This is a genomic window from Selenomonadales bacterium 4137-cl (assembly GCA_032334055.1).
Lineage (GTDB): Bacteria > Bacillota > Negativicutes > Sporomusales > UBA7701 > Anaeroselena > Anaeroselena agilis.
In genome coordinates, this window is the sequence record JAUOZS010000001.1 from 2,269,231 (window position 1) to 2,326,901 (window position 57,671).

50 protein-coding genes and 1 other annotated feature (1 of these 51 running past the window's edge) are annotated in these 57,671 nt (G+C 59.7%); of the genes, 15 read left to right on the forward strand and 35 right to left on the reverse strand.

Annotation, left to right across the window (positions count from 1 at the left end):
- Nucleotides 1-136: 136 nt before the first annotated feature.
- Nucleotides 137-694: a ComEA family DNA-binding protein gene (locus Q4T40_12070; GenBank protein MDT8901982.1), complete on the reverse strand. Its 558-nt coding sequence runs from the start codon at nt 692-694 to the stop codon at nt 137-139.
- A gap of 333 nt (nt 695-1,027) precedes the next feature.
- On the reverse strand, nt 1,028-3,514 hold the full coding sequence (leuS, locus tag Q4T40_12075) for a leucine--tRNA ligase (GenBank protein MDT8901983.1): 2,487 nt from the start codon (nt 3,512-3,514) through the stop codon (nt 1,028-1,030).
- A 48-nt stretch (nt 3,515-3,562) separates the two neighbouring features.
- Nucleotides 3,563-3,773, reverse strand: a binding site (T-box leader).
- 134 nt (nt 3,774-3,907) lie between these two features.
- On the opposite strand from leuS, the gene Q4T40_12080 reads away from it, so the two are divergent.
- The 3 genes from Q4T40_12080 to Q4T40_12090 all read left to right on the forward strand — a co-directional run bounded on the left by Q4T40_12080 (nt 3,908) and on the right by Q4T40_12090 (nt 5,403).
- Complete coding sequence (locus Q4T40_12080) at nt 3,908-4,300, forward strand: hypothetical protein (GenBank protein ID MDT8901984.1); 393 nt, start codon at nt 3,908-3,910, stop codon at nt 4,298-4,300.
- A gap of 153 nt (nt 4,301-4,453) precedes the next feature.
- A complete protein-coding gene (locus Q4T40_12085; GenBank protein ID MDT8901985.1) occupies nt 4,454-4,945 on the forward strand; it encodes a CBO0543 family protein in 492 nt (163 codons plus the stop codon).
- Nucleotides 4,942-5,403, forward strand: a complete 462-nt coding sequence (locus tag Q4T40_12090; protein ID MDT8901986.1) for a CBO0543 family protein — start codon at nt 4,942-4,944, stop codon at nt 5,401-5,403. The genes Q4T40_12085 and Q4T40_12090 overlap by 4 nt, the downstream gene beginning before the upstream one ends.
- 86 nt (nt 5,404-5,489) lie before the next feature.
- Here the strand turns inward: Q4T40_12090 and Q4T40_12095 are convergent, their stop codons facing one another.
- The 3 genes from Q4T40_12095 to Q4T40_12105 form a co-directional block, all read right to left on the reverse strand.
- Nucleotides 5,490-5,648, reverse strand: coding sequence for a hypothetical protein (locus Q4T40_12095; protein ID MDT8901987.1), 159 nt, complete (start codon nt 5,646-5,648; stop codon nt 5,490-5,492).
- A gap of 84 nt (nt 5,649-5,732) precedes the next feature.
- Nucleotides 5,733-7,553: an MASE3 domain-containing protein gene (locus tag Q4T40_12100; GenBank protein ID MDT8901988.1), complete on the reverse strand. Its 1,821-nt coding sequence runs from the start codon at nt 7,551-7,553 to the stop codon at nt 5,733-5,735.
- A 126-nt stretch (nt 7,554-7,679) separates the two neighbouring features.
- Complete coding sequence (locus Q4T40_12105; GenBank protein ID MDT8901989.1) at nt 7,680-8,768, reverse strand: HD domain-containing protein; 1,089 nt, start codon at nt 8,766-8,768, stop codon at nt 7,680-7,682.
- A 150-nt stretch (nt 8,769-8,918) separates the two neighbouring features.
- Between Q4T40_12105 and Q4T40_12110 the strand changes: the two genes are divergently transcribed.
- Nucleotides 8,919-9,344, forward strand: a complete 426-nt coding sequence (locus Q4T40_12110; GenBank protein MDT8901990.1) for a MarR family transcriptional regulator — start codon at nt 8,919-8,921, stop codon at nt 9,342-9,344.
- Nucleotides 9,345-9,400: 56 nt separating this feature from the next.
- Here the strand turns inward: Q4T40_12110 and Q4T40_12115 are convergent, their stop codons facing one another.
- From Q4T40_12115 to Q4T40_12145, 7 genes are all read right to left on the reverse strand, one after another.
- Complete coding sequence (locus Q4T40_12115) at nt 9,401-10,540, reverse strand: acyl-CoA dehydrogenase (GenBank protein ID MDT8901991.1); 1,140 nt, start codon at nt 10,538-10,540, stop codon at nt 9,401-9,403.
- A 47-nt stretch (nt 10,541-10,587) separates the two neighbouring features.
- Nucleotides 10,588-12,051 carry a 4-hydroxyphenylacetate 3-hydroxylase N-terminal domain-containing protein gene (locus Q4T40_12120; protein ID MDT8901992.1) on the reverse strand — a complete coding sequence of 488 codons (1,464 nt, stop codon included), beginning with the start codon at nt 12,049-12,051 and terminating at the stop codon, nt 10,588-10,590.
- Nucleotides 12,052-12,105: 54 nt separating this feature from the next.
- Nucleotides 12,106-13,683, reverse strand: a complete 1,578-nt coding sequence (locus Q4T40_12125) for an acyl CoA:acetate/3-ketoacid CoA transferase (protein ID MDT8901993.1) — start codon at nt 13,681-13,683, stop codon at nt 12,106-12,108.
- Nucleotides 13,680-14,990, reverse strand: coding sequence for an MFS transporter (locus Q4T40_12130; GenBank protein ID MDT8901994.1), 1,311 nt, complete (start codon nt 14,988-14,990; stop codon nt 13,680-13,682). Before Q4T40_12130 ends, Q4T40_12125 begins: the two co-directional genes overlap by 4 nt.
- Before the next feature lie 147 nt (nt 14,991-15,137).
- Nucleotides 15,138-17,258, reverse strand: a complete 2,121-nt coding sequence (locus Q4T40_12135) for a sigma 54-interacting transcriptional regulator (GenBank protein MDT8901995.1) — start codon at nt 17,256-17,258, stop codon at nt 15,138-15,140.
- A gap of 84 nt (nt 17,259-17,342) precedes the next feature.
- Nucleotides 17,343-18,536: an electron transfer flavoprotein subunit alpha gene (locus tag Q4T40_12140; protein MDT8901996.1), complete on the reverse strand. Its 1,194-nt coding sequence runs from the start codon at nt 18,534-18,536 to the stop codon at nt 17,343-17,345.
- A 12-nt stretch (nt 18,537-18,548) separates the two neighbouring features.
- On the reverse strand, nt 18,549-19,331 hold the full coding sequence (locus Q4T40_12145; protein MDT8901997.1) for an electron transfer flavoprotein subunit beta/FixA family protein: 783 nt from the start codon (nt 19,329-19,331) through the stop codon (nt 18,549-18,551).
- Nucleotides 19,332-19,702: 371 nt separating this feature from the next.
- On the opposite strand from Q4T40_12145, the gene Q4T40_12150 reads away from it, so the two are divergent.
- Both Q4T40_12150 and Q4T40_12155 read left to right on the forward strand, forming a co-directional pair.
- On the forward strand, nt 19,703-20,326 hold the full coding sequence (locus tag Q4T40_12150) for a class I SAM-dependent methyltransferase (protein MDT8901998.1): 624 nt from the start codon (nt 19,703-19,705) through the stop codon (nt 20,324-20,326).
- Between the two features lie 332 nt (nt 20,327-20,658).
- Entirely contained in the window at nt 20,659-21,141 is a 483-nt protein-coding gene (locus Q4T40_12155; protein MDT8901999.1) for a hypothetical protein, read from the forward strand.
- Nucleotides 21,142-21,246: 105 nt separating this feature from the next.
- Here Q4T40_12155 and Q4T40_12160 read toward each other — a convergent pair whose 3' ends face one another.
- The gene (locus tag Q4T40_12160; protein MDT8902000.1) at nt 21,247-21,990 is read right to left on the reverse strand and encodes a Sir2 family NAD-dependent protein deacetylase; all 744 of its coding nucleotides are present in this window, start codon (nt 21,988-21,990) and stop codon (nt 21,247-21,249) included.
- A gap of 348 nt (nt 21,991-22,338) precedes the next feature.
- Between Q4T40_12160 and Q4T40_12165 the strand changes: the two genes are divergently transcribed.
- Entirely contained in the window at nt 22,339-23,286 is a 948-nt protein-coding gene (locus tag Q4T40_12165) for a 3-hydroxyacyl-CoA dehydrogenase family protein (protein MDT8902001.1), read from the forward strand.
- 252 nt (nt 23,287-23,538) lie between these two features.
- Here Q4T40_12165 and larA read toward each other — a convergent pair whose 3' ends face one another.
- Complete coding sequence (gene larA, locus Q4T40_12170) at nt 23,539-24,816, reverse strand: nickel-dependent lactate racemase (GenBank protein MDT8902002.1); 1,278 nt, start codon at nt 24,814-24,816, stop codon at nt 23,539-23,541.
- A gap of 16 nt (nt 24,817-24,832) precedes the next feature.
- Nucleotides 24,833-25,825, reverse strand: coding sequence for a 4-hydroxythreonine-4-phosphate dehydrogenase PdxA (pdxA, locus tag Q4T40_12175; protein ID MDT8902003.1), 993 nt, complete (start codon nt 25,823-25,825; stop codon nt 24,833-24,835).
- A gap of 200 nt (nt 25,826-26,025) precedes the next feature.
- Here pdxA and Q4T40_12180 point away from each other — a divergent pair, with 200 nt between their 5' ends.
- From Q4T40_12180 to Q4T40_12190, 3 genes are all read left to right on the forward strand, one after another.
- Nucleotides 26,026-26,715 (forward strand): metallophosphoesterase, encoded by a 690-nt coding sequence (locus Q4T40_12180; protein MDT8902004.1) that lies wholly within the window; start codon nt 26,026-26,028, stop codon nt 26,713-26,715.
- A gap of 97 nt (nt 26,716-26,812) precedes the next feature.
- Entirely contained in the window at nt 26,813-28,381 is a 1,569-nt protein-coding gene (locus Q4T40_12185) for an IS1182 family transposase (GenBank protein MDT8902005.1), read from the forward strand.
- Nucleotides 28,382-28,663: 282 nt separating this feature from the next.
- Nucleotides 28,664-28,903, forward strand: coding sequence for a DUF2164 domain-containing protein (locus Q4T40_12190; protein MDT8902006.1), 240 nt, complete (start codon nt 28,664-28,666; stop codon nt 28,901-28,903).
- Between the two features lie 5 nt (nt 28,904-28,908).
- Here the strand turns inward: Q4T40_12190 and Q4T40_12195 are convergent, their stop codons facing one another.
- The 14 genes from Q4T40_12195 to Q4T40_12260 all read right to left on the reverse strand — a co-directional run bounded on the left by Q4T40_12195 (nt 28,909) and on the right by Q4T40_12260 (nt 46,740).
- Nucleotides 28,909-30,021 (reverse strand): hypothetical protein, encoded by a 1,113-nt coding sequence (locus Q4T40_12195; protein ID MDT8902007.1) that lies wholly within the window; start codon nt 30,019-30,021, stop codon nt 28,909-28,911.
- A gap of 326 nt (nt 30,022-30,347) precedes the next feature.
- Entirely contained in the window at nt 30,348-31,649 is a 1,302-nt protein-coding gene (locus tag Q4T40_12200) for an FAD-dependent oxidoreductase (GenBank protein MDT8902008.1), read from the reverse strand.
- Between the two features lie 19 nt (nt 31,650-31,668).
- The gene (locus Q4T40_12205; protein ID MDT8902009.1) at nt 31,669-33,132 is read right to left on the reverse strand and encodes a hypothetical protein; all 1,464 of its coding nucleotides are present in this window, start codon (nt 33,130-33,132) and stop codon (nt 31,669-31,671) included.
- Nucleotides 33,133-33,146: 14 nt separating this feature from the next.
- A complete protein-coding gene (locus Q4T40_12210; GenBank protein ID MDT8902010.1) occupies nt 33,147-33,608 on the reverse strand; it encodes a RidA family protein in 462 nt (153 codons plus the stop codon).
- 1 nt (nt 33,609) lies between these two features.
- Nucleotides 33,610-34,059: a hypothetical protein gene (locus tag Q4T40_12215; protein ID MDT8902011.1), complete on the reverse strand. Its 450-nt coding sequence runs from the start codon at nt 34,057-34,059 to the stop codon at nt 33,610-33,612.
- A 72-nt stretch (nt 34,060-34,131) separates the two neighbouring features.
- Nucleotides 34,132-35,949 (reverse strand): cobalamin-dependent protein, encoded by a 1,818-nt coding sequence (locus tag Q4T40_12220; protein ID MDT8902012.1) that lies wholly within the window; start codon nt 35,947-35,949, stop codon nt 34,132-34,134.
- Nucleotides 35,946-36,194, reverse strand: coding sequence for a hypothetical protein (locus Q4T40_12225; GenBank protein ID MDT8902013.1), 249 nt, complete (start codon nt 36,192-36,194; stop codon nt 35,946-35,948). Before Q4T40_12225 ends, Q4T40_12220 begins: the two co-directional genes overlap by 4 nt.
- A 180-nt stretch (nt 36,195-36,374) precedes the next feature.
- Nucleotides 36,375-37,235, reverse strand: coding sequence for a YitT family protein (locus Q4T40_12230; protein MDT8902014.1), 861 nt, complete (start codon nt 37,233-37,235; stop codon nt 36,375-36,377).
- A gap of 202 nt (nt 37,236-37,437) precedes the next feature.
- Nucleotides 37,438-38,787, reverse strand: a complete 1,350-nt coding sequence (gene gdhA, locus Q4T40_12235; protein MDT8902015.1) for an NADP-specific glutamate dehydrogenase — start codon at nt 38,785-38,787, stop codon at nt 37,438-37,440.
- A gap of 226 nt (nt 38,788-39,013) precedes the next feature.
- A complete protein-coding gene (locus Q4T40_12240) occupies nt 39,014-41,956 on the reverse strand; it encodes a PEP/pyruvate-binding domain-containing protein (protein ID MDT8902016.1) in 2,943 nt (980 codons plus the stop codon).
- Between the two features lie 331 nt (nt 41,957-42,287).
- Nucleotides 42,288-43,568 carry a TRAP transporter large permease gene (locus Q4T40_12245; protein ID MDT8902017.1) on the reverse strand — a complete coding sequence of 427 codons (1,281 nt, stop codon included), beginning with the start codon at nt 43,566-43,568 and terminating at the stop codon, nt 42,288-42,290.
- The gene (locus Q4T40_12250; GenBank protein MDT8902018.1) at nt 43,565-44,062 is read right to left on the reverse strand and encodes a TRAP transporter small permease; all 498 of its coding nucleotides are present in this window, start codon (nt 44,060-44,062) and stop codon (nt 43,565-43,567) included. The genes Q4T40_12245 and Q4T40_12250 overlap by 4 nt, the downstream gene beginning before the upstream one ends.
- Nucleotides 44,063-44,143: 81 nt before the next feature.
- On the reverse strand, nt 44,144-45,151 hold the full coding sequence (locus tag Q4T40_12255) for a TRAP transporter substrate-binding protein (GenBank protein MDT8902019.1): 1,008 nt from the start codon (nt 45,149-45,151) through the stop codon (nt 44,144-44,146).
- Between the two features lie 293 nt (nt 45,152-45,444).
- Nucleotides 45,445-46,740: an MFS transporter gene (locus tag Q4T40_12260; GenBank protein MDT8902020.1), complete on the reverse strand. Its 1,296-nt coding sequence runs from the start codon at nt 46,738-46,740 to the stop codon at nt 45,445-45,447.
- Between the two features lie 279 nt (nt 46,741-47,019).
- Between Q4T40_12260 and Q4T40_12265 the strand changes: the two genes are divergently transcribed.
- A complete protein-coding gene (locus Q4T40_12265; GenBank protein MDT8902021.1) occupies nt 47,020-47,292 on the forward strand; it encodes a metal-sensitive transcriptional regulator in 273 nt (90 codons plus the stop codon).
- 238 nt (nt 47,293-47,530) lie between these two features.
- Here the strand turns inward: Q4T40_12265 and Q4T40_12270 are convergent, their stop codons facing one another.
- Together Q4T40_12270 and Q4T40_12275 are read right to left on the reverse strand one after the other, a co-directional pair.
- Nucleotides 47,531-48,226, reverse strand: coding sequence for a cytochrome c biogenesis CcdA family protein (locus tag Q4T40_12270; protein MDT8902022.1), 696 nt, complete (start codon nt 48,224-48,226; stop codon nt 47,531-47,533).
- A 9-nt stretch (nt 48,227-48,235) separates the two neighbouring features.
- On the reverse strand, nt 48,236-48,766 hold the full coding sequence (locus Q4T40_12275; protein ID MDT8902023.1) for a TlpA disulfide reductase family protein: 531 nt from the start codon (nt 48,764-48,766) through the stop codon (nt 48,236-48,238).
- 156 nt (nt 48,767-48,922) lie between these two features.
- Between Q4T40_12275 and lgt the strand changes: the two genes are divergently transcribed.
- From lgt to Q4T40_12295, 4 genes are all read left to right on the forward strand, one after another.
- Nucleotides 48,923-49,711 (forward strand): prolipoprotein diacylglyceryl transferase, encoded by a 789-nt coding sequence (lgt, locus tag Q4T40_12280; protein ID MDT8902024.1) that lies wholly within the window; start codon nt 48,923-48,925, stop codon nt 49,709-49,711.
- 42 nt (nt 49,712-49,753) lie between these two features.
- Nucleotides 49,754-50,374, forward strand: coding sequence for a GNAT family N-acetyltransferase (locus Q4T40_12285; GenBank protein MDT8902025.1), 621 nt, complete (start codon nt 49,754-49,756; stop codon nt 50,372-50,374).
- Nucleotides 50,358-51,215 (forward strand): carbon-nitrogen hydrolase family protein, encoded by an 858-nt coding sequence (locus Q4T40_12290; GenBank protein ID MDT8902026.1) that lies wholly within the window; start codon nt 50,358-50,360, stop codon nt 51,213-51,215. The genes Q4T40_12285 and Q4T40_12290 overlap by 17 nt, the downstream gene beginning before the upstream one ends.
- Before the next feature lie 297 nt (nt 51,216-51,512).
- Nucleotides 51,513-52,709 (forward strand): IS256 family transposase, encoded by a 1,197-nt coding sequence (locus Q4T40_12295; protein ID MDT8902027.1) that lies wholly within the window; start codon nt 51,513-51,515, stop codon nt 52,707-52,709.
- A 90-nt stretch (nt 52,710-52,799) separates the two neighbouring features.
- Here Q4T40_12295 and Q4T40_12300 read toward each other — a convergent pair whose 3' ends face one another.
- The 4 genes from Q4T40_12300 to Q4T40_12315 all read right to left on the reverse strand — a co-directional run.
- Entirely contained in the window at nt 52,800-54,557 is a 1,758-nt protein-coding gene (locus tag Q4T40_12300; protein ID MDT8902028.1) for a hypothetical protein, read from the reverse strand.
- Nucleotides 54,508-54,648 (reverse strand): hypothetical protein, encoded by a 141-nt coding sequence (locus Q4T40_12305; protein ID MDT8902029.1) that lies wholly within the window; start codon nt 54,646-54,648, stop codon nt 54,508-54,510. Before Q4T40_12305 ends, Q4T40_12300 begins: the two co-directional genes overlap by 50 nt.
- Nucleotides 54,645-55,772, reverse strand: coding sequence for a dsDNA nuclease domain-containing protein (locus tag Q4T40_12310; protein MDT8902030.1), 1,128 nt, complete (start codon nt 55,770-55,772; stop codon nt 54,645-54,647). The genes Q4T40_12305 and Q4T40_12310 overlap by 4 nt, the downstream gene beginning before the upstream one ends.
- 887 nt (nt 55,773-56,659) lie before the next feature.
- Nucleotides 56,660-57,671, reverse strand: partial view of a methyl-accepting chemotaxis protein gene (locus Q4T40_12315; protein ID MDT8902031.1) — the 3' portion only. Its footprint extends 713 nt past the window's final position; 1,012 of the gene's 1,725 nt are visible here — the last part of the coding sequence; its start codon lies off the right edge, out of view; the stop codon is at nt 56,660-56,662.

The window sequence follows — 57,671 nt, forward strand, 5'->3', positions numbered from 1 at the left end:
AGCAATTCGCCACCCGTCAATCGTTGTCAGGCATCTCATTCCATATTTCCGCCAACTTCGGCAAAATCCTCCAAAAATGGCAAAAGAGCCGCAAAACGGCTCTTCATCTCCCCTGCGTGCCGCACACACCGCCCGGCTACAGGCTTATTTTATCCTTGAGCTGCCTGAACTTGCTCTCACCGATCCCGTTCACCTTCTTGAGCTCCGCTATATCGCGAAAAGGCCCGTGGGCCTTGCGGTAATCCACGATGCGGCCGGCCAGGACGGCGCCGATGCCGGGCAGCTTCTCCAACGCCGCCTTGTCGGCCGCGTTGATGCTCACCCGTCCGGACCCCTCTGCCGCGGACGCGTTCGGCACGCCGCTGATCGGCACATGGATCTGCATCCCGTCCCCGACCGCCTGGGCCAGGTTGATCTTGTTGGCGTCCGCGCCGTGCGCCAGGCCGCCGGCGGCGTTGATCACATCGATCACCCGGCTCTCCTGCCCGACCTTGTACACGCCCGGCTTGGCCACCGCGCCTGTCACATAAACCACCGGGCGGCTGTCGCGGGCCGCCGGGGACTGGTTCGCCGGCACCACGCTCGCCGTCTTCTCCGGCACGACGAATTTCCGCCACTGGTCATAGAAACTCCCGGCCACGATTACCGCCGCCAAAGCCAGGATAATCAGCCAGCGCCGCCTCAGAGCGTTCAAATCCGTCCCTCCCCCGGATATACTCGCTATATTATTCGCCACGACATCCCTTGTTCCTACATAGGCCGTCAAAAAAACAGAACCGGCCCTATCGGACCGACGTCGGTTGCCGATAAAACCCCATCTGCGTCGTTGCTCCTCAGAGCGCTTGCTTGCGTACGTATCGGGTACGCGGCGCCGCGCGCTCGCACCCTTTCGGGTATAAGCGATCACATCAACGCTAAAGCGTTGTGTGTCTGCTTATCCGGTGCGCCTTGCATCTAGGGCTTTCTAGGCAACCTTGAATTATCATAGTGAGAGCCGGCCCTATCGGACCGGCTCCTGTCTGCTTTTCTAATCCTTAACCACGATATTCACAAGCTTCTGCGGCACGCAGACAACCTTCACCACCTGCTTACCGGCGGTCAGCGTCTTGACCCGCTCCTGCTCGAAGGCCTTCGCCTCCAGCTCCTTGGCATTCAGCCCCACCGGCACGACGATCTTATCGCGCACCTTGCCGTTGATCTGCAGAACGACCTCGCATTCCTCGACCTTGATCGCCTCGGCGTCGTACGACGGCCAAACCTGCTGATGCACGCTGCCCTCGGCGATCGTCTCGCTCCACAGTTCCTCGGTGATATGCGGCGCGAACGGAGCCAGCAGCTTCAAAAGTGCGGACACCGTCTCGCGGATCAGGCCGGGGTTGGGCTGGGCGACCTGCTCGCGGAACAGATACATCGCGTTGACAAGTTCCATAACCGCGCTGATGGCGGTGTTGAAATTGAACCTGCCGCCCACATCGTCGGTCACCTTCTTGATCGTCGCGTGCAGCACCCGCCTGAGCTCCCGCTCCTCCTTGGCGAGCGTACCGGGATCGTAGCCCTTCTCGGCGGCCTTCACCATCGGCGCGTAATGGCCGACGATCCGCCACAGCCTGGCCAGGAACCGGGACGCCCCCTCCACCCCCTGGTCGCTCCACTCCAAATCCCGCTCGGGCGGAGCGGCGAACAGGATGAACAAGCGGGCAGTATCGGCGCCGTACTTGGCGATGATCTCCTCCGGCGACACCACGTTGCCCTTCGACTTCGACATCTTCGCGCCGTCCTTGATGACCATACCCTGGGTCACCAAATTCTTGAAAGGCTCGTTCACATTCAGCAGCCCCGCGTCCTTCAGCACCTTGGTGAAAAACCGCGAATACAGCAGATGCAGAATGGCGTGCTCAATGCCGCCGATATAATGATCGACCGGCGACCAATAATTCGCCTTGGCCGAATCGAACGGCTCGTTGGCGTTCTTCGCGTCGGTGAAGCGGTAGTAATACCATGACGAACAGATGAACGTATCCATCGTATCCGTCTCCCGCCGGGCCTTGCCGCCGCACTTCGGGCAGGTACAGTTTACGAACTCCTCCACCTCGGCCAGCGGCGAAACCGCGCCGCCGTCGAAGCGCACATTCTCGGGCAGCAGCACCGGCAAATCCTTCTTCGGCACCGGCACCGTACCGCACTTGTCGCAATAAATTATCGGAATCGGCGCGCCCCAGTACCGCTGACGGGAAATCAGCCAGTCGCGCAGGCGGTACGTCACGCGGCGCTTACCGACCTTGTGCTTCTCCAGCCAATCGGCCACCTTCTCCTTACCGGTCTCGCCGTCCAGGCCGTCGAACTCGCCCGAATTGACCATCACCCCGGGCCCGTCGTATGCGGCCGTCCACTTCGCGAAATCGGTCTCATGCCCCTCCTGCGGCGCAATAACCTTGCGGATGGGCAGATCATACTTTTTGGCAAACTCCCAGTCGCGCTGATCGTGGGCCGGAACGCCCATGACCGCGCCCGTGCCGTACTCCAGCAGCACATAATTGGCCACCCAGATTGGCACCTGCTCGCCGGTTATCGGATGCACGGCGTACGCGCCGGTGAAAACGCCCTCCTTCTCCGTCTCCGTCGAAGTGCGGTTAATCTCGCTCAAATTGCGCACCCGCTCCACGAACGCGCTCACCGCCGCCTCCTCGGGCTTCCCGGCCGTCAGCCGGGCCACGAAAGGATGCTCGGGAGCCAGCACCACGTACGTCACCCCGAAAATCGTATCATGGCGAGTCGTATAAACGGCGATCTTCTCGCCGATCTCCGGCGCGTCAAAGCTGAACTCCGCGCCCACGCTGCGGCCGATCCAGTTCTCCTGCATCACCTTCACGCGCTCCGGCCAGCCCTTCAGCTCGGCCAGATCGGCCAGCAGCCTGTCCGCATACTGAGTGATCCTCAGGAACCACTGCTCCAGCTCCTTCTTCACCACCGGCGAATCGCACCGCCAGCACCGTCCGTCCTCCACCTGCTCGTTGGCGAGCACCGTGTTGCACTCGGTGCACCAGTTCACGGCCGCCTTCTTCTTATAGGCCAGCCCCATATCGTAAAACAGCAGGAACAGCCACTCGGTCCACTTATAATAATCGGGACTGCAGGTCGTCACCTCGCGCTCCCAGTCGTAGGAAAGGCCCATCTCCTGCTGCTGGCGCCGCATATTGGCGATATTGTCGGCCGTCCACTTCGCCGGATGAATGCCGTTCTTGATCGCCGCATTCTCAGCCGGCATGCCGAAAGCGTCCCAGCCCATCGGATGCAGGACATTGTAGCCTTGCATCTTCTTGAACCTGGCAAACACATCGCCGATCGAATAATTGCGAACATGGCCCATATGGAGTTTGCCGGACGGGTAAGGGAACATCTCCAACACATAGTATTCCGGCTTCTGGCGGTTGATCTCCGCGCCGAACGCGTTCTGCTCGGCCCAGACCTTCTGCCACTTGGCCTCGATTTCGCCTGCTATGTACCTTTCGTTCAATGCCAGTCCTCCCATATCGCCTAATAACCAAAAAAACCCCGGCAAGCAGCCAGGGACGAGCAACACCCGCGGTACCACCCTGATTGACGGCCTGACGCCGTCCTCTTACGACCCCTTAACGCCGGTCCGGCGTCGGCTGCTACATCAAATTCACAGCCGCTCCTCCGCAGCGAGTTCGGCCGGCCGGGATTGGCTCGCATCGTCCGCCAACTTTCTGGAGCCGCGGCTACGGCGTACTGGTCTGCTTCGCGGGATTTACAGATACCATTATATAGTACCCCCGCGCAAAAAGTCAACTTGGCGGCGGCCGCGAAACAGCCGCCGCCGTCCCGCCGCGAGATTGTTCTATTTTCCGCCGCCGCGACATAAGATTCCCTGTGAGGAGGTGCAGCCATGTATAAACTTATCATCGGCAACGTCAGGGTCACGGTCGAAGACGACGCCCTCGACCGGCTGGAAGCGGCCACCCTGGCGCGCGAAGCCGTCGCCGCCGCCGCCCGCCGCGGCAAACTCGTCAGCCACATCGACATCGGCGCCGGCGAGGAGGGACCCCGGGTCGAAGTAACCGAGCGGACGGTATCCGCCACCGTCCGCAAAACCGTAAAACAAAGCATGCTGGACGGCGTATGCGCCGCCGCCCGCGAAAAACTCTTCCCCACCCACGCCTACGCCGCCAAAGAAACCTGGGTCGACGCCGACACCGGCCAGGAATGGTACGGCGAAAGCGTAAGCGTAACTCGGGATGAAATCATGGCAAAGCTTGAAGAGTGGGCGAAAACAGTTTAAAGAAAAGGGATACCGGTCACGGTATCCCTTTACATTTAAAGCGGATGTCGGGCGCCAAGCCGCACGTTTGCCGCGTATGGGGCTGTGAAGGCGGTATGTAGCATCCTTAACGAGGAACACTAGGTATATGCGGTCTGACGGGGGCAATGAATTGTGACCAGGGAATATTGGGTAATCGACGCGCTGGCTTTAATGAGCGTTCTGCTGCTAGCGGCGGCCGCGAGAATAAGCGGGACGCGGGTAGCGTTGTTCGCCTTTCTGGCCGCCCAGGCAATAAGCTGGCCAACGACCATCCTGCTGGTTTGTAAAGGTAGTATAGTTAGTCCGGTGAGGCTGTTCCCCGCAGCCACCGACAGCAACTTAATAATGGCGTTCGTTTTCGTCCCGGCAGCGTTTGCGGCGCATTACACTTATTACCCGCTACACGCCGGTCGCCTGGTCCGGATGGTGTTTACCCTTACCGTTACGGGCGCGGTAGCGCTGGTGCATGTCGCCGTACATCACTACACCGCCTTATTGGATTATATCGATTTCTCGGGTTATTGGCTTTGGTTAATCACGTTAGCGTTATTCTATGCCTTGCGTATTTACTCCGATTGGTACTTCAGCCATTTTGCCAGGCTGAGGGCAGGCAATCAGCAATGAGCGTGGAAGATGCGATTCTGACCGCGGCGGTGGTTATCTCCGTGATCTCGCTAGCGTTCACACCGCGCAACAAACTATTTGAACTGCAGTTCATCCTCCTGTTCGTGCAGTTGCCCACCTGGCTGCTCGGCCTGACGGTCGTGGAACTGGGGTGGTTGGAATATCCGCATCGGGAATTGGCCGACGTCAACAGGACCAGCTTCATATTCGAATATATTTTTTTGCCGGTTCTGTGCGTCCACGTAAACAATCACTATCCGTGGCAGGCGTCGACGCCTGTAAAGACGGCGTATCTTACCGGTATTGGCCTGATTATCACCGGCGTCGAAGTACTTTTTGAGCGGCATACCATGCTGATACAATATACAAGCTGGAAATGGTACTGGACTTTATTCAGCGTCATGTTTATCTTTTGGCTGACCCAAAAGACCATAGCCTGGTTTTTTCGCAGCCCGTGAAAGCAAAATCCTGGTCGCACGCAAAGAATGGGCAAACCTTGTAAAAGCGGGGCGGGTAGGCATTCGTTGCCTACCCGCCCCGCTTTTTAAATAACGAACTGCCTGACCGCCGCCTGAAGCTCATCCGCCATCCGGGACAACGTCTGGCTTGAGGCCGCGATCTCCTCGGCCGAAGCCGCCTGTTCCTCGGTGGCCGCCGAAACGGTCTGAGTTTCCGCCCTGACCTCGCGCGTGCCGCCATTCATGGCCGAAACCTACGATAATCTTTATAAATTAACAATTATTTAACACATCCTTAAATCCCCAACCGCTGCTCCCCGGCTGCCCGGTCATACTATGCTGCGATCGGCGAAGTCATTGTGCCCGAACCGCAGGTAAAAAGTCGTCCCGGCCGTCGAGGTGCTGACCTCCAACTTCGCGCCGTGCCTCGCGGCTATCCGGCAGCACACCGCAAGCCCCAGCCCCGTTCCGTGCTCCTTCGTCGTCACGAACGGCGTCCCCAGCTTGTCGAGCACTTCCTGCGGTATCCCGCCGCCCGAGTCCGCCACGGCCAGCACCTCCCCGTCCGCGTCGCGGAAAGTGCTGATCGTCAGCTTACCGCCCGCCTCCATCGCCTCCAGGCCGTTGCGGGCCAGATTGAGCACCAGTTGCCGTATCTCGCGCTCGTCGAACCTTATCGCGGAAATATCCCCCGTCACCAGCTCCAGCGTATGCCCGGCGCGCACGGCGTCGGCCTGCAGCAGCGGGTACAGCGCCCTGAGCACGCCGTTGAGATCCCCCTCCCCGGGCGCCTCGGCCTTGGTGCGCGCCAGCGACAAATACTCGGAAATGATCGCGTTGGCCCTGTCCAGCTCCTCGATCATCGTCACGAACTGCTCGCGGTGCTCGGCGTATTTTTCTTTGGAAAGGAAAAGTTGCAGATAGCCCCGTACAGTCGTCAGCGGATTCCTGATCTCGTGGCCGATGCCGGCGGCCAGCTCGCCGACGGTGTTGAGCCTGTCCAGCCGCGCCAGCTCCGCCTCGTATTTTTTCTTCTCCTCGATATCGCGGATAAAGACGGACAAACCGTCCGGAGAAGGATACACGTTTACCTCCACCAGCCCGCCCGTATCCGGAGACACCGCTTCAAAACTGACTGCGGCATTTTCCCGTTTGGCCTTATGATACTGATCGTAAAACGGCTGCACATCGGCATACAGGTCCCAGATGCGCCGGCCCGTCTGCGCGCCGTGCCCCCGAAAACCGAACCGGGCAGCGGCTGCCGGATTGGCGTAAATCACCCGCCAGTCGTTGTCGAGGGCGAAGAAGCCGTCCGAGATGCTCTCCAGAATGTCCGCCAGCCGCCGGTTGGCCGCCGCCAGCAGGTCCGCCTTCTCATTGAGCAGCTCGTACGGCTCCCGCAGGCTGGTCGCCACCACCGCCCGGTACAGGAATAAGAACGCCCCCACCTTCAAAAGATGGCCGATCACGTTTACGAAGTCGCCGGCAAACCTGTACAGCGTCAGCGACAACTCGGTGGCTACGGACGCAAGGAAAAAAGCCAGCAAAGGCCGGTACACGCGCGGCCGGAAATATCCCCGCCGCCGCGAAATCAGGAGCAGGCCGGCAATCAGGACCGCGCAGACGACCCATTCGCTATATACCTTGAAGTGCGTCACACCCTGCCCGTTCACGAACGCGACCGGGACGACGCCCTCGCGCAGGGCCAGAACGGCCGCCGCGCTCGCCGCGGCGTAACCGGCCAAAACAAAAGAAGGCTTCCACCTTCGCCCGATGGACACCCCCGCCAGCAGCATGCCGCTGCTGTCTAGGCATCTGGCCATAAGCCACAGCTCGGTCGACAGGTTGTCCCCAACACCGGGAAACACCGCCATCCCCGGATAAGTCAAGGTATGGGCGATGTCGAAGCAGCCGGCGAACGCGTACGCGACACCGATCACGAGAGTGAAGCCGCACTTCAGGTGGCGGTATGTATTAGAAACGATAATGCCGATGGAAAAAGCGATGACGATCGTAATCCCTTCGGCGACGACATGAAACGCCAGGAAGTTCGCCGTCCCGGCGAAGGCGCCCGCCGCCAGCGCCGCGCCCGCCGCCAGCGCGTACGCCCAGGTCTTTCCCGCTTCCGCGGCGCGGGGCAAGAATCCCATGAGTATCCTCCAAAAGCCGACATCATTCAACTACTTATTTAACCGCATTTTAAATACTTATTTAACTGCGTAAATAATCCTTCTCACGCAATACGAAAAACAGCTAAAAACTTCGGGGAAGAGACGCTAACGCATCTCCTTCCCCTGCCCTTTCCCCGCCCGGCCGGCCCGGACCAGCTCTACGAACGCCTCCGCCACAGCCGGATCGAACTGCCCGCCCTTCTCGGCCTCGATGACCGCCAGCGCGGCCGCCGCGTCCCGCCGCCCGCGGGCCGAGCGGCCCGAAGTCATCGCGTCGAACGCGTCAGCCACCGCCAGTATTCTCGCCCCTAGCGGGATCGCTTCGCCGCGCAGACCGCCGGGATAACCGGCGCCGTCGTACCGCTCATGATGGTGACGGACAACATCCGCCTCCTCACGGAAGATTTCGAAACTGGCGAGGATATCCGCCCCCACCGCGGCGTGGGCCTGCACCGGCCGGCGCTCTTCCGGCGTGAGCGGGCCGTCTTTGGTGAGTATCTCAGCCGGAATCACGATCTTGCCGATATCGTGCAGCAGCGCCGCCCTGGTCACCGTCGCCACCGCCCGCGCGGTCAGCCCCATCGCCCGGGCCAGATCGTGGGCCAGGTTGCTAACCGCGTCCGAATGGCCGTTGCTGTAAGGATCCTTCATTTCGAACATATTCACGAGGATTTTCAGCATCCTGACGTACTGGCCCTCGCGCGTCCAGGCCCGCCGCACGCAGCCGGTGATCTCGTACAGAAACTCGGCCGCGTGGCCGGCGCCATAGTCAGTTAGCGAAACGACCCGCCGCTCGACCACCCTCGCCGCCCCGTCCCGCAAACTCAACTCCTCCACCTTCACCGCCTCCCTCGCAGGCCGGTGCTGGCTGCCCACCGTCAGCCCGGCGACTTCGAGCAGCTCATCGCTGCCGTAAAGCTCCTCGATCACCCCTTCGCGGGCGACGAGCAGCGCGCACGGCACTCCCCGGAAAGCGCGGCGAAAAAGTTCCAGACGGTGGGTCGCGGCCGCCAGCCGCTGCTGAAGGAATATGATGCAGGCGACGATGCCGGCGAAGGCCGCCAGATGGATGGCATACCCGCCCGCCCCGCATCCCTCCCACCGCACGAGCGCGACGAACAAATCGTTGACCCATACGGCAATAATCATAATTACGCCGATAGTCAGAGGTTTTTTCCAGGTACGGTTGTACATGGCCACATCCCCCTATAACCATACTCGCTTTATATATTATGTTTACTAGACGTCATAGGTGCGTGGCCGTGTGCATCTCGCTATTGACAACCGGCAGTCGCTGCCCTAGACTAGAAAAGAACAACACGCAGAAGAACACGGGGTGAAACCATGCTTGACATCTTCGACAGCACCTGCGTCCTCCTGGCCAAAGCCGAGCAGAAGCATTATCTGTTCACCAAGAAGCTTCTCAACGAAAAAAGCCTCGGCATAACGCCCGGCCAGATGATGCTCCTCTATACGTTATACAAGGGCGACGGCATCGCCATAACCGAACTCGGTAAAAAGATCTTCCTCGACAACTCCACCCTCACCGGCCTCATCGACCGCCTCGAAAAACTGGAGCTCGTCTACCGCGCCGCCACGCCGGAAGACCGCCGCTGCTACAACATCTTCCTCACCGACAAGGCCCGCGCCCTTGAGACCAACATCTGCAAAACCATGGCCCATGTCGAAGAAACCATGACCGGCGGCTGCAGCCCCGCGGAAATCGCCGCCTTCCGCAAAGTCCTCGAACGTATCTTCGCCACCCTGTAAATATCGCAAAGCAAAACCCCCGGATTACATCCGGGGGTTTTCCATTGCCCGTATCCTTACCGCAGGATATTGCCGGCGATGACCATCCGCTGCGCCTGGTTGGTACCCTCGTAGATCTGCGTGATCTTTGCGTCGCGCATCATCCGCTCCACCGGGTACTCGCGGCTGAAGCCGTAGCCGCCGAACACCTGCACCGCGTCCGTCGTCACCGCCATCGCCGCATCGGACGCGAACATCTTCGCCATCGCCGCCTCCTTGGCGTACGGCATACCGTTCGACCGCTTGAACGCCGCCTGGTATGTCAGCAGCCTCGCCGCCTCGACCTTGGTCGCCATATCGGCCAGCATAAAATTGATCGCCTGGAAGGTCGAGATCGGTTTGCCGAACTGCACACGCTGCTTCGAATACTTGATCGCCTCGTCCAGCGCCCCCTGCGCAAGGCCGGTCGCCTGCGCCGCCACGCCGATGCGGCCGCTGTCCAAAGCGCCCATCGCGATCTTGAAGCCGTCGCCCTCCTTGCCCAGCAGGTTGGCGGCCGGCACGCGGCAATTCTCGAAAATCAGCTCGCGCTGCACCGACGAGCGGATGCCCATCTTGACCTCCTTCTTGCCGAAGGTGAAGCCCGGAGTGCCCTTCTCGACGATGAAGCAGCTCATCCCCTTGGGCCCGAGAGCCTTGTCGGTCGCGGCGAAGAACAGGTATATCTCGGCCTCGCCGCCGTTGGTGTTGAACACCTTGGTGCCATTCAGGATATAACTGTCGCCGTCCTTGACCGCCGTACTCGAGCCGTTGGCCGCGTCAGTGCCGGCGTTGGGCTCGGTCAGGCCGAACGCCCCCAGCTTCTTCCCTTCGGCCAGCGGGCGCAGGAACTTCTGCTTCTGCTCCTCGGTGCCGTAAAGCATGATCGGCCCCGAGCACAGCGACACATGGACCGACATCCCGATGCCGGTCGAGGCGCACACCCGCGAAATTTCCTCCACGGCAATGGCGTAGCTCACATAATCGCTGCCGGCGCCGCCGTACTCCTCCGGGTACGGCAAACCTAGCAGACCGAGCTCGCCCATCTGGTCGAATATCTCCCGCGGGAAAAGCTCCTTCTCGTCGCGTTCGGCCGCCGTCGGCGCCACCGCTTTGGCCGCGAATTCGCGCACCATCTTACGGATGTCTTCTTGTTCCGGAGTCAGGATAAAGTTCATCGAATTGTCCTCCTGTGTAAGTTAGTTTTTTATATCGCCGACCCGGTTTACTTTTTCGCCGGGGCGGGGTCGGCCAGTTCCGCAGTGATGCCGGCTATGCGCTTGGCTTCCTTGGCGAACTTCTCCCACGGCTCCATGGCGCGGACCACCATACGGGCCCCGTCGGGCGAGCCGCCGCCGTGCATGCAGCCCGGGATGCCTCCGCCCACCGTCAGCCATTCCACCAGTCTCGCGGCCCTGGCCCGCGTCTCGCCGTCCGCGCCCGCCGCCAGCGCCTTGAGGACCTCCGCGCCGTAAAGCGGCGACTGGCAGTCCTGATAGGACGGGAAACAGCCGGTCTCGGCCACGCCGCCGCTGATGTCCTGGCAGATGACCTTCGTCTCGTACGGCAGCTTGGCGACCTGGGTCTTGTTGACATGGGCCAGCAGCATATCCGGGATCCACAGCCCCGAGGCATGGCCCTTGCCGGCCAGCATCGCCCCCAGGCCCACCGAATAGGTTATCTCGTTGTTGATCGCCATCTGATTGAGCTTATCCTGGAAGGCCTTCTGCGACAGCCCGTTCGCCCGGGCCATATTGATCGCCGCTCCGCACATGATGTCGCCCTGGCCGGCCACGCAGGCGCCGATGGCCGCGCGATAGATGGCGGTGAAATAGCCGATCGCCTTGCCGGTGTACTTGAACTCCCCGCACAGGAACACACGGTCGTTGGGCACGAACACGTCGTCAAAGAACAGGAACGCCTGGGTTATGTTCCCAGCCTTCGGCGCATCCCAGCCCTCCTCCTCGTCGCGGGCGTCGCTAGGCCGGCGGGTTTCGACGATCGTCAGCCCGGCAACGTCGCGGGGCACCGCCACCGCCAGGCAAAAATCCTTGTCAGCCTCGCCGTAGCCGCTGCCCGCCATGGCTATTATCTCGTGGCAGGCCGCCACGCCGCAGATCTGGGCCTTGTAGCCGCGGATGACGATGCCGTCGGGGCGGATCTCCTTGACATGGAGGTTGGAATCCTTGTTGGGCTGCTCGGACGGTTTGAGGGCCCGGTTGCCCTTGGCGTCGGTGATCGCGCCCGCCAGCGCCAGAGCGTTGTCCTCAACATGCTTGAAATAATTCTTGACCCGCTCGTGATAGTTGGTCCCAAGCTCCTTATCCATCTCGTAGGTGACGGCCCACAGCACATTTATCCCCGTCCAGCCGGCGCAGGTAGCCCCCTGACAAGTCCCCGTCCGCTGGTACTGGGCCCGCTTCATCTTCGAGTTGCCCAACACCGCTTCCATGCTGTTCATCAGCGTATTCCAGCGGTGGGCCGTCTCCCCGCTCAGGGGCGACTTGGTTGTAAAGAGGGGGGCTCTCTCCGGATCGAACGCCGCGTCGTATGAATCCGCCACCGACTGGACATGCAGCCGGGTCGCGGGATGGGTCGTCACGTCCGCGATGAGTTCCCCCCACTTATACATATTGGGGCGCATCTTTTTCAGGGACTCCCGATACTGCTCGCCGTTCATCAAGGCCATATCCTTCACTCTCCCTAAATTATTGCATCCGGCGCTTACGCCGGTTGCCGCCTGTCAGTCGCCGCCGCCGGCGGCGGTCTCCGCCTTGAGATTCATGGGCGCGTCGCGGAATATGCGCTCATCCATAAGCTTGAGATTAGGCGAAATATGGGGCTTGAACTCCATCTGGGCGAGAACGTCGCGTTCCAGATCGACTCCCGGCGCGATTTCGGTCAGCATCAGCCCGGTCGGCGTCAGCTCGAACACCGCCCGCTCGGTCACATACAGCACCTTCTGGCCGACCTTCTGGGCGTAATGACCGCTGAAAGTGATGTGCCCGACCTTGGGCACGAACTTCTTGTTCTTGCCCTCGCGGACGATCCGCAGCTCCCCGTCCCCGATAGCGGTCTCCAGGCCGCCGGCCGTAAGCGTACCGGCGAAAACAACGCGCATCGTGTTCTGGGTGATGTTGACGAACCCGCCCGAACCGGCGATGCGCGGCCCGAACTTGCTCACATTGACATTGCCGAACTGGTCGCACTCCGCCAGCCCCAGCACCGCCAGATCGAGGCCGCCGCCGTCGTAGAAATCGAACTGATAAGCATGATCGATAAGCGCCTCCGGGTTCAGCGCGCAGCCGAACCTGAGACCCGACATCGGCACCCCGCCGATCGGCCCGGGCTCGACCGTCATCGTCAGCTTTTCGATGAACCCCTCCTCGGCCGCCACCGCCGAAACCCCCTCCGGCATACCGATGCCGAGGTTGATGACCGCGTCGGGAAAAAGCTCCATCGCCGCCCGACGGCAGATGATCTTCCGGTCGTCGAGGGGGATGGGCTTCCAGCCGGAAAGCGGCACCTTCACCTCACCCGACAGGGCGGGATTATACTGTTCGGCCATCGACTGCATATGGTTCTCCGGCGCTGCCTGGACGATATAATCGACCATGATCCCCGGCACCTTCACCATCATCGGGTGGAGCGTGCCCGCCTCAACGATCCGCTCCACCTGGGCGATGACGATGCCGCCCGAATTGCGGGCCGCCATGGCCAGCGGCAGGAACTCCAGCGCGATACCCTCCTTCTCGATGCTGATATTGCCGCGCGTATCGGCGCTCGTGCCGCGAATGAGGGCAACATTGACCGGGAAAGACTTGTAAAACAGATACTCTTCGCCATCCACTTCCAGCAGTTTGACGACCTCGCGCTTGGATATCTCGTTCAGCCGGCCGCCCGTCTCCCGCGGGTCGGCAAAGGTCCTGAGGCCGACGTGGGTCAGAACGCCGGGCTTCCTGCCCGCGATCGCCCGAAACAGGTGCATCATCACTCCCTGCGGGATGTTGTACGCCTCGATCTTGTTCTCGACAATCATCCTCACCAGATCGGGCTGAAGCCCGAAATGGCCGGCGATGATCTTCTTCACGAACCCCTCGCGGGCGAACCTGTTCAGGCCCCACCACGACTTGCCGTCATTCTGGCTCGCGCCGAAGGTAAGCGTCAGGTTCTTCGGCTCGCCCGTCTCCAGAAACCGCTTCTCCAGCGCCTCGGTCAGCTCGGCCGGGTGGCCCATGCCGATAAACCCCGATACGCCCACGGTATCACCCGATTTTATCTGCCGCACTGCCTCGGCGGCGCTAACGACCTTGCCTCTCATTTCACGGCCTCCTTCTTCACGAACGTCTCCACCGTGAAGAGAAGGGCCATCGTACCGATCACCATGCCGCCGAAGCATAGCCAGAAGGTCGAGGTGTATGCCGCCACCGGGAACTTGCCGGCCACCCTGCCATAACCGTCGAGGATGACGCCCATGTACTGCTGGAAGAAGGCGCCGCCCACGAAATAGAAGAGGTTGAAAACGCCGATCGCCGTGCCGACCACCTTACGCGGCAGGCGTTCGGTCAGATGGGCGTAATTGGTGATATATGCGCCGCCAAACCCGCCCATCAGGAAGCAGAACAGCGCCATCGTCGTCTCGCTCCAGCCCGTCGGACTAAGCGCGATATACAGCCACCCCAGGGTGTATACCGCCGCGCCGGTGATGACCACCTTCTTGCGGCTATGGACGACCCGGTCGGACACCCACCCGTGGATCGGACAGCCGCAGATCATCCCGATCGCCCACCAGGACAGCACGTTCGACGCCGCCTGCTTGGTCCAGCCGAACGTATCCATCATGTACGGCACCGCCCACAGCCCCTGGAAGCCCATCATCGGGCCGTAGACCGCAAAAGCGTAAACGGCCAGCCAGGGAAAGTTGCGGTTGGTAACGGCGATCTTGATCGCCTCTCCCAGCTTGATGGCCTCGTCGCGGGCCGCCTCGGCCGCATCCACCCTGACGCCGTCTACCTCGTTCAGCGACGGCAGGCCCATGTCCTGCGGCCGGTTGCGCACCAGCAGATACGTGGCCGCCGCCAGAATTACCGTGATAGCGCCCAGATAGTAGAACGCCTCCCGCCAGCCCGTTATCGCCACGAACTTCGCCAGCGGGGCGGCGGCGCCCAGTGCGCCGATATTGCCCACCGTCAACAGGATGCCGGTCAGCGTCGAAAACTCATGGGGCCGGAACCACTGAGCCTGGATCTTCATGATCGGGATATAGACGACCGCCACGCCGATCCCCATCATCACCCGGCCGGCAACCGCCCAGTCGTAGCTCTGCGCTAACCCGAACAACGCCGTGCCGACGCCGGCGACAATGAAAAAGATTGTCACCGCGAGACGGGGCCCGAGAAAGTCGGAGAAAATGCCGGAGGGTATTTGCATGGCGGCGTACGGATAGAAATAGGCCGCGGACAAAAGCCCCAGGCTGGCGGCGCTGATGTTGAACGCCTTCATCAGTTCCGGCGCCACCACCGCCGGTGCCACCCGGTCGAAATACACGAAGAAATACACGAACCACAGCGTAACCAGACAGACCCACCGATAACTGAGAACCTTGGCTTTTTGCTGCTCGGTTATCATTGACATCCCCCTTCGCTTGTTTGATCGGCGCCGTATTGCGAATAGTCTGCAAATTCGATGCCAACCGGGGGATGCCGGAGAATGTGCTAATAATCACGAACCCGCGGCCATGGTCCGTTGCGTTACCGCAACAAAATAGTCCGCATGTCAATTTTTCCCGTTGAAAATATACGGCGGCTGTTGCGGAAGTTCAACACCCGTTCTGATCTTGTGCTTCTCCGCCTTCCTCAGCAGTGTCGAAGGATCGATCCCAAGGGCCTTGGCCGCCTGGCGGAGGCTTTTCGCCGTCCTGAGCGACTGCTCGATAACATCCCTCTCCACCATATCCAGCACATTCTTCAGCGGCAGCACCGGCCCCCGGGCAACCGCCGAGGGATGCGCCTGCTGCCGGAAATTGCCTGGCAGATCCTCCAAAGTGATAAACTCCTGGCGGGAAGTGATGACCACCCGTTCGAGAACATTGATGAGCTCGCGGACGTTTCCCGGCCAGGGATAATTCGTGAACGCCTCGATGATCTCGGCCGACAGCTTCTTGTCCGTCTTATACTTGCAGTTCATCTTGGCGAGGAATTCGGCCGTCAGCGCGACGATATCCTCCGGCCGTTCCCTCAGCGGCGGCACGAACAGGGGGACGACATTGATGCGGTAGAAAAGATCCTCGCGGAAACGGCCGGCCTTCACCTCCGCCTCCAGGTCACGGTTGGTCGCGAACAGCAGCCGGGCGTCAAACTTCACCGGCCGGCTGCCGCCGACCTTGAAAAACTCCTGGTCCTGGAGAACGCGGAGCAGCTTTGCCTGGATACTGCCGGGCAGTTCGCCGATCTCGTCCATGAACAGCGTGCCGCCGTGGGCGATCTCGAACACCCCCGGCTTGCCGCCGCGTCTGGCCCCGCTGAACGCCCCCTCGGCGTAGCCGAACAGCTCCGACTCCAGCAGCGTCTCGGGGATGGCCGCGCAGTTGATCTTGATGAAAGCCCCGTCCCGCCGGGCGCTGCCGTCGTGGATATAATTGGCCAGCACCTCCTTGCCGACCCCCGACTCGCCGTGAATAAGGACCGGGGTGTCCACCACCGCCACCCTAAGAGCGAGGTCGTAGACGCGCTGCATCTCGGCGCTTCGGTAAGTGCCGCTGGTCGTCGCCACCTCGGCCTTGAGGCGGGCCAGCTCGGAAAAATACATCTCCTTGAGGCGGTTGACCTCCTCCAGTTCCTGCCGGAGGGCCGACAACTCCGACAGATCGCGGACATTGGTCACGATCCGCACCACCGCCCCGTTCTCGTCGAACACCGGGGTGCCGGTCAGCGCCACCTGCCGGCCGTTGATCCGGCAAGATATCGAGCAGGGCTTGCGGTCCTGGCACACCTTGGCGGCGACCCTCTCCCCCAACTGATGCGCCCGTCCCTCCTCGCCGGCGCCCGCCGACTGCGACGGCGCCAGCCCCAGCAGCTTTACAGTCGCGGCGTTCACCTTGCGAATCGCGCCATCCGCCTCGGTCACAAGGATGCCGTCGTACGAACAACTGATGACAGCGTCGAGTTCCTTGTATAACTGTTTGACCACCCCCAGCTCATCGGCCAAGCTCTCGATCTCGCTGAACGGCTGAAAAGACGCCACCGCGCCGATGATATCGCTGCCGTCCATGACCGGCGCGGCATGGCCGAGATAGGTGGTGCCGTTGATCGTATTCTTAAAGTTGCGGATTGCCCGGCCGGTCGCCAACACGCCGATCACCGCGCAGTTGGGGATGAAATCCGACACGTCGCCGCCGATGACCCGCTCGGCCTTCAGGCGCAGGATCTTCTCCGCCGCCGGGTTGACAAACGTGATGTACCCCTGGGGGTTGACGGCCACAATCCCGTGGGGCGTCGCCTCCAGCACCGCTTTCAGTTCCTGGCGGGCATGCACGAACGTCGTCTTGAACCCGCGGATAATATCACTCTTGGTTAGCATGCCGACAAGATTGCCGCCGGCGTCCACCACCGGCAGCCGCTTCTGGGGAAAACCGCACGTCTCCTCCAGCGACGTATCGTCGCGGATCACCGTGACCTCCCGCTGCATCAGCTCCCGCACCGGCCGCGCCAGCTTGCCCCCGTCGGCCACCACCTGAAAAAGGTGCTTGACAGTGAACATGCCGCACACCCGCCCGATGGCGTCCACCACCGGGACGCCCTTGACCTTATGTCTCCTCAGCAACTGGACAGCCTCGGCCACGGCGACCCCTTCCTCCACCGTCAGCACCTCGCTGGTCATCACGTCCTTCACCAACATCCGCATCACGTCCCCGCACTTGCTTGACGCTAATATGTATTCTGCAAATTGACAGAATAGCACCGCGGATGTCGCTGCGAAAACCTATTTATCCTCTTTCAGCCTGGCGATAATCGCCGGGATGACCTCGTACAGATCGCCGACGATGCCATAGTGGGCCACCTTGAAAATCGGCGCATCCGGGTCCTTGTTGATCGCCACGATGACATCCGAAGTCTGCATCCCGGCCAGGTGCTGGATAGCCCCCGAAATGCCGCAGGCGAAATAAACCTTCGGGCCGACCGTCTTGCCCGTCTGCCCCACCTGATGCGGATAAGGCTTCCAGCCCGCGTCCACCGCCGCGCGCGAAGCGCCCACCGTGCCGCCGAGCGCATCCGCCAGGTCCTGGATCAGCTTAAACCCTTCCGGGGTGCCCAGGCCGCGGCCGCCCGACACGATAATCTCCGCGTCCTCCAGATTGCAGCTCGTCGTGCACACCTGGATGACGTCCTCCAGCCTCGTGCGCACGTCGGCCTCCGCCAGCGCTACGCTCTCGCGCACCAGCGCGCCGCTCCTGCCGTAATCGGGCTGCGGCTTCTTGAACACCTTCGGCCTCACCGTACCCATCTGCGGGCGGCGATCAGGGCAGAAAATCGTCGCCATAATATTCCCGCCGAAAGCCGGACGCGTCCAGGCCACCAGCCGCGACTCCGGGTCGATGCCAAGGCCCGTGCAGTCCGCCGTAAGGCCGGTCTTCACCCTCGCCGCCACGCGCGGCCCCAGGTCGCGGCCGTCGTTCGTCGCCCCCAGCAACACGACCGACGGGCGGTGCTTCTCGACCAGCGCCGTAAACGCCGCCGTATAGCCGTCAGTGTTGTAATCCTTCAACAGCGCGTGCTCGACCAGGTACACCTTATCGGCGCCGGCGGCGAAAACCTCCCTGGCAATATCGGCCACAACGTCGCCGATCACCACCCCGGCCAGCTCCTCGCCCAGCTCGTCGGCCAGCTTGCGGCCCTCGCCCACCAGCTCCAACGACACATTGCGGATATGGCCGCCGCGCTGCTCGATAAACACCCACACGCCGCTCGCGGCGGCATCGGCCGCAGTCTTGGCCCCGCCTGCCGGCGCATCCGCCGCTATCGCCCCCACGGGGCAACTCTCCACGCACGCCCCGCACGCAGTGCAGGCGTCGGTAATCTCCGCCTTGCCGTCCTCCAGCACGATCGCCCCGAACGGGCAGGCACTAATACACGCGCCGCAGCCGACGCACTCTTCAGTCTTGATCATAACCGCCATTTTCCCGCCCCCCTAAACGATCTTCAGTTCCCGCAGCTTCTCCACCAGGGCGGCGGCCGCCTCGCGCGGCTCGCCTTCGATGATATCCCCGTGGACCTGGCGCTGGGGCGTGAAAATCCGCTTCACCTTCGTCGGCGAGCCGTTCAGGCCTAAGCAATCGGGGTCGACCTTCAGGTCGGCGGCCGTCCACACCGGGATCTCCGTACGGTTGGCCTTCATCGTGCCCTTCACGGTCGGGTAGCGGGGCTCGGTCGCCGTCTTGATAACCGTCACCACCGCCGGCAGCGCGGTCGAAATCACATCATAGCCCTCGTCCTGCTCGCGCTGAACCTTCAGCCGGCTGCCGTCCAGCTCGACGCTCGCCGCATAGGTCACCTGCGTCCAGCCGAGGTGCTCAGCCATCTCCGGGCCCACCTGGGCAGTATCGCCGTCGATCGCCTGCTTGCCGCACAGGATCAGATCGGCGTTCCCCAGCTTGCGGACCGCCGCCGCCAGCGTATACGAAGTCGCCAGCGTATCGGCGCCGCCGAACGCCCGGTCGCTCACCAGCACCGCCGCGTCCGCGCCCATCGCCAGGCACTCCTTCAACGCATCCTTCGCCTGCGGCGGCCCCATGCTCAGCACCGTCACCCGGCCGCCGTACTTCTCCTTCAGCTGCAGGCCTATCTCCAGCGCGAACTTGTCGAAGGGGTTGACGATGCTCGGCACCCCTTGCCTGATGAGCGTGTTCGTTACCGGGTCGATCTTGACCTCGGTGGTATCGGGAACCTGTTTAACACAGACGACAATCTCCATCCCATATCCTCCTTCGGTTCGCTGCTTTCCTTATTTCGGTCACGCCCTGGCTTTCTTGGCCAACCCCTCCGCTCCCCCACAGGCTTTTCGCCCTCACTAACACCAGATATGTTTTGCATGCAAAATATATACGCCAAATTATTTCGCCCTGTGCGGAAAAATTCCTCCTTTTCCCGGAAAATATCTAGCAAATATCGTACCAGTCGCGACGCAGGCTGAGCGGAGGCCCGGCCCGGCGTTGCGCGGCGGCAACAATGCCGCAAACGGCGCCGCCTTGTGTTGCGTTTTCTCCTCAGTCGTTGCAAATGGGCAACAGCCGGGTATATTACGCCCCGTAATGGCGATAATGTAAACATACTTGGAGGGTGGGCATGACTTCGATCGGCAAACTAATTCACCGCTACGCCGGCCGGCTGCTGGGCGGAGGCGACCGGGCGCTGCACGACTGGGTGCTCGCCCAGCTCGACATCCGCCCCGACGACGCTATCCTCGAAATCGGCTGCGGCCCGGACGCGGCGATGAAAAGAATTTTAAAAGCCCACAAAGGCGTATTCGTCGTGGGCGTCGACGCGTCCGCCGACGCGGTCGGAGAGGCGTGGCGGAAAAACGCGCGGGCCGTCAGGGCGGGGCGGGCGATGCTGGTGCAGACCGATATCACCCGCGGCCTGCCCGCCTTCGCCGCGCCGTTCGCCAGGGTAGTGGCGGTGAACGCGCCCCTTCCTGACGACCGGGCCGCGGACATCTTCAAGGCGGCCAGGGCGGCCATGGCGCCGGGCGGCAAGCTAGCGGTGGCGGCTCGGCCGCCGGAAAAAGAAGCGAGCGAAGCCTATGTCCGCCTGCTCGGCAAGGAAATCCGCCGCCAGCTCGAAGCCGCCGGGTTCGCCACCGTCAGGCTACACGAAAAAACCTTCGGCTCCTCCGCCGCCGTCTGCGTCACGGGGGTAAATCCGTCCCCGACAGCCAAAGGCAAACCCGGCGGCCACCGGCAAAAATAAAAGCACCCGTTTGGGTGCTTTACTTGTCTCTAGGCGGAGACGCACGCTACTGCGCCGACGCTTCGGCTGAACGCGCCGTAAGGCTTGGTCTACCCGCCGCGACCACCGTCGCCAACGGTCGTCCGTGACCGATGGCTCCTCGCCCGGCCGTCCATGGCCGGGCGTGTGGCGTCGGGCAGCCGCTACGCCAACGGCGCGTAACAGCCTCCGCAACGGCGCATACGCCAGCGCCCTCCGCCGCCTCCGACATCAGGGCAAGCCACTACCATTCAAAGGACATATTGGAAAGTTGCTGAATTAAACTAAAAAACCATATTGAAGGAGGCGCAGCAATGTATCTCTGGAAGGTAAAAGCCCTTGCACAGGACTTTAGAGAAGGTAAAGTAACCCAAAAAGAGCAGATGAAATATTACCTCCTATTTTCAGTGCTAACTCTTGCTGCCGCGAGTCTTTCTTCCTCCGGCAATTCATTTTTCGATAATTCATACCTTGACTGGGTTGATTTTTGTCTGCAGATACTCATTACAGCCTTAGGCATTATTTGGTGTTTTCAGGCAAATCAACAAGGTGATGACCGAGATTTCGTCGGCAGAATGGTTTGTATTGGACTACCTCTTGGGATACGTATATCTGTATGGATAATCCTTTTGAGTGTGATATATTTCATCGTTTTTGGTATCGGCAAAGATTTATGGCGTAATATATTCTGGTTGGGATTGTTCACTTTATTTAATATTTATTACTACTACCAACTTCGGAAATATATAGCGTATATATCTAGCTACCAAACATCTTCGTATAACGAAAAAGTCTAGAACACTTTTTTCTAATACCCATACCTCATTTTTGCCCCTTCTACTTTGCGGTTTTACACCGACAGGGTAGAAGGGTGAGTTTTTCTAAAGCCTTCTCAAGGTCTGTTAAATTTTTTTCTCCCTCACATACTCCACAACCTTCGCCAGCGTCTCCCCTATCGGCCCCGCGATGCGCAGTTCCGCCCGGTCGTCGAGGGCCGTCTCGTCGCGGTTGACGATCGCGAACCGGCCCACCGCCAGCGGAATCTCCGCTGCCGGCCAGACGGTCAGGCTGGTGCCGACGACGAGGGCGAAGTCGCTGCGGAACGCCTCCTGCTGGGCGGCGGTGAAATCGGCCGCCATGCGGTCGCCGAACAGTACGACAGACGGCCTGAGCACGGCGCGGCAGCAGGGCGACAGCGGCACCTCGGCCCCCTCGGCCAGTTGCTCCCGCAGCGCGGCCGCCGGGTGCTCGCCCTTGCAGGCCAGGCAGCGGCACCCTTCCAGGTTGCCGTGGACCTCGAACACCCGCTTCGAGCCCGCCTGCTGGTGAAGCCCGTCGATGTTCTGGGTCACGACCGCCCTGAGCGCGCCGAGGCGGCTGAGTTCCGCCAGCGCCTCATGCCCCTTGTTGGGCTCCTTGCCGGCCACCACCTTCTCCATCTCCCGCCAATAGCGGTAAAAAAGCGCCGGGGCGGTGCGCAGCGTCCGCGCCGACAGCAGTTCGGGGTCGATCTTCTCCCACAGCCCCGCGCCGGGGCTGCGGAAATCGGGGATGCCGCTCTCGGTCGAAATGCCCGCCCCCGTAAAGGCGATGGCGTAATTGGCTTTCATCAGCATATCGCCCAGCGCGGCAATTTTTTTATCCATGAAAACGCCTCGCTTATTACTTAATCGCCTTCCTGGCGTTTGGGATTCACCACCACGCTGCGGGCGGCGGCCTTACTAAGCTCGTCGCCGACGACTTGCCGTACGCCGCTAACTGTCTCCTGACAGATAGCGGCTCGCTCGCCATCCCTGGCTCGCGCCGGCTGTCGTTACCGGCTCTCTCGCTAAGTAGCGGCCGCCGTCCTCGCTCACGGTGGTTCACCCAAAACGCCAAAAGGCGCTCGGCAGCAAGTCTTACTCCTGCAAACTCCGCTCCGGCAGGAAAAACTTCCCCTGCGTCAAAAGGTTAACCTTCAAGAACCAAACCAAACATCCGGGGAGGTTGCCTCAATGAACGACATCAAGACCATCTGCAGCGTCGGTACCGGGACGATGGGCCCGTACATGGCCGCCCTGTTCGCCCTGGCCGGCTACGACGTCCGCATGTACGGCCGGAGCGCGCCGAGCGTGGAGCAAGGCTTCCGCGGCGTCTGCGCCTGCCTCGAATCCTGCCGCGAACACGGCCTCGTCACCTCCGAACAGATTCCCGCCGCCGTCGCCCGGATTCAGGGCACGGCCGACCTGGCCGAAGCGGCGGCCGGCGCCGACTTTGTCATGGAGTCGGTGTCCGAGGACCTGGCGGTCAAGCGCGAAGTTTTCGCCGCCCTCGAAGCGCTCTGTCCCACCCACGCCATTTTCGCCTCCAACACCTCCGGCCTCAGCCCCACGGCCATCGCTTCCGGCCTCGTGAACCCGGAAAGATTCGTCGCCGCCCACTTCCTCAACCCGCCCCACCTGATGGCCATCGTCGAGGTCGTTCCCGGCGAAGCCACCTCCCCGGCGACAGTCGACGCCGCCTGCGAGCTGCTGAAAAAGATCGGCAAAATCCCCGTCACCTTGAAGCGCGAAGCCCTCGGCTTCATCGCCAACCGCCTCCAGTTCGCCCTGCTCCGCGAAGCGCTCCACCTCGTCGACCAAGGCATCGCCACCGCGGAAACGGTCGACACCACGTTGAAGCACCTTAGCCGCCGGCTGTCGGCGACCGGCCCGCTGGAAACCGCCGACCTGGGCGGCCTGGACGTCTTCCACAGCATCGCCGCCTACCTCCTGCCAGACCTGAACGCCAGCACCGCCCCGCCCCCGGCCCTTGCCGCCGCCAGAGAGCGCGGCGACCTTGGAGCCAAGACCGGCCGCGGCTTCTACGACTGGTCGGACGCCGCCAGACTCGCCGCCGTCAAAAAACACCGCGAAACCATCCTCGCCGAATGGCTCCGCCGGGACAAAACATCACTTTCTTAAACGGACTTGCAACGCGGAGACTCCAACCTACGGTCGCTCCCCCGCATATCTGCGAAAGGCTGGCTAGAAAGCCCCAGATGCACGTCCTGATTACCCCGGCCTTATCAGCGTTCTGTGCTGTAGGCGTTGATCTCACGTGCAATGTGCGGGGCGCACCACAGGCTGACACCGGAAGCGTACACGAACGTACGCTGAGGATGGCAGCCGAGGAGCAACGCCGCAGATGGGGCTTTATCGCCAGCCTCTACGATTTCATCTACCAGCAATAACAGGCAGCATATCAGGGGCATGCGTCAACACCGTAACCTTCGCCCCCGGCCCCTTCGCCGCCAGCGCCGCGTCCAAAGCCTCCTGCACCGTGGCGAACGGCGTGAACCCCAGCTTCTCCGCCTCGGCGGCCGCGATGCCGCCGGAAACGATATACACCGCCTCCCGCTCCTTCACCTGCGCCCAGGCAATCGCCAGCGCCGCCGCCACCTCGTCGCCGAGCTGCCGGCACGCCACCATGTCGCGGATATCGCACGACCCCTTGGCCGTGTAGTCCAGCATGTCGGCGTGGGTCACCGCCACCCCCTCGTAGCACGGCGTGACGAGAATTATTATCCCCCCGGCCTTCACGGCCAGGTCTGACGGGTAAAGCGTCTTGTGGGCCTGCCAGAACTCCAGGTCGCACGGGTGGGAGCTCGACACCACGATATCGGCCTCCTCCGGCACCTCGACCGCGTACACCGCCCGCGAAAGCTCCACCCCTGCGTCGAACGCCTCGACCACATCGCCGAAGAACGCCCCGACCACCTCGCCGTGACGGTTCAAAACGGTATTGAAAATCGTGTTCAGGCCGATACGGCGGGCGATCTCGTTCAGCTCGCGGCGCACCGGGTTGTCGGTCACGCCCAGGTACGAGCGCGGCGCCCGCACGCTTAAGAGGTGGGTCTCGGCCGTCGTCCGCTCGCCCGAAATGCCGGGCTGGACGATCTTCGCCCCGCCCGCGAACCCGGGAATATGGTGGGGCACGATGCTGCCCACGCCAAGCTTGAAATCGGCCTCGTACGCTTCGCGGTTCACCGCCACGAAGGTGCCGTTGGCCGTCGTCCCCAGCTCGACCAGCTCGGCCGGGTTCTTGTAATCGTGGTTCACCACCCGCACCCTGCCGACCACCTCGGGACCGAACTTGGCGAGAATCTCCTCGTCGGTCATGAAACGGTGGGTGCCGAGGGCGATCACGACCGTTATCTGTTCGTCCGCCACCCCGGCGGCGTTAAGCTCGCCCAGGAGGACGGGGATTATCTTATCGGTCGGCGTCAGGCGGGTATTATCGTCGGCGACGATGACCACCTTCTTCGCCCCCTTAGCCAGCTCGCGCAGCGGCTTCGTGCCGATCGGGGCGTTCACCGCCCGCGCCGCTTCGGACTGCACGTCGGCCACCGGCGGCACGTCCTTGGGAGAATAAACGCCGAGCAGATTGGCGGCGGGAACGCTCACCGCCACCGTCTCCCTGCCGTAAGGCAGCTTCACGCTGATCGCAGCCACGTCCGGCCCCCCTCTCCTATTTGCCCTGGCCGGCCATCCTGGCGGCCAGATAGATCGATTCGCTCATGCTGCGGGAATCGGCCGTGCCTTTGCCCGCCTTGCCGAAAACGGTGCCATGGTCCACCGACGTGCGGATGAACGGCAGGCCGACGGTCACGTTGACCCCCTCCTCGAACCCCAGCACCTTCAGCGGGATATGCCCCTGGTCGTGGTACATCACCACGACGATATCGAAATGGTTCTTGAGCGCCGCGCGGTAAAACACCGTATCGGGCGGCACCGGGCCGGTCACGTCGAAGCCCCGTCCCTTCGCCTCCTCGATCGCCGGAATGATCTCCTTGATCTCCTCGTCGCCGAACAGACCCCCCTCGCCCGAATGGGGGTTGAGGCCGGCCACCGCGATGCGCGGCTGGGCGAAGCCGAGCTGTTTAGCGGCCATGTCCGCCAGCTCGATGACCCGCAGCACCCGCTCCTTCTTCACCAGGTCGCAGGCCCGGCGCAGCGACACGTGCGTAGTCACGTGAATAACCCTTAGCGGTCCGCCGGTCAGCATCATCGCGTAATCCTTCGCGCCCGACAGGTCGCCAAGGATCTCGGTATGGCCGGGGTAGTGGTACCCTCCGGCGTTAAGCGCCTCCTTATGAAGCGGCGCGGTGGCGATGGCGTCAATCTCGCCCTTCATCGCCAGCTCCACCCCCTTGGCGACGTACTCGAACGCCGCCTTGCCGGCGCGGCCGTCCACCTTGGCGAACGGCAGATCGATAGGCAGGTTCTTAAGATCGAGCACGTCGACCGTGCCGTAGGCGAACGCCGCCTCGGCTACCTTCTCCACCGGGCGGAACTTCAGCGGAAGCTTCACGATTCCCGCCGCCCGCTCCATGATGCCCAGGTCGCCGATGACCAGCGGCCGGCAGACGTCGTAGACCCCTCTGTCCTCCAGCGCCTTGACGATGATCTCCGGGCCGGCGCCGGTGGCGTCGCCCATGGTGATGCCGATGATCGGTTTCATGATAACAGCAACAACTCCTCTTCGCATAATTCTTCCTATATGGCAGGCTGAAAAGCTTCAGTCGCAAGGCGATCGGTCTTGCTCGCTATATTTTACCGCCCGACTCCCTTACCCCTGTGCTGCGGGACGTCGCGGCCTTTTTGCCATTGCCTGTCTTTATTGCTATAATCTTAGTATAAATAACGCCGAGGGGACCAACAATGAAGATATTCGCCATCGCCGACACCCACCTGTCCGGAAGCCCGCCAACAAAACCCATGTCCGTCTTCGGCGACCAATGGCTTGGCCACTGGGACAAAATCAAGGCTGACTGGACGGAGCGCGTCGCTCCCGAAGACACCGTCCTCATCGCCGGCGACATCTCCTGGGCCATGAAACTGCCCGAAGCGCTGCCCGACCTCGAGGAAATCGCCGCCCTGCCGGGAAGCAAGCTGCTCATCCGCGGCAACCACGACTACTGGTGGCAGACGGTCGCCAAGCTGAACGCCGCCGTCGGCGGCCGGCTCACCTTCCTCCACAACACCTTCGCCGTCGCCGGCGAATGGGCGGTGTGCGGCAGCCGCGGCTGGCTGCTGCCCGGCGACCCCGCCTTCGGCGACGAAGACGAAGCCATCTACCGGCGCGAGCTCGGCCGCGTCAGGGCCTCCCTGGCCGCGGCGCGAAACGCCGGCCACGAACGCCTCATCCTCATGCTCCACTACCCGCCCCGTACCGGCGCCGACGCCACCGGCTTCACCGACCTCATGGCCGAATTCGGCGTGGCGATCTGCGTCTACGGCCACCTCCACAACGAAGCGGTAAACAGCGCTCCGGTCGGTGACTATAACGGCACGATGCACTACCTTGTCTCGTGCGACGCACTCGATTTTAAACTTCTACAGATCATCTAGGAGTGTGTTGCAAAACCCATTGAAATCAAACCGGAGATTCCCTTGAAACCAGGGAAATCAAGGCCTGACGGCGAATTTACCTGTAGAGGTGAACGCCGTGTTAGGAAGCCAAGATAAACAGACCAGCTTATTGGATTTAGAAGCGTGGCTGGATGGTCCGCTGGTCGATCCCGATAGCATTTACGGACTGTTTGCCCGGTGGGGCGAGCGCCTCATCCGGGAAGAAGACTTTGCCGACCTGTACAGTGCCGTTGGCCGGCCTTCGGTTTCTCCGGCTCTGCTGTCGAAAGTGCTGTTGTTGATGTATCATGACAACGTTTCGGATCGGGAAGCGGAACAGCGCGCCCGCTATGACCTGCGCTGGAAAAAAGCGCTGGGTCTGGGCCTGAACGAAACGGGCTTCGACCATACGGCCCTGTGCCGGTTTCGTACCCGGCTGCTGCTCAATAAGCAACAGAAGCTGGTTTTTGAACGATTTGTCCGCCTCGCCAAAGAAACGGGGATCTTGAAGGACCGGGGACTGCAGATTCTTGACTCCACCCAGGTGCTGGGAGCGGGCGCTCTCCAGGACACCTACACCTTAATTAAAAAGGCCATCCAGAAGATGTTCGCCGTAAGCAGTCATGCCGGCGGTACGGCACGGGACCGGTTGAACGCCCTTTCTTTGTCCTTGGATTACAGCCAAAACGGCAAGGAGAAGATCCGGTGGGATGATGCTGAAGCCAGAACCCAGCTCCTCCGCCAGTTGGTCGGCGACGGTCGCGCCATCTTGGATGCGCTCAAGGGGGCCGAATTGACGGCGGACGAAAAGACGGCCATGGAACTCCTGGGTAATGTCACCGAGCAGGATATTGTCACCGATGACACCGGTATCCATCTCAAACAGGGCGTGGCTCCTGACCGCATTCTTTCGGTAACGGACCCGGACATGAGGCACGGACACAAAACCTCAAGCGGCAGGTTCAACGGCCATAAGAGCCAGATTCTCATGGACGAAGCCAGTGAACTTATTACCGGCATCGATATCACTGCCGGAAACCGGCCGGATGGCGAGTCGGTCGATCCCTTGTTGGCGGGAACCCTCGTCAAGCCTGGCAAGCTGCTCGGGGATACCGCGTACGGCACACTCGAAGCCCGCGATCAGATGGCTAAACATCAAGTAACGCCGGTGGCGCCGCTGCCAGGGGCTCACGCCCCGAAGAAACGGTTTGGCAAACAGGACTTTACCATCGATTTTGGGCAAGGAATCTGCTGGTGTCCGGCGGGAGAAATCACGGCCACGGTCCGGCATCGCAAGGGCGGCATTGATGTGTTTGTTTTCCCCAAAGCGACCTGCAACCGTTGTAAGTTCCGGGACCAGTGCACCCGTCACGGCAAGGGAAAGACGATTGAGCTGCATTCGCAGGAAGAGCGGCGGCGGGAGATTCTGGCCGAGATGGCCACAGAAGAATTCCGAACGCTGTACGTGAAGCGGGCCAAGGTGGAGCGAAAAGTGGCGCACCTGATTCGCAAAGGAATGCGTCAAGCCAGATATATAGGCAGAACCAAAACGCTCCTTCAGGTCGCGTTTACCGCAGCAGTGGTGAATATCAAACGGCTCTATACACTTACCCGGGACCAAGTCTGCCCATCGGTCGGGCTCCCAGCGGTCCTGGTGGGTCAGTAAGGGCCATAGGGGATAGAATCAAACGTTATTCTTTCCGGCATATCCCTAAATTGAGGTGACGGGCCGCCTTTTTAACCATGATGGGTACTCAATGGCCACAGTATACAGGGGTTTCGAAACACTCTCCTAGGGAGGCTGGCTAAAAAATCCATCTGCGGCGTTGCTCCTCAGAGCGCTTGCTAGCGTACGCAACCAAGTACGCGTCGCGGCGCGCTCTTCCGGTGCGCCTTGCATCTGGATCTTTTTAGCCACCCTCTCACACTCCAATATAGGCAGGTTGGAATGACGATGAAACCCATCGAACTGAGCAAAGAAACAAAACAGGACCTCATCAATAGCATCAAGGAATTCTTCGCGCGCGAGCGGGACGAGGAACTCAGCGACTTCAAGGCCGCGGCCGTGCTCGATTTCATCCTCGAGGCCGCAGGCCCTCCCATCTATAACCAGGCCCTTGCCGACGCCCACGCCCTCATGAGCGACAGGCTCGACGACCTGTACGGGCTCGAAAAGCGGCCCCGGTAGCGCCGCTAAAACGTCATTGCGTCCGGGTTCTCCCAGCGGCGGGCGTTGGCGAGGATGATGTCGACCAGCCCCTTGGCGCCCTCCTTGACGACGTTATACACCGGCACCTTGACGCTGTTGCGCACCGCCACCTGCAGGCGGACGAAATCGACGAACGCCGGCTTGTACGCCTTCGACTCCACCCGGTACTCGGGATAAAAGGGGTTTATCGTCACCGCCAGCAGCGGTACCCTCTTCACCACCCCGGCCACCGCACCGCCCCTCTCGACCGCTTCCAGCAGCTCGTAGTAGGTCACCGGGTTGCCGGACACCAGCAGCTTCACCGGGTCGGCGAACGCCAGCAGGAAAGGCCGCGGCTTCTCGGCCAGCCGGTCGGCGAGAGCTTTCATCGCCCGCTCGCCGACGACGCCCGGCACGTACAGATACGAATACTTCGCCATCGGTTCGGCGAGCACCTGGTCGACATCCCTCTCCGTCAGCAGCGAGGACAGCGGCCAGGTTTTTATTTCGTCCAGGTCGGCGTCGAGCAGCGTCACCTGCGTCAGATTCTTCTCGGCCAGCGCCACGGCCCGCGGCACCGCCGGCAGCGTCGAAAGCCGCCAGATCACGCCCGTTTCCTGGGCGAGACGGGGAATGTCAGGCGTCCGCGACGCGCCGGTCGCCAGGATAAACCCGTCCGTCTCCACCATCGGGGCGATGCGGTTCAAGGCGCCGTCGAAGATCGTAGCCCCCGGCCCCAGGCGGGTCAGTATCCCGGCCAGCTCCCGCACCTCGGTGCTCTTGTTGGGGCCGGCGGTCACCACCAGGCCGCTGGCCGTCACCCGGGCCACATGGATGCGGCCGAGCGGGGTCTGAATATTCGTCGCCTGCAACAGACTCAGCCCCGCCGTGCTCACCTTCAGGCACTTCTCCGCCGTCGCCACCACGTCGCCCGGCTCGACCCGCAGCTTGGGCTTGGGCAGGCCGGTCACGTTGTCGATATTCTCGCCGTCATAGCCGATGCTCGTCAGGAAGAAATCCACCCCGCGCGCCCTAAGCTCCTCCATGATGGCGGCGGTCGCCGTGGTTTTGCCCGTATTCTTCGCGGTACCTGCTATGCCCAGCCTGATTTCCAGCAATACCATCACCTACAGAAAATAATAGCAACTATTTAATTCAGCGGCCGGGCGGCCATGACCTGCCTGCCGGTCAATTTTTGTATGCAAAGGGCGCAGGGGAATAACCCCCGCGCCCCTTTGCATACGCTAATACATCGCGGCTGTGCGGGAGGTCCATCTGCGGCGTTGCACCTCAGAGCGCTTGCTAGCGTACGTCCCAAGTACGCGTCGCGGCGCGCTCGCACCCTTTCGGGTATAAGCGATCACATCAACGCTACAGCGTTGTGTGTCTGCTTATCCGGTGCGTCTTGCATCTGGAGCCTCCTGCGCAGCCATTCTCTCAACCATTATCCCAAAGCTTTAGCAAAAAACTCCGTCATCCCCGCATCGGCCACCCGCTTCTGGATCGCCGCCACGTCGGTCGTGTACAGGTTCTTTTCCTTCATGCGCTCGAAATACACCGACCCGGAGAAAGTATACTTCTTCGCCAGGCCCTCCTTGGTCTGCATGCTCGCCCGCACATGGGCGATGGCGTCGCCGCAGGCCAGGCTCTCGGACAACTTCACCGGCTCCTGCCCGAACGCCGCCCGGGCGGCGTTGTGGCCGGCCAGCGTGCCGGTGATGATCGCCTCGGTATGGCCTACAAGCAGGCCCGCCTTCTCGCCGCCGCAGAAAACGTTATCCAGCCCCTCCACCTTGAGGGTGTCGTCGCGCGGCAGCATCCCCAGGTAGCGCATCGAGTTGCCGATACCGCCCGAATACGGGTCCTCGAACCGGGCGCTCTCGAAGCCGGGGATCTGACGGAGAATATCGAGCGGGTAGTAAGCCGACATCAGCTTGGCATGGCCGGTGTCGAGCAAAATGACGTTCTCGGCGAACTCCTTGAGCGCGTACTGCTGGCAGGCTTTCTGGCCAAGCGACTCCATACTCTTGCGCAGGTGGTCGGGGATAGGCACGACCACCACCCCGGTGCGGTTAAGCTCCTCGGTGATCTTGTGGGACAGCGACTCCTTATGAAGCTTGCACGATCCGCTCATCGCCCCCAGCGTGCCGTCGGCCTTCTGGCCCATGATCTCGGGTACCCCGGCCTTGGCGGCGATCGAGAACCGCGGCCCAAACGTCGGGCAACGGTAAACGCACATCGCGCAGCCGTTGCCGTACTTCATGCAGTTGCCCTGCGGCCCGGCGGTGCCGGCGGCATCCACGAACACGTCGCCGGTTGCCGTAACGTCTGGTTCTCCGTGGTGGCCCTCGCCGACAACCTTCGTTATCCTGTTGCCGTCCTTCTCGATGTCCTTTATGCGGCAGTGCATATGCAGCTTAACGCCGGCCTTTTCCAGCGCCTTTCTCACCGCCGGTTCGATCAACGCCACATCGTACAGCGTAGCATGCTTATGGCCGGGAAACTCGATATTCTTGTGGCGGGCATTCTCATCCGCCACCGTGAAGAGATCGCCGCCGCCCATGGCCAGCATCTCCTCGGTGGCGGTAAAGCGACCGTTGTTGCGCATAATGCCGCCCACCAGCCCGGTGCCCAGCAGCATATCGGCGCGCTCGAACAGTTCCACCTCGCAGCCCGCCTTGCGGGCCGCCAGGGCCGCCGCGCTGCCCGCCCAGCCGCCGCCGACCACGACTACTTTTTTGGCCATTTCCTAGGCCTCCCTTCCGCTAAATCATCCCTACGTGCTTAGCCACGATCTCCATCAGCTTAACCTGCGCCCTGACGCCGTAGCGGAACACATCCTTCAGCAAATTGCCCTTGCTGTCGGTGGTCGCAAGATCGGGCGAAATATAGATGTTGCCGTCATAGGCCACCGTCGGGATGACGCCCATCTGGGCCATGCCGGTCTGGAAAATGTTCGTGCCCGAATACATATCCTCGATCGAGAAGATCGGCAGACCCATCTCGCCGTCCTTCCAGGTATTCTCGTAGTTAACCTCCACCGCGCGGGAATTGTACGACTTGCTGATGATCAGCCCGGCCTTGATCGTCGGATGAATCTTGTCGAACTCCTCCTTGACCACATCGTACAGATCGTCGACCGACTTGGTGTATACACTGGGGTTATCGCGCAGCACCTTCAGCGCCTGGATCTGGGTGGCCAGCGCCTCCTTGCCCGGGTCGAACGTCACGTACGCCGCCTTGCCGTAGGAAGAGGTCGTACCCCAGCGGTCGCCGTGCATGCCCATCGCCCGACGGATGGGAACCATCACATCCTCCTTGCCGATGATCAGACCGCTCGTCGCCGCGCCGCTAGCCTTATCCATCGAGTAAATCACCACATCGGCGCCCGACTTGCGGATATCGTGGCCGATCCCCGGCACGCCCCAGGCATTATCGACGACATAAGGGATATTGTATTCCCGGCACAGCTTGGCGTACAACTTCTGCAGCACCGGCGTGCCGTCCTCATCCTTCGCGGCGTAGCCGTAGCCGGGAGTCTCATAACCCAGCGACGTCATGCCGGTAATCATATTCGCGTGCCGCTCGGCCACCTTCTTCATCTCCGAATATGTCGCCTCAGCGTCCACCTTGGTCAACAGCGGCACCGGGTGGAACTTGATGCCGTGCACCGGGTAATGCGCGCCGGCCAGCGGCACGATCAACGTATCGAGATTATTCTGGCGCTTGCCGAAAAAGCCGAGCTCGCCGGGGGTCGTGCCGCGGTCGGCGATAATATCCTTGTACCTGCCGGGGAAAGGCCGTCCGTAGCCTCCCTGATGATGGAAATGCTTCTCAAGCGGCGCGATATAGCGGGCCCGGTAATTATCGCCGCGGCCCATCATCGGCGGCGTAAACAACGAATCGAACGTCACCCACAGGCCGGCCTCGCAGGTGCTGGTCGGCGCGGCGTCGTACCCGTCCCCGTAGATATCCTTGACAAGCTCGCGGATCTGGTCCACCATCCCCGCCAGCGGAACAACCGTCTTGCCCGCCTCCTCGCCGGCGTGCATAATATCATCGCGCAGCGGCGCCGGGCAGCCGGAAATGCCGCCCGTCATCCCGAACTTACCGCGCAGCTCCTGCGGAATGCCGATCTCGTCGGCCGCCGCCCTCGCCTCGGCGTAGATAGTCGGGATATTCATCTGAAGATACTTGTACATCTGGAACTTGTACTTGAATTTGCCCATCGCCCGATCCCCCTTTATTGTTTCACCTTCACGATCATCTCCACCTCGCAGGCGGCGTCCAGCGGCAGCTCATTCACGCCCACCGCCGACCGCGCGTGCAGGCCCTTGTCGCCGAAAACCTGGCCCAGCAGCTCCGACGCCCCGTTGATCACCTTCGGCTGGCCGCCGAACCCCGGCGCGCTGGCCACGAACCCTGTCACCTTGACAACCTGCTCGACCTTGTCCAGGCTGCCGATCTGGGCCTTGATAACACTCAGGCAGTTCAACACGCACACGCGAGCCGCCTCATACCCCTGGCTCTCGTCCAGGTCGCGGCCAACCTTGCCCTTGTACTTCAGCTCGCCGCCCACGAACGGTATCTGGCCGGCCGTGTACACATACCCGCCCGCCATCACCGCCGGCACATACGCCGCCACTGGCTTGGGCGCCTCCGGCAGCGTCAGCCCCAGCTCCTGCAGTTTACTCTCGATACTCATCCTACTCACCTCCTTCGCCCGGCAACCGGAAGCTCACGGCAGCGCCCAGCGGCGCCCCCAGCTCCACCCCGGTCTGCAGCCGGTCGGTCCTGACCACGATATTAAGATGATTGGGCATATGCGTCTCGTCGAAACCCGCCAGCACCCCCACCGGGCGACCGGCCAGCAGCACCTCGTCGCCGCTCACCAGCACCCCGCCCCGCTCCACGGCGAAAAAGCCGAGATAAGCGATGCGGTCCACCCGGCTGCCGGGCCTGGCCCCCGGCTCATCCGTCAGAATGAGCTCATGGACGTCGTGGCGGCGGAGGCAGCGGGAAATCGGCGTGATCAGCGCCAGCCCCCGGTCCTCCATCCTCCCCTGCAGCACCACCACCAGCGGCCCCTCGACCGCGCTCTTCTTCGCATAAGGATTGGCGGCGAACTTACCCGCCGCGTAGGGATCGGTACCCATGTCAGCCCTCCCTCCAGCCCGACTCACGCCATTATCATCCCTCGGCGCGCGGAAAATATGTAGCCCCGCATTTTACCCCACCGTCCGCACCGTATCCTTGCCGGCCCGTCCGGGGTACGCCCCCTCCTCCCTGCTGCCCAGAGCGCCGGCATGCAGCGCGGCGACAAAATCCCCCGCCTTGATAACCTCAGCCAGCACCCCCTCGATACCGTCCACAAGCTTTGCCGCCTCCGTATCCGCCGCCGCCGTCGGGGCGATCCCCGCCTGACCGAGAAAGCGGAACGACTCCTGCACCGCCCGCAGCGTATCCACCTTCGCCGGCGCCGAAATCGGCCCCCCTGAATACGCCTCATCCGTGGACGCGATCGAAATCGCATCCACCTCCAGCGCCGCCGCCAGGCAGGCGTGCAGCGCCGTCGCCATCGCCGACTGCACCCGGTCCTCGGTATGGGTCAGAAACCCGATCGGCGCCCCCGGCCAAATCGGGGCGTTCACAATCCCCCTGAGCGCCGTCACCTTCGCCGCGTTGAAATCCACGTAATTATCCTCCATCAGCCCGTGGATCATCACCTCCGGCGAATACGCGAACAACGGCTGAAGAATGGGTCGCGCCCCCAGGCGCACCGCCAGATCGGCCACGATCAGCATCCCGGCGAACGCCTTATAAGCCGGCACCCCGGCCAGCTCCTCGTTCGTCACCACATCGAACGGCAGATTATACTTCTTCGCATACAAAATCGCGTTATAACCGTCCACCGTCAGCCGCTCGGGATCGGTCCCCGCTCCCAACGCCCCGTAACAGATATTAATCTTCGTAAGGTCGGCGCCCAGCTTCGCCGCCAGCACCACCGTCTCAGGCGTATTCAGACCGCGGTGGGCGCGCACCTGCCACAGCGTCGACTTCTCCCGCCCCGCGCCGATACGGTTAAGATTGGCCGGCGTGATCACCGTACCATCCTCCTGGTGGGTGAGGAACCCGTCCAAAAACCCCTCCGTCCGCGCCCCCCACGACGGATCGAAATGCACCACCCCGTCTGCTCCCCACGCCTCGCTCGCCAGAATATGGCCGATATCCATAAACGGGCAGCCGGTGCCGTATTGATTGAACACCAGCGGTCGCTTACGGCTATGCTGCAGCTTCAGCACCGACATGCGGGCCTTGGCTTCCGCCAGATAGCCCTCCAGCCCCGCCACCTCGTCCTTGGTAAACCGCCGCGTCTTGGGATGAAGCTCGCCTGTCTCGTAAAACCGGCGCGGCATTTCGCCGCACAGCGCCGGATAATGCTCCGGGAACTCGCCGTTGCCCTCGCGCGCCCGCCACCGCGCCGCATCCCACAGCTCGTCGCGCAGCCGGGCGCGCTCCACCCCCGGCGACGTCCTCACCTTCGCCCAATCGACAATCATCGCGCTGATCGTCTCCAGCTTGCCCGCGATACCCGCATGGCGGTAGCGGTAATCGTAGCCGGCCGTCATATCCGCCTTTTCCTTTCGGGTCCGGGTCGGATCGGGCGCATACTCCCGCCGCTCGACGAAGCATACCACCTCCTCCACCGACGTCCCTGGGCCGAAGCCGGCGTCGAACCCCAGTTCGGCGGCCAACTCCCGCCTCACCGCCATCCCGCCGATGCCGATCCGCGTCTTCGCCCGCAGACCGGCCGCGTCGGCCAGATCGATGAACCGGGCCAACAGTTCGGCCACGCCGTACCCAAGCGTGCGGCTGACCAGCAGCGTCCCCGCCCCCTGCCCGAGCGCCTGGCTCACAATCTCCTCCGGCGTCAGATCGGGCGGCAGCAGCACCGTCTCGTGCCCCGCCTGCTCCAGCCCGCGGGCGACCATCTTCAGGCCGATATCATGCACCGGGTCGAGCGGCGCCAGCAGCACCCTGCTCATACGCCCGCCTCCCCGCCCGCATCGCCCAGCAGCCAGCGGTACCGGTCGGCGGGTCGATAAACGTACGCCCGGCCCCGCACCCTTACCCCCGGTCCCTCGTACTGCGCGAAAACCACATCCACATCCTTGAACCCGAAATCCTTAAGCAACCCGAGCATATACTTGCGGCCCGCCTCCTCGCTGCCGCAAACGAAAAAAGTCTCCACATCCAGCGCGTCCATCACCCGTTCCAGGGCCTTATCCAAGCAAATCCCCCCTAGCATAGCCTCATGGCTAGTATTGGACGCCTTGCCAAGCTTTATACCGCCGCCCGCAGCGCCCCGCGCCGTCCCGCCTGTCTTCCGGCTGCCGGAACACTCCAGAAAAAAAGAGGCTGCCCGGCAACCGCGTTTTACGGTCGCCGGGCAGCCTCGCGGGCGTCCCTGTCAGTGGATCGCCTTCTTTTTCACCCTCCCGCCGATAACATCGTGAACATCCTGAATCGTCACAAAAGCATCCGGATCGACATCATCGATGATCGACTTCAACTTGGCGATCTCCAGCCTGGTCACCACCGAATACAGCACCTTCTTCGGCTCCTGGCTGTAACCGCCCTCCCCGTGCAGGACGGTCACGCCCCTCCCCAGCCTGGCGAGCAGCACCTCCCTTATCTCGTCGGCGCAATCGGAAACGATCATCACCCCCTTCGACTCGTCCAAGCCCTCGATCGTAATATCGATCACCTTGAAGGCGACGAAATAAGCCACCAGCGAATACATCGCCTTGTCCCAGCCGAACACCAGGCCGGCGCTACCGAGGATGAACACGTTGAAAAACATGATAATCTCGCCCACCGAAAAACCGCTCTTCTTATCGAGGATGATCGCCACGATCTCCGTCCCGTCCAGCGACCCGCCGTTACGGATGATCAGCCCCACTCCGACGCCGACCAGAACCCCGCCGAACGTCGCCGCCAGGAAAAAATCCTTGGTCAACTCCGGAATCGGATGGAAAATATACACCCAGTAAGACAGCGACACCACCGAAAACAGCGTCGAAATGCAAAACGACTTGCCGATCTGCTTATAACCGACATACAGGAACGGCAGATTCAGCAACACCAGCAGCAGACTAATGTCGATACCCGTGGTATGGCTCAGCAGGATCGAAACACCGACGATGCCGCCATCGATAATCTGATTGGGAATGAGAAAAAACTCCAGCCCCGTCGCCGCCACCACCGAACCGAAAAACAGCAGGGCGTACTTCTTCACGAACCTGACCGCCAACCCCCGCTTCGCCACCATCGCCTGCCTCCCTCACAAGCAAAAATGAAATAAAAAAGAGACTGTGCCCAGCCTCCCGCGCATCGCTCGCCATTGTTAAAACAATAATACCCATTTCCGGCAAGCCTGTCAAGCTTACCCACAAGCCGCAAAAAGTCCCCGTCCGCACACTGGCGGACGGGGACTTTCACGCGATACACCCTGTCAATGCCGGGAACTTAAATCACACAATCCCCTGGGCCTTCATCGCCTCGGCGACCTTCACGAACCCGGCGATATTCGCGCCGGCGACCAGGTTGCCCTTCAGGCCGTAATCCTCGGCCGCCTTGCTGGAATTCTTGAAGATATTGACCATGATATTCTTCAGCTTGGCGTCCACCTCTTCGAACGTCCACGCCAGCCGCATGCTGTTCTGGGTCATCTCCAGCGCCGAAGTGGCGACCCCGCCCGCGTTCGCGGCCTTCGCCGGCCCGAACATCACGCCGCTGTCCAGGAACACCTTCGTCCCTTCGAGGGTCGTCGGCATATTCGCGCCTTCGGCCACCGCCTTGCAGCCGTTCTTTACAAGGATCTTGGCCGAGTTCTCGTCGATCTCGTTCTGCGTCGCGCACGGCAGGGCGATATCGCACGGAATCGTCCAGATGCCGGTCCAGCCGGTGTGATACTCCGCCTTCGGATGGGCTTTTACGTACTCGGAAATCCGGCCCCGCTCCACTTCCTTGATCCGCTTCACAGTCGCCAGATTGATGCCCTCGGCGTCATAAACATAGCCGTTCGAATCGCTCACCGCCACGACCTTGCCGCCCAGCTGCTGCACCTTCTCCGTGGCGTAGATCGACACGTTGCCCGACCCGGAAACAAGCACTGTCTTGCCGGCGAGGGACATCCCCTTATCCTTGAGCATCTCGTCAAGGAAATACACCAGGCCGTAACCGGTGGCCTGCGTCCTGACAAGACTGCCGCCGAAGGTCAGGCCCTTGCCGGTCAGCACACCGGCCTCGTAAGCGTTCTTGATCCGCTTGAACTGGCCGAACAGGAAGCCGACCTCGCGGCCGCCCACGCCGATGTCGCCGGCGGGCACGTCGATATCCTGGCCGATATGCCTATATAACTCAGTCATGAAGCTCTGGCAGAAACGCATCACTTCATTATCCGACTTGCCCTTGGGATCGAAGTCGGAGCCGCCCTTGCCGCCGCCGATCGGCAGGCCGGTCAGCGAATTCTTGAACGTCTGCTCGAAGCCCAGGAACTTCAATATACCCACGTTAACGGACGGATGGAACCTCAGCCCGCCCTTGTACGGCCCGATAGCGCTGTTGAACTGGATCCGGAACCCCCTGTTGACCCGCACCTTGCCGGTGTCGTCCACCCAGGGCACCCGGAAGATGATCTGGCGCTCAGGCTCGACTATCCTTTCCACAATGCCCGCGCTGATGTACTCAGGGTGCTTATCCAGCACCGGAACCAGCGATTCGAGGACCTCCTTGACCGCCTGATGAAACTCGGGTTCGTTCGCGTTGCGCTCGGTCACTCTCTGAAAGAGCTCCTCGCAATACTGTTTTGCGTTTGCCATATCAATTCCCCCATTTTTCTTCTTTTCTCTAATATGCTTCTAATATGCCCGTTATACCGACTCTTTACGGTTCTCTCATCCCCCCCGCCACAAAAAGCCGCTATCGGAATTAATTGACTATTTAAATAAATTATAGCACCAAATAATGTATAATGTATACATTATTTTCGAATTTTCCTGTAGGATGGTGATGGTTGTCCCCCACCCCTTGTTCCGCCCTGGCGGGTCACTTATACACCACCCCCCGGAAGCTCCGTCCGTCGATCTTCACCAGGAACGGCTCTTCCCTCCTCACCAGCCGCACGCGCCTGGTCTTATCGAGCACCGGCTGGCGCAGCAGCCAGTCCCAGTCGAGGCGGGCCTCGCCTCCTCCGTAGCCGATATGAAAGTAACCCATCTTCGTCGCCGTCAGATTATGGAAGAAATGGCTGCCCAGCGAAGGCTCCGGACGCAGATCCGCCCGGTCGACCTCGACAATCACCCGGGCCTGGGACATCTGCGACCAGTCCAGCGGGATGCCCAGCCACCTGTCCGAGGTACCCAGCCGCCCGAAGCCGATCAGGAGGCAGCGGCGCCCTTCCCGGAAAAGCCGGCCGTTCAGCTCCCCGATTTCGGCGGCGATCTCGACGCTGTCCTTCAACTCGAACGCCTCCGGATCGACGAAGATAATATCGCGGATATCCTCATAGAACCCGTTGCCGATCGTATGGTCGCTGTAGCAAAGCGCGTCCCCCCCGTCGTCCACCCGTACCTGGACGGCCTCGCTGCCGACCACCATCGGCCGGATCTGCAGGAAATAAAACTCCTTCGTCTTCTCCCTGTCCCGGGGAATATTGACGGCGAACTCGATCTCGACATCGGCGCCGAACGACTGCTTGCCCAGCCTGAGCAGATCCTTGACGATGCCGGCAAGCGGCAACCGGTCGTGCTTGAGGATCGGGGCGAAAGTCACCAGCTTGGGGCCCGGCCGGTTGACATCGTCGTGGATATAATCGTCCTCGGGCGAAAACGTGCTGCCGACGAACTCCAGCGTTCCGTCCGGCTCCGCCCGGGAGACCGGCAGCTTCTCGTAGCTGCAGTCGTCTTCGGCGCGCAGCGAAATATCGGCGGAAGCCTTCAAATTGACCGCGTAAAACGAGCGCTGCGACTTCTTGAAATAATCATCCGGCCCGGCGTACGGCGGATTCAGCCTAGGATGGGCCGGCGAAAAACGGTACACCTGCTCGCCGTTCACCACCGCGTGCCCCAGCCCCAGGGCGAGGTTGACCGTGCCCTCCTCCGGCTTCATCGGCTCGTAGGGATAAAAATTGTACGACTGGGCCACCCCGGAGATAACCGGATAATACAGGTCGCCGTAGCTTTCCCCCACCAGCTCCTGGATGAGAACCGCCATCTTCTCCTCCTCGATGCGGATGCCGGCGTTCTTCGCGTACTGCGCGGGAGCGGCGTAGAAAACCGACGCATACACCAGCTTCACCGCGTCGCAGAGCTGCTTGCAGCGGACCGCCTGGTCCTCGTGGCTGTTGGGCGCCACATACGTCTTATAAATCCCGGCGAACGGCAGCACCCGCGAATCCTCGAGGATACTCGACGACCGAACCGCCAGCGGGCACCGCAGATACTGGGTCAGCACCTCCAGGTTCTTCCTGATGGCCGCCGGCAGCTCGGCCGCCAGGAATGCGCGGGCGATCTCCGCCTCGTCGCGCGTACCGGCCGTGAACCCGTAAAGATCGTTATCTTCCAGGAACTGCTCGTAAACGTCGCTGCAGATCACGAACGACCGCGGCACCTTGATCCTGATATCCTCGTACTTGTCGGTAAGCTGGGCCTTGGAAAGCAGCGCGTTGATAAAGGCGATCCCCCTGGCCTTGCCGCCCAGCGAACCGCTCCCCAGCCTGATGAAGGCATTCTCCATATCCTTCTTCGACAGCCCCTCGAAATCGAGGATGACGCCCGACTGATAGCGCTGGAAATAAGCCCTCAGCACATCGAGGATATACGTCCTGATATCGGCGACGCTGGCGAACTCCGACGCGTCGATATAGCGCAGCTTGTCGGCCACCTCCACCTCGGCGCGGGCTCTGAACCACCGCGAAAAATGATTGTGGGCCGCATGGTAATACAGGCTCTCGTCGGGAAGCTCGCGGAGGATTCGCTCGAAATTCGTTATGTCGGTCGCCTCTTCGATAATACTGCCGTCAGGGTATCGGAAGATGAACGACCCGAAGCCGTAATTCTCAAGAATGAAGGCCCTCAGCTCATGCAGCAGGTTAGACGAATTCTTGTTCAGGAAATGCACGCCGATCTCCTTCGCCCGCTCGGCGTTCTCCACCTGCTCCGACTGCAGCACGAACGGGAAATCGCTGAAGATCTCGCGCACCCTGTGGGCCAGCTCGATGCCCGCGGACGGGTTCATCGCCCCGTCCTTGGGAAAACTCACGTCGGAAATGACCCCGAGCAGGTTGTGCCGGTATCGGTAGATGATCGCCATCGCCTCTTCGAATGTTTCCGCCAGCAGAATCTTCGGCCGCAGACGCACCCTCAGGAGGCCGTGGCTGATATTCATGGCATGCTTGACCAAATAGCGCGTCTGAGTGAGAATCTCCGTGTAGATGAGCGGCAGGAACTGCGAATAGTACGCCGGCGAATCGTCGACCAGCAGAATAACCTGGACGCCTTGCCTGCTATCGGCCTCGACATTCAGCTTATCCTCGACATACTTGATAATCGCCAGCAGGATCTTATTATCTCCCGACCAGTAGAAAACCCGGTCGATGCATGTATTCCTCCTGATCTTGGCGATCATCTCGTCAGTCAGGCGGTCGTAGGACAGCATGACAATCGGAATATCCGGACAGGCCTCCTTCAGCGCCTTCTCGAACTCGAACTCGCTCAGGTCGCTGACCCGGGACATCGTGATAATAAGGTGGAACGTTCTCGTCCCCAGCACCTCGAAAGCCTCCTCCTGGCTGGACACCTTCTCGATGCGCGGGATGATCGGCAGATTGAGGTCGGCAAACTGATTATATATCTGCTCCGACAACTGCCCGTCCTCCTCAAGGACGAACCCGTCGTAAGGCGTCGAAATCAGCAGTATCTCCGTAACCCTGTACTTCATCAGATCATGGACGCTGGAAAAGCGGGTCTTCAAATCGGTAAACCGTTTCATCGTTTTCCTCCCTGCCCCGAATCGACCGTTTCACACTATACTTTTAGAATACCACCTGGCGATAATTCTGAAAATAAAAAAAGAAGCAGGTCGCGCCTGCTTCATAAGACAGGCAACCACTGGTTGCCTGTCTTCAGGGAAGACTTGACAGCACCTCGGTAATCTCGACCGCGTTCTTCTCGGCCATATCCTGGTCGGGGCGATGGGTAATTCTGTCCTGCTTCTTCTCGTCCATGCCGTCACCTCCTAAACTGGTCCCTATATAGCCTGTGACGGCCGGCTGATCGCTATACGCAAAAAAGAAAAACCGCCCCAGCGGGGGCGGCTTCCGTCATTTCATCAGCAGGTTCGGCAGGAAAGTACTCAGCGCCGGGATATAGGTTATTAGCACAAGCACCACGATGGCGATCCAGAAAGGCGCCCAGATGGCCCGGCTGAGCTTTTCAAGCGACATGCCGGTTATCCCGCACACCGCGAACAGCACCGCGCCCACCGGTGGCGTAACCAGCCCCAGGACAAGGTTGAAGCACACGACAACCCCCATGTGGACGGGGTCGATACCCATCTTCGCGGCCATCGGGGCCAGCACCGGGGCGACGATAACCAGCGCCGGCGCCGTCTCGATCGGGATGCCGACAAGGATAAGCGCCAGGTTGACCAGCAGCAGCACCACCCACGGCGAATCGCTCACCTGCCTGATCGCCTCGATCATCATCTGCGGCAGCTGCTCCACCGCCACCACCCACGAAAAAGGCTCCGACAGGCCGAGCAGCAGCATGATCATCGCCGATTCCAGGCCGGCGTTGAGCAGAACGGTCGGCAGCCGCTTCCACTTAAGCCGCCGGTAAAAGAACACCCCGACAACAAACGCGTACACCGTTACCACGCCGGCGGCCTCGGTAGGCGTGAACACGCCGCTCAAAATGCCGCCCATGATAATAACCGGCATCAGCAGCGCCGGCAATGCCTGCCAGGCGCCGACGACAACCTCTTTGAAGCTGGCTTGCTTTTCGACCGGATATTTGCGCTTCCGGGCGATATACCACATATAAACCATCAGGCCAATGCCGAGCAGGGCGCCGGGGGCGACGCCGCCCAGGAAAAGAGCGCCGATGGAAACGTTGGCGATAACCCCGTAAACGATGAACGGAATGCTCGGCGGAATGATCGGGCCCATGCAGGACGCCGTGGCCGTAACCGCGGCGGACACGTCCTCCTCGTAGCCGGCCTGTTTCATCGCCGGGATCATCACCATTCCGATGGCCACCGCCGTTGCCACCGCCGCGCCCGAGATGGCGGCGAAAATGGCGCTGGCCAGGATAGTCGCCAGCCCTAGGCCGCCGCTGATATGGCCGAGCAGCAGCCGGGCGAAACGTACGAGATCCTGGGTGAGCCCGCCCTCGTTCATAAGATTGCCGGCCAGCATGAACAGCGGAATGGCCAGAAGCGGGAAAGACGCCATGCCGGCGAACGCCGTCTGCGTCAGGATTGTAAGCGAAATATCCTCACCGGACAGCAGAATATAAGTAAGGGCCGAACCGCTTAGGCCGATGGCGATCGGGATGCCCAGCGACAGCAGGATGACGAACGAGGCCACAAATAACCATGTCATGCCTCATCCCCCTCCTTCCCGGAGCCGTTCTTCACAAACCGCAGGAAATCCTCCAGCGTAACCAGCAGCATCAGGAAAAAGCCGAGCGGCAGCGCCGCGTACGGGTAGCACATCGGGATCTGCATCGCCGGCGACCGTTGGGCGATATTGGCGATAGTCTGCTCTGTCCCGTAAAAAATCATGATTCCGAGGAAAAAGAACATGAACAAATACCCTACACCCTGCATGAGGCGGGCCGCCAACGGCGGCAAATGCTCAAGCACGGCCACCATCCCTACCTGGTAGCCTTTTTTAAGGCCCACCGCCCCTCCCAGCATTGTCGCCCACACCAGCGAAAAAGTCGCTACCTCGCCTGACCACGTGGACATCATCTCCAGCACGTACCGGCCGAAAACTTCGTAAGGTATGACGATGGCCATAACAGCCATAAAAAAGATGGTGCCCCAACTGGCCACCTTGAGGAGAACAGCGTTGATTCGCTGAAGCAGCTGCATGAAATCACTCCCGGGTTTTACTGGTTGATGCCGGCCGCCGGCCGCCCGGTCAGGGGCGCCCGGCGGTCGGCCGGCAATATACTATTTCGTGTTCATGATGGCATCGATCTTGTCTTTGCCGAACTGCTTGGAGAACTCGTCGAACGCGGGCTTCATGGCCTTTTGCCACGCCGCTTTGTCAACATCGCGGATAACAGTGAGACCCTTGCCTTCCATTTCCTTCAGCTTGGCCGCCTCGGCGTCGCGGTTGATCTTGCGCTGGAACTGGGCGACTTCCATGGCGGTCTTGCGGAACAATTCCTGGTCAGCCTTCGGCATCTTATCCCAGGTCTTCTTGCTCACGATGAACGGAGCCGGCGAATAAACATGCTGGGTCAGCGAGAAGTACTTCTGAACCTCCCAGAACTTCGACGCGTAGAACACGGCCACCGGATTCTCCTGACCGTCGATGACCTTCTGCTGCAGGGCGGGGTACACCTCGCCCCACGCCATCGGCGTCGGGTTCAGGCCGGCGGTCTTCCAGGCCAGCAGATGAACCTTGTTCTCCATAACGCGGATCTTGAGACCCTTGGCATCCTCCGGCGTCTTCACGGCCACCTTGGAGTTGGTCAGGTGGCGGAAACCGTTTTCCCAGAACGCCAGGCCGATCAGGTTGGCCTTTTCCAGATCCTTGAGCAGATTCTGGCCGATCGGGCCGTCAAGCACCTTGTCGACATGAGCGAAGTCCCGGAACAGGAAGGGGATATCGAGAATATTCATCGACGGGCTGAAGTTGCCCACCGGCCCGGTAGAGCCGACATAAATATCGATGGTACCCTGCTGCAGGCCCTCAAGCATCTCCCGCTCGCCCTTGCCCAGCTGGCCGTCGGGATAAAGGGTAATCTGGATGCGACCTTTGGACCGTTCTTTGATCAGGTCGGCGAATTTCTGGGCGCCAACCATGTAAGGATGATCCTTGGTCTGAGTCGAGGTCAGCTTCAAAGTGGCCTTGTACTCGCCGCCTTTGTCGGCGGATTTGCTGCCGCCGCCGCAGCCAGCGGCCACGATAACGAACACGAGCAGCACCAGAATGGCAACCAGTTTCTTCACAGGGTTCACTCCTTCTAAATAATAATGTGGCAAAAACCTGCTGCGCCGATGCAAACAAAAAAACCTTCCCTTCCCTCCCTTTTTTGCCGGCGGGCACGGGCGCGCATCATGCCCGCCAGGCTTGTGAAACCATGAACAATTCTGAATTGTCTCTCTGTCTAGTTGGTTTCAACATTATGGCGAAAATTCCTGCGCATCCAGACAAATTCAATCAAAGCGGAAAGCGAACCGGGATAAGGACCGCGGCCCTTATCCCGGCTATTTTGCCTCGATTGCGCGAAATCAACCCCGCATCAGTACTTTTGCATCGAGAGAATCGCCATGCAGACGAAGCCCAATGCGCCGCACCCGACAAGGAACATCAGGCCGCCGACGTAGCCGCCGGTCATGGCGATGAAATAACCGATGAGTATCGGCGAGAAAGCCGACCCGCCGTTTGCCAGGCCGTTCATCATGCCGGCGCCGGCGCCAATCGCCTTGCCGGGCACGATCTTCTGCAGCAGCGACCACGACGACGGCAGCGCGATCGCGATCGCGCCGATACCGAACGAGATCAGCAGCGCGGCATAGAGATTGTTGGTGGCATGAGCGCCGAAGTATATGCCGGCCGCCGCCAGCAGGTGGGATACGGCCACGAACGGCGCCCTGCGCCCGAGCTTATCGGAAATATGGCCGAAATACAGGATGCTGACCGTGCCGAGGAAGTACGGCAGCGAAGCCAGCGCCCCCATCTCCGCCCAGGAAAAGCCGCGGGCCGCCTTAAGGTATGACGGCAGCCAGGCCATAGTGCCCCACCAGATGGACGCGATGCAGAAATAGTTTACGGTCAGCAGCCAGAAACGGTAGTTGCCGCAGAAGGACGCCAGCCGCTCAGAGAGGCTCTCCGTCTTCATGGAAGCCTCAGCTTCGGCTTCCTGCTTGAGCGCCGATTCGATATGCTCCAGTTCGGCCTTGTTAACGCCCTTGTGCTGCCGCGGATGGTCGGTGGTGAAGAACCAGATCAGAATAAGGGGAATAACACCGAGGACCGCAAGCACGAAGAAGCTGGGCCGCCAACCCCAGGAGCCGACTATCCAGGTGAAAAACGGCATCGCGAGCATCGGGCCGGACATCAGACCGATAAGCCAGACAGCGTTGGCCTTGCCGCGTTCCTGAGGCGGGAACCAGTTCTTGACGAACGAACTCTGCATCGGCCAGTGCATACCTTCACCGACGCCGAGAATAACGCGGGCAACCAGCATGGTCCCGAAGGTTGTGGCGAAGCCGCCGATCATTACAGAAAGAGTCCACAGGAAAATAGAGAGGGACATTGCAACCCTGGGGCCCCAAATATCGCCAAGCGGGCTGAGAGCTACGTTCGCCACCCCGTAGGCGATCAGGAAATAAGTCATCAGTTTGCCCATCTCAATCGGCTTGCCGGCGATACCCATATCGGTGAGAAATGTCTTATCGGCCAACAACACCGATACGTTGACCCGGTCCAAATAGGCAATGAGCAGGGTGAGCAGCAAAATGCCGACGAGAATTGCCCTTTGGCGGGTCGGTTTCATCGTTGCGGTTGCCTGAGGAACAACCTTCTCGGTTTCCAATGGAAAAACCTCCCTTTGAACATAAGATTAAGTGCGGTAATAGTCTAATTTTACTCGTGTCCTCGGTATTGGTCAAGCGATTGTGAGAAAATTTGGAAAGTAAATTTTGTTAATTATTATCTCCCTCACCGACACATATTTGCACCGCTGATGGCCACAGCGGGTAAGACTTATGACCTAATTTTCAGAAAACACTTTATTTGCATCAGAGACAGAAATTGTCTATAATATGGGTATACCCTCCCCCCTCGGGGGCGAGTACTGAAAAGAGGTGTAGCAATGGTTCATCAGTCGGTGCGCCTTGATGTTCTCAACCGCCTGCGCAACGTCAAAGGCCACATAGCCGGCATAGAGCGGATGGTGGAAGATTCGCAGGAGTGCAGCAACATCCTTGTGCAGTTGGCGGCTGTCAGGGCGTCGGTCGAAAAAATCGGCATTTTCATACTTGAGCAGAATACTCTGGAATGCCTGCTAAGCGGCGTGGATACTAAGCCGGAGGACAAGGAACGGGTCGAGCAGGTTGTGCGGCAGATGCTGGCTTTCCTTAAGTAAGTTCCGAGGGAGCTTTGGGGAGCTTCGGGGAGCTATTGCCGCTTTTGGGGGCTTTATGCGGGGTTTTTGGGGCGTTGTTCAGGGGGGTTGGAGGGAACGGCCGTTCCCTGACATTCGCTGGCATTTGCCCTGGCATTTGCCCTGGCATTTTCGCTGTCATTTGTACTGGCAATACACTGTCGTTGCGTATGGCGGCAGCCTGACAAAAAAACGGATGGGGTTAACCCGTCCGTTTTTTTCATTTCCAGGGCCATAGGCCGTAAATTATGCCGATGCCTTTTTGCACCAAGTCGAAGTAGAGCAGCGCGCCGGTGAGCACCAGGAAGGCGCCGGCGGCCTTCTGGACGGCGGGCAGCCAGTGATAACGCGCCCGGATACGGGCAGAATAGCGTTTGTAGAGGAGGGTGAACAGCAGGAAGGGCAGGGCGAAGCCGGCGGCGTAGGCGGCAAGGAGCAGGACGCCGCGGGCGAAGGTGGCGCCGATGCCGGCGTAGACGAGGATGGCGGCCAGAATGGGGCCGACGCAGGGCGTCCAGCCGGCGGTGAGGGCGAGGCCGAGGAGGAAGGCGCCCAGCGGGCCTACGAGCCGCCCGCCGGGAGTGAGGCGCAGGTCGCGGTGCAAGCCGGGCAGGCGCAGGAGGCCGGCGAGCTGGAGGCCCATGAGGCCGATGAAGACGGCGCCGGCCTTGCGGACGGTATCCTGGTGCTCGAGGAACAACTGGCCGAGGAGCGAGGCGGTAGCGCCCATGAGAATGAAGACGACGGTGAAGCCGGCGAAAAAGCAGGCGGTGTTGACGACGAACCGCCGCCCGCCCGCGCCGTCGCCGGTCAGGACGGCGAGGTAGGCCGGGACGATGGGCAGGACGCAGGGGGACAGGAAGGAGACCGCCCCGGCGGCGAAGGCGGCCAGCAAGGAGATGCCGTTGCCGTCCATAATACGCTCCTACAGGCCCTGGACGACGCCCGCCAGCTCGGCGGCGGTCACGGGGCCGGATTTACGGTACCTGATGATGCCGTCCCGGTCGACAACGACGGTGGTGGGGATGGACCGGATGCGGTAGGCGCGGGCGGCGTCGCCGCCGGCGTCGAGGAGGCCGGGCAGGGAAAGGCCGCGCTCGCCGAGGAAGGCGGCCACCTTGGAGGCGGGCTCCTCAAGGTTTACGGCGTAGAAGGCGACGGCGGGGTTGGCGGCGGCGAATTTATCCAGCTCGGGCATCTCCGCGCGGCAGGGCGGGCACCAGGTGGCCCAGAAATTAAGAACGGTGACCTTGCCGGGTACGGGCGCGGCGACCTGGGCGCCGTCGAGGCTGCCGAGGGTGAAGCGCGGCGCGGCTTTGCCGGCCGTCACGCCGGGTTCGGGCGTGGAAACCGAGGCGGGAGGCTTGGGCGCGGGGACCGGGGCCGGGGCCGGGGCGCATCCGGCGGCGACGGCGGCTGCCAGCAGCGGGATCAAGACGGTCAGGATTTTTTTCACGTTTTCCTCCGGGGTAGTTTTGATAATACCTATTCGCCGGGCCGGGAGCCCATACCTCCGCTTTCGCGGGCTGCCATTTCCATCCGGCGGCGAGTTTTGCTATAATAAATTGTAATCCGGCAATCACCGTTAGCCGTTCAAAGCAGGAGGACAACCATGCATCAGTATCTTTTCTTCATCGGCGACTTCCCTATCCGCGCCTACGGGCTGATCCTCAGTCTGGCGATCATCCTGGCGGTGGGCACGGCTTATTTCCTGGCCAGGCAGGACGGCCGCTGGCAGCACCACGTCCTCGACATGGGCGTGTACTGCGGCCTGGCGGGCATAATCGGCGCCCGCCTGTGGGACGTGTTTTTCTTCGACTGGGCGTATTACCAGGACCATCTGCTGGAGATACCGTTCGTCTGGCAGGGCGGGATGGCCATCCAGGGCGGGGTAATCGCCGGAGCGCTGGTGGGCTACATATACACCAAGATCCACAAGATCGACACGTGGGCGTTCGCCGACATCGTGGCCGCGCCGGCGATCATCATGGGTCAGGCGATCGGCCGGGCCGCCAACCTGATGAACGGCGACGCGTTCGGCAACCCGACCGGCGGCTCGTTCGGCCTCCTCTACCCTTCCACGACGCTGGCGCACGCCACCTACGGCGACAAGCCGCTGTGGCCGGCCGAGGTGTGGGAGGGGCAGATCGACGTGGTCATTTTCTGCCTGCTGCTGCTGTTCCGCTGCACCGACCACCGCAAGGGCCAGGTGTTCATCCTCTACGCGGTGCTCTACTCGGCGGCCCGCTTCCTGCTCGAATTCCTGCGGGGCGACTACGGCGCGCTGCTGTGGGGCCTGAAATCGGCCCAGCTCACCAGCCTGGCGGCGATCGTCGTCGGCCTGGCGCTGTTCGCGTGGGTGGGCGTGAAGGGCGAGAAGATCAGCGTGCGGAAAAAGTAAGGTGAAGCGACGAAACCGCCAACAGCAACGAGGAGGGATGACGTGAGCGGCAAGGATATCGAGTTCGTCCGCCTGGCGGGCGAAAAGGTGCACTCCCATCTGCCCGAGGTGGCCAGGCTGCGTATCGCCGTTTTCCGCGAGTGGCCCTATCTGTACGACGGCGATTTCGAGTATGAGAACAATTATCTGCGGACATACGCCGCCTCCCCAGGCAGCATCATCGTGGCCGCCGTGGACGCCAACACCGGCGAGGTGGTCGGCGCGGCCACCGGCGTGCCGATGAGCGACGCCGACGAGGCGGTCCGCGGCGTCTTTACGGCGGCGGGCTACGACCCGCGGGAATGGTTTTACCACGGCGAATCGGTGCTGCTGCCCGCTTATCGCGGCCGCGGCATCGGGGTGCGCTTCTTCCGCGAGCGCGAGGCCCAGGCCCGCGCGCTCGGCTGCCGCCACGCCGCCTTCTGCGGCGTAATCCGGTCCGCGGACGACCCCCGACGCCCGCCCGGCTACGTGCCGCTGGACGATTTCTGGCGGCGGCGGGGCTATACGCCGATGCCCGGCATGGAGTGCGCCTTTAGCTGGAAGGAGCTCGGCGCGACGGAGGAAAAAGCCTTCCCGCTGGCGTTCTGGCGCAAGGAGCTGGGCGATGCCGAGCCGGTTTAAGGCCGCGGCGGCCCAATACCCGATAACGGCATACCGTTCGTGGCGCGAGTACGCCGAAGCGCTCGAAGGCTGGGTGGCGGCGGGGGCGCAGGCGGGGGCCAGGCTGCTGGTCTTCCCCGAATACGCCGCCATGGAGCTGATTTCGCTCGTCCCCGGCCACCGCAACCTGACGCTCGCGGACCAGCTCGCCGCCATGCAGGATTTCGCGGCGCCCTATCTTGACCTCCACTGCTCCCTGGCCCGGACCTACGGGGTCCATATCCTGGCCGGCAGTTTCCCGGTGAAGCGGGACGGCCTGTTCCGCAACGCCGCCGCCTTCATCTCCCCCGACGGCCCGCCGGCGATACGGGAAAAACGGATCATGACCCGGTTCGAGCGGGAGGAATGGGGAATATCGCCGGGCGAGGACGCGCCGCCGGTCGAATGCGAACTCGGCCGCATCGGCGTCGCCATCTGCTATGACAGCGAATTCCCCCTGCTGGTACGCCGGCAGGCCGAAGCGGGAGCTCAGGTCATCCTCGCGCCGAGCTGCACCGACACCCTGGCCGGCTACTGGCGGGTGCGGATCGCCTGCCAGGCCCGCGCCCTGGAAAACCAGTGCATCGTCGTCCAGGCGCCCACCGTCGGCCGGGCCGACTGGTGCCCCGCCGTGGACGAAAACATCGGCGCCGCCGGCTTCTTCGCCCCCCCGGACAGCGGGTTCCCCGACAACGGCGTCCTCGCGCTCGGCGAACTCAACAAACCCGGCTGGATATACGCCGACATCGACCCCGCCGCCATCGCCGCCGTCCGCACCGAAGGCAAAGTCCTCAACCACAAGCACTGGCCGGAACAATTCTGAATACGCCCTGGACGCCGGGGGAATACAACGAGGCCGCCAAGATTATTCTTGGCAGCCTTTTTGTTCGGCAAGCGTGTGGCAGGATTTGCATGGTAGAGGCGATCCATGACGATGCAAATCTACACTGTTTTGCATCAAAAGAACCGACCTGTGAGTCTGTTCCCGGAGTCTGTTAGGAGTCTGTAAAATAAATTGTGCTTTTGCCCTTTCCCATAGAAAATCCGGTAAAATGGGAAAGAGAGGCAGGGGAAGCACATGCCAAAAGAACCTAAAAAGCAACTGCTCAGTCGGGAACAGATGCGTAGCCTCATCAAGGAAGAGAACCTTAAAACCCCGGAGGACGTCCAGCGCCTGCTAAAAGACATGTTCGGCGGCGTATTGCAGGAAATGCTCGAAGCGGAAATGGACCAAAACCTTGGCTATGAGAAAAACGGTTCACGGACGCCGGAACAGTCAAACCGCCGGAACGGCCATAGCCCCAAGACGGTGCGCAGCGAATTCGGCGACGTGGAGCTGGATATCCCCCGTGACCGCGAAGGCGAATTTGACCCCCTTGTCGTCAAGAAACACCAAAAGAGCGTAACAGGTATCGAAGACCAGGTTATCGCCCTTTACGCCAAAGGCGTAAGTACCCGCGAAATTCAGGACCATCTGCAAAACTTGTACGGTATCGAGGCTTCGCCGGCCTTGATCTCCAATATCACCAATAAAATCATGCCCTTGATTAAGGAGTGGCAAAACCGGCCGCTGCAATGCGTCTATGCCGTTGTCTTCCTCGACGCCATTCACTTCAAGGTCAAGCAGGACGGCCAGATCGTCAACAAGGCCGCCTACATGGCAATCGGCATCGACCTGGACGGCACCAAGGACGTACTTGGCATCTGGATCGGCGAAAACGAGTCAGCTAAATTTTGGCTCAGCGTACTAAACGAACTCAGGAACCGGGGCGTACAAGACATCCTTATCACTTCGGTGGACAACCTGACCGGGTTTACAGAAGCCATCGGCGCCGCTTACCCGGAAACACGGGTGCAAAAGTGCATCGTCCACCAGGTCCGTAACTCTATTCGCTATGTGTCTTACAAAGACGTAAAGCGTATTACCTCAGCCCTCAAGCCCATCTACACGGCGGCAACGGAATCGGCCGGGCAGGAAGCCTTGAACCAATTCGAAAGCATCTGGGGAGCCAAGTATCCGCTCATCGTAAAGTCTTGGCGGAACAACTGGGCCGAAATCGCCACCTTCTTTCAGTACCCGCCCGAAATTCGCAAGATCATCTACACAACCAACATGATCGAAAGCTATCACCGGCAGCTCAGGAAGGTCACAAAAGGAAAGAGCATCTTCCCGTCGGACGATGCTCTGTTAAAAATGCTCTATCTAGCAACCCAGGATGTTATGCGGAAATGGACGGGCAGAATTCAGAACTGGGGCCAAATTCTTCTGCAACTATCCATCTTCTTCCCAGAAAAGGTGCGATCTCATTTGCGTTAACTGGCGGCAAGGGGCTAGAGCACAAAATTATTGACAGACCCTCTGTTAGTCACCAAAACCGTCCCAGTGAGTCACCAACATCACGAAAAATTAATGACGCGCCTCTTCCTTATCGTCTTTGTTCTTCACTTTTAGCCATTGCAACAAAGCATTCTTATAATATTCGATGTTATCTTTTTCCTCAAGATAGTCACTAGTGTTTAAAAGCCCACGTTCTTGCGTTAATCTAAAAATTTTGCCTTCTACGTTTCTATTGTGCATTTCAGTAGTAGAAATAATCAACTGCGAGTCAACCGGCTGATTATTCAAAACAAAATCCCATATTGTGTTGATTTTTTCTATGGCTGGTTCCTGCTGAAAAATGGCATCTAACACAATTGGAGCGGAAACAGTTCTTGAAAACTTAATAGAAACGTTATATATTGCGAAAACTTGTGCCAAAATAGCACACGGCAAATCATTTCCACCACTATCAAAACTTTTCTTAAATTTTTTCAAATCTGCTTCCGAAATATCCGTGACATTTAAGGCGTCAAAATACATTTTCACTTTTTCCAAGTATGTATCTATAATGATTTTTCCCTCTTTAGTAATAGCAGTTTGCTCCTTACGAATCTCATTTAGTCTTTTCTGAGCAACAATATAATTATTTTTAATAATTGTTAGCTCATCGTTCAACTCACTTAAAATAGATTTCGATCCTTCCGCTACAACAACTTCTCTAAAAGTTACTTTTTCGCGTTTTCTTTCTAGTATTTCATTAATCTTAGAAACATAATCTTCAACACTTTTCAACTCATCAGTCAGCTTTTTAACCTGTTTTTCAATCTTATTTCTGTCTTCAAAATACCTTTGAATTGTATCCTCGCACTCTTCTATTTCCGAATATATATTAAAGCGATTATGTATACTATTCTCATGGGGAGTACCGCAAATTGGGCATATTATAAAATCTTCAGATATTTCATTTTCAATATAGTCAACGTCTTTAATTAGTTCATTGTACACTTTTTCTGCAATAGCATGTAGCTCTTCAATCTCTCTCATCTGATTAAAGCAAGATACAAGTTCTTCTTTTATTTCGTTGCGTTTATTCATTTGAACATTTAATTCATAAGTTAAGCCGGCCATCTCTTCCGCAAAAGCATCTAAATCAATATTGATATCTAAATAGTTGCTATATTTTTCAATGTGTTTTTTCGTAATTATATTTAACGTATTCTCTTGCCGTTTGTTTTCTTTTTGTTTGATTTCTAATTCCACTTTTTCGTCAAGCAAATCGTAGTATCTAGGAGTTCTAACCCCCATATGATATAATAGAACTTCTTGTTTCCAATTCCCGCTGAAAATATCACTAAACGAATCCCAAGAACCAGACCAGCCTTTATCTTGATCAATATAAAATGGCATAAAAATTGCTCCTGGGTACGCATATACGACAGCTTCATCATCCTTTTTTATGGGCATACGTATTTTGAAATTAAAAAGATCAATAAGAGACTCCCTTAGTTCAGATATATTGCTAAAAAAGGAAAGTTTACTATCATAGTGCATGACGAATTTATCTTTATTTCTATAAATAACATACGTTTTACCGTCATATACAAAATTAAGCATTGTCGCTATTTTCAGGTTATCCCAATTAGTAGTATACTTTGATAGTTTTGCTCCCAGAGAATAATAAATAGACTTGATAAGTAAAGATTTTCCAGTTCTATTAATTGTAACCTTATCCGGGTCTGGGTCTTGGCCTGTGATAATATTTAATTTATTGTCAAATTCTATTATTCTGGCTTCTTCATTTTTTTGCGATATAACTACCAGTTTTTTTAGAATTAATCTTTTCAACCTTCCCCCCCCTTAGGCTTCTAATGATTTTTCTATATCTTTCATATTTAATTTCATTTTCTCTCAAATCTGCTGAGATAATCTTTTTCATGATAAAAATAACTCCCGTACTATTACAACATAAAGATATTCTTTAGGAAAAATCTTTACTTCTCTTTTATGCTGTAGTTTTGTATATATAATTTCTGTAAACTCCTTGGAGTTATCAAATACTTCGTTTGATATGATTTTACGTATTTCATCTTTGATACTTTGCAACGTCTCATCAACATTCATAGAATCCAGTTTATACTTTTTCCATTGCTGGCCAATTCTATTTACCTCGAATGATGAAAATCCATCATTCAATAAATAGGTTTTAATTTCATCCCATGAATCATCTTGCATTTCTTTGCTAAGCATGTTAATCCATCGTTTTACAGCATCCTTGGAAATTGATTTTCTTCTTTTAAGCTCGGCAATATTCTGCGCACTTTGTTCCCAATTATTAATTCTTTTTATTTCTCCTAATATTGTATAAAATATAGTTTTCGTTTTTGATATAGAACTTTCTATTCCTTCGGAGCTTAAATAATTCACAAATCTACCAAGAATCGTGTCTTCATAATTCACTAAACCCATAAAGGATACGTTAAAATATATTAAATTTATACATTGGTTTTGACAAGATTCTTCTTCTAAATGGCAAGATTGGCACATACCTTTTTTTATTATCTTTAACTGATCATCTGAAATTTCGCTTAAACTAATAACGGCTCTCTCTGTTGAGTTATCTCCAACTTTCAGTTCGCCAAAATCATAATTCTTATTAGAAACTAGGTGTACCCCTTTTGTTTCAGAACTAAATTTTGAATAATTATCAATCATTTTTTGGGCAATCGACATCTTGTTCGGATATTTATTTGCGTTTTTAGTAATAAAAGATGCTGTTAAATATCTGGACGGTTTATCATCTGTTTTAATTTGATAAAAATCTAAAGTTTCAGAATTCGAAGTAGATTCTAAAACTATGACGTCATCATGAAACTCCATTAATAGTAAGAAATCCGATCCATCCTCGATTAATTCCAAGATGTGGTTAAATGCCCATACCTGCTGATAATTAAATCTATTGGCACTTCTGGCTCCTGCATTTTCACGTCGCGGGACTGCTAATAACCTTTCAGTCAACTCCAGAATAGTCACCACCTTACAAAAGCGGTAATTAATTACCACAAAGTCATTTCTTGGTACATTTAATCTATTCCTGCCCCGACATGTAATAATTTAATTAAACATCTACGGATTAAGTAAACTCTCGCTTAGAAAGGTACAAGGGACCGTTTGTCGTATCATTTTCATTTTCCAGCTGATGGTGGAGGCAACCTCCACCATCCGTCCCCCACAAACAACAAGAGCCCACGAAATTGGCGGGCTCTCAGGTAATCCGATTTGCATGGTGGAGGCGAACCAAGCCGAACCCCTTTCCGCTTGGCCTTAAGCCAACCAGCGCCGCCGGCGGTTGGGGTGCGCCACGTGAAGCGAGGCGGCGGCCGCTACTTGGCGAAGGAGCCGGTAACGGCGGCCGGCGCGAGCCATGGACGGCGAGCGAGCCGCTATCTGTCAGGAGACAGTTAGCGGCGTACGGCCAGCCGTCGGCGACGAGCCTAGTAAGACCGCCGCCGCAGCGTGTGGCGAGCCCCATCCGCCGGAAAGGCGCGGTGTAAACAGGCTAGGCTCGGTATCGCAGCGCGTCCGGCCGGAGCATCGGAGCCGGAGTTCGCGGCCCCGCAAGGTGGAGCCCCCCTCTCCCCTTTCCCCTCTCCCCTCCCGCAACCCTACGGCAAACACGCTAATATCAGCGTGGCGCCAATAACGGATTATACCCTGCGGCGCAAGTCCTACGGACTCCTCCGCTCCGCTGCGGCCCGCCGGTGCGCGCGCAAGGGACGGAACAATCAAGGGCGTCACGCTGTAAGACGGGTAAAGACGGCTAAAACGAGCCGCAGAAAGACAGCGAGGCTGCCAGGATGTTTTCCTGGCAGCCTTTTCGCGCGTCAAACGGCGGGAGCTTTTCGGCAAACGGGATTCATACAGTGGTACAAACGAACCGTCCCTTTTTATCAAACGCGGAACTTCGCAACCGCAATCTGGAGATCTTGCGCCAGCTTTGCCAACGCTTCGCTGGAGGAGGCGATTTCCTCCATCGAAGCCAGCTGCTCCTCGGTGGCCGCCGAGACGCTCTGCGATTCTCCGGCTGACTTTTTGCTGAGGTTATCGATCTTCTTGACAGAGTCTACGATCTGCTGACTGCCACTCGCCATTTGCTGAACAGCGGCGGAAATCTCCCCTACTTGGCTTGATACCTGGGAAATCATATCCACGATTTCCCGGAAGGCGGTTCCCGCGGCATTGACCACTTCGGCCCCGGTTTTGACTTCGAGGGCGCCTTCGTTCATCGCCGCGACCGCTTTGTCGGTGTCGCCCTGGATTTCCCCTATCATTTCGGCTATCTTTTTGGCCGCTGCCTGCGATTCCTCCGCCAGCTTCCGCACTTCCTCGGCCACCACCGCGAAGCCGCGTCCCTGCTCGCCAGCCCGCGCCGCTTCGATAGCGGCGTTCAGGGCGAGCAGGTTGGTCTGCCCGGCGATGCTGGCGATGGTGTCGACGATCTGGCCGATGTCTTTGGACTTTTCATTAAGGGTGGCGATGTTTTCGGCTACTGCCTGGGAATTTATTTCTATCGCCCGCATCTGGGCCACGGCTTTGTCCACCGCAAGCCCTCCGTCCTTGGCCTTGCCGGCCGCCCGGGCCGACTGCTCCGCAACGCGGTTCGTGTTGGCGGCTACTTGGTTGATACCCGCCGACATTTCTTCCACGACTGCCGAGGCCTCGTTGGCCGCCGCCAACTGCGCGGCGGACGCGCCGGCGACTTCGCCGATTGAGGCCGCGACTTGGCTGGCAGCCTGGGACGACTGGGCGGCGCTGGCGGTTAGCTGTTGCGACGAGGCGGCGACTTGTTCAGCAGACTGGGATATCCTACCGATCATCCCCTTTATGCCGCAGACCATATCGTTGATCGAGCGGGAGATGTCGCCAAATTCATCGCGGTTGGCCGCAGGTATCTGTTTGCTC

Excerpts from the sequence above, each read along its gene's own strand:
- Q4T40_12080 (MDT8901984.1), top strand. The coding sequence starts at position 3,908 with ATGTATAAACTTATCATCGGCAACGTCAGGGTCACGGTCGAAGACGAC.
- Q4T40_12090 (MDT8901986.1), top strand. The coding sequence starts at position 4,942 with ATGAGCGTGGAAGATGCGATTCTGACCGCGGCGGTGGTTATCTCCGTG.
- Q4T40_12095 (MDT8901987.1), bottom strand. The coding sequence starts at position 5,648 with ATGAATGGCGGCACGCGCGAGGTCAGGGCGGAAACTCAGACCGTTTCG.
- Q4T40_12100 (MDT8901988.1), bottom strand. The coding sequence starts at position 7,553 with ATGGGATTCTTGCCCCGCGCCGCGGAAGCGGGAAAGACCTGGGCGTAC.
- Q4T40_12105 (MDT8901989.1), bottom strand. The coding sequence starts at position 8,768 with ATGTACAACCGTACCTGGAAAAAACCTCTGACTATCGGCGTAATTATG.
- Q4T40_12110 (MDT8901990.1), top strand. The coding sequence starts at position 8,919 with ATGCTTGACATCTTCGACAGCACCTGCGTCCTCCTGGCCAAAGCCGAG.
- Q4T40_12115 (MDT8901991.1), bottom strand. The coding sequence starts at position 10,540 with ATGAACTTTATCCTGACTCCGGAACAAGAAGACATCCGTAAGATGGTG.
- Q4T40_12120 (MDT8901992.1), bottom strand. The coding sequence starts at position 12,051 with ATGGCCTTGATGAACGGCGAGCAGTATCGGGAGTCCCTGAAAAAGATG.
- Q4T40_12125 (MDT8901993.1), bottom strand. The coding sequence starts at position 13,683 with ATGAGAGGCAAGGTCGTTAGCGCCGCCGAGGCAGTGCGGCAGATAAAA.
- Q4T40_12130 (MDT8901994.1), bottom strand. The coding sequence starts at position 14,990 with ATGATAACCGAGCAGCAAAAAGCCAAGGTTCTCAGTTATCGGTGGGTC.
- Q4T40_12135 (MDT8901995.1), bottom strand. The coding sequence starts at position 17,258 with ATGTTGGTGAAGGACGTGATGACCAGCGAGGTGCTGACGGTGGAGGAA.
- Q4T40_12140 (MDT8901996.1), bottom strand. The coding sequence starts at position 18,536 with ATGGCGGTTATGATCAAGACTGAAGAGTGCGTCGGCTGCGGCGCGTGT.
- Q4T40_12145 (MDT8901997.1), bottom strand. The coding sequence starts at position 19,331 with ATGGAGATTGTCGTCTGTGTTAAACAGGTTCCCGATACCACCGAGGTC.
- Q4T40_12150 (MDT8901998.1), top strand. The coding sequence starts at position 19,703 with ATGACTTCGATCGGCAAACTAATTCACCGCTACGCCGGCCGGCTGCTG.
- Q4T40_12155 (MDT8901999.1), top strand. The coding sequence starts at position 20,659 with ATGTATCTCTGGAAGGTAAAAGCCCTTGCACAGGACTTTAGAGAAGGT.
- Q4T40_12160 (MDT8902000.1), bottom strand. The coding sequence starts at position 21,990 with ATGGATAAAAAAATTGCCGCGCTGGGCGATATGCTGATGAAAGCCAAT.
- Q4T40_12165 (MDT8902001.1), top strand. The coding sequence starts at position 22,339 with ATGAACGACATCAAGACCATCTGCAGCGTCGGTACCGGGACGATGGGC.
- pdxA (MDT8902003.1), bottom strand. The coding sequence starts at position 25,825 with ATGAAACCGATCATCGGCATCACCATGGGCGACGCCACCGGCGCCGGC.
- Q4T40_12180 (MDT8902004.1), top strand. The coding sequence starts at position 26,026 with ATGAAGATATTCGCCATCGCCGACACCCACCTGTCCGGAAGCCCGCCA.
- Q4T40_12190 (MDT8902006.1), top strand. The coding sequence starts at position 28,664 with ATGACGATGAAACCCATCGAACTGAGCAAAGAAACAAAACAGGACCTC.
- Q4T40_12200 (MDT8902008.1), bottom strand. The coding sequence starts at position 31,649 with ATGGCCAAAAAAGTAGTCGTGGTCGGCGGCGGCTGGGCGGGCAGCGCG.
- Q4T40_12205 (MDT8902009.1), bottom strand. The coding sequence starts at position 33,132 with ATGGGCAAATTCAAGTACAAGTTCCAGATGTACAAGTATCTTCAGATG.
- Q4T40_12210 (MDT8902010.1), bottom strand. The coding sequence starts at position 33,608 with ATGAGTATCGAGAGTAAACTGCAGGAGCTGGGGCTGACGCTGCCGGAG.
- Q4T40_12215 (MDT8902011.1), bottom strand. The coding sequence starts at position 34,059 with ATGGGTACCGATCCCTACGCGGCGGGTAAGTTCGCCGCCAATCCTTAT.
- Q4T40_12220 (MDT8902012.1), bottom strand. The coding sequence starts at position 35,949 with ATGAGCAGGGTGCTGCTGGCGCCGCTCGACCCGGTGCATGATATCGGC.
- Q4T40_12230 (MDT8902014.1), bottom strand. The coding sequence starts at position 37,235 with ATGGTGGCGAAGCGGGGGTTGGCGGTCAGGTTCGTGAAGAAGTACGCC.
- gdhA (MDT8902015.1), bottom strand. The coding sequence starts at position 38,787 with ATGGCAAACGCAAAACAGTATTGCGAGGAGCTCTTTCAGAGAGTGACC.
- Q4T40_12240 (MDT8902016.1), bottom strand. The coding sequence starts at position 41,956 with ATGAAACGGTTTACCGATTTGAAGACCCGCTTTTCCAGCGTCCATGAT.
- Q4T40_12245 (MDT8902017.1), bottom strand. The coding sequence starts at position 43,568 with ATGACATGGTTATTTGTGGCCTCGTTCGTCATCCTGCTGTCGCTGGGC.
- Q4T40_12250 (MDT8902018.1), bottom strand. The coding sequence starts at position 44,062 with ATGCAGCTGCTTCAGCGAATCAACGCTGTTCTCCTCAAGGTGGCCAGT.
- Q4T40_12265 (MDT8902021.1), top strand. The coding sequence starts at position 47,020 with ATGGTTCATCAGTCGGTGCGCCTTGATGTTCTCAACCGCCTGCGCAAC.
- Q4T40_12270 (MDT8902022.1), bottom strand. The coding sequence starts at position 48,226 with ATGGACGGCAACGGCATCTCCTTGCTGGCCGCCTTCGCCGCCGGGGCG.
- lgt (MDT8902024.1), top strand. The coding sequence starts at position 48,923 with ATGCATCAGTATCTTTTCTTCATCGGCGACTTCCCTATCCGCGCCTAC.
- Q4T40_12290 (MDT8902026.1), top strand. The coding sequence starts at position 50,358 with ATGCCGAGCCGGTTTAAGGCCGCGGCGGCCCAATACCCGATAACGGCA.
- Q4T40_12295 (MDT8902027.1), top strand. The coding sequence starts at position 51,513 with ATGCGTAGCCTCATCAAGGAAGAGAACCTTAAAACCCCGGAGGACGTC.
- Q4T40_12305 (MDT8902029.1), bottom strand. The coding sequence starts at position 54,648 with ATGAAAAAGATTATCTCAGCAGATTTGAGAGAAAATGAAATTAAATAT.